This window comes from Burkholderia sp. LK4 (assembly GCF_001043615.1).
In the GTDB taxonomy this organism is placed as follows: domain Bacteria; phylum Pseudomonadota; class Gammaproteobacteria; order Burkholderiales; family Burkholderiaceae; genus Burkholderia; species Burkholderia cepacia.
This window is the reverse complement of record NZ_LDUL01000038.1, coordinates 57,672-112,222: the sequence shown is the minus strand read 5'-3', so window position 1 is coordinate 112,222 and position 54,551 is coordinate 57,672. Positions and strand designations below refer to the sequence as shown.

Genomic DNA, 54,551 nt, shown 5'->3' with positions numbered 1-54,551 from the left:
TCCCCTGCCCGCCCGATGAATACCGCCACCGATTCGCTCGTCAAGCTCGCCGCACGCGTCGACGCGATCCAGCCCTTCTACGTGATGGAACTGATGAAGGAGGCACAGCGTCTCGAGTCCTCCGGGCGCGATGTTATCCACATGGGCATCGGCGAGCCGGATTTCACCGCGCCGGAGCCGGTCGTCGAAGCGGCTGCGGCCGCGCTGCGCCGCGGCGTCACTCAATATACGAGTGCACTCGGCATTGCACCGCTGCGCGAGGCGATCGCCGCGCACTACGCGCGTGCCTACGGCCTCACGATCAGCCCGGAGCGGATCGTCGTGACGGCCGGCGCGTCGGCTGCGCTGCTGCTCGCGTGCCTCGCGCTCGTCGGGCGTGACGACGAGGTGCTGATGCCCGACCCGTCGTATCCGTGCAACCGGCACTTCGTCGCGGCGGCCGAAGGCCGCGCGGTGCTCGTGCCGAGCGGCCCGGACGCACGCTTCCAGCTCACCGAGGACGACGTCCGCACGCGCTGGGGCGACCGCACTCGCGGTGTGCTGCTCGCATCGCCGTCGAACCCGACCGGCACGTCGCTCGAACCGGACGAGCTGAAGCGGATCGTCGAAGCCGTGCGCGCACGCGGCGGTTTCACGATCGTCGACGAGATCTACCAGGGGCTCAGCTACGACGCGGCGCCCGTGTCGGCGCTTTCATTCGGCGACGACGTCGTCACCGTGAACAGCTTCTCCAAGTATTTCAGCATGACGGGCTGGCGGCTCGGCTGGCTGGTCGTGCCGCCCGCGCTGGTCGGCACGTTCGAGAAGCTGGCGCAGAACCTGTTCATCTGCCCGTCCGCGCTCGCGCAGCACGCGGCGCTCGCCTGCTTCGAGCCGGCGGCGCTCGACATCTACGAAGCGCGCCGGCTCGAATTCAAGCGCCGCCGCGATTTCATCGCGCCGGCGCTCGAACGGCTCGGCTTCACGGTGCCCGTGATGCCGGATGGCGCGTTTTATGTGTATGCGCACTGCGGCGGCGTCGCCCACCCGGCGGCCGGCGACAGCGCCGCGCTCACGACGGCGATGCTGCATGACGCAGGCGTCGTGCTGGTGCCCGGCATGGACTTCGGTGTCCATGCACCGCGCGACTATATCCGCCTGTCCTATGCGACGGCCTACTCGCGGCTCGAGGAAGCGGTCGAACGGCTCGCGACGTTGTTCGGGCAGCACTGAGCCTCGGCCGGCACGCCGGCGGCTTCTCGCGCCACAAAAAGCAAAAGGCACCCTGATCGGGTGCCTTTTTCATGTCCTGCCGACGGAACCGAGCAGTGCGCTAGCGCCGGGCGTTACGCGCCGAGCTCCGAACGGTCGCCGTGCGACTTCGCGGTATCGACGCTCGCGTCGTCCTGCGGCGCGGCTTCCTTCGATGCCGTCGACTTCGCCGACGTCGTGGTTTCGAGCGTCGCATGCACGCGCTTCGCGCCGCCCGCTGCCGCCGTCACGGCAGCGGCCGTGACGATCGGCTTCGCCGGCGCCTGCGGCGCGTTGACCGGCACGCTGCGGCCGTGCGACACGTCGCGCAGGCGACTGCGCTCGGCCATCACCTTCGCGCCGTATGCGGTGTCGTCCGGGTTCGTCGAGCCGTTGTACAGGCGCAGGCCGTTCGCGAGCGAACCGCCACGTGCAATGCAGTCCTTCAGCACGAGCGCACCGACCTGGAGGTTCGCGAGCGGCTGCAGTGCGGTATCGGTGCCGCCGAAATACTCGAACTTGTCGGAATGGACCTTCGACATGACCTGCATCAGGCCCTTCGCGCCGACGCCGCTTTCGGCGTACGGGTTGAAGCCCGATTCGATCGCCATCACGGACAGCAGCAGCAGCGGATCGAGGCCGACGTCACGGCCGGTCTGGAACGCAGCCTTGACGAGCTGGCCGAGCGGCTCCTGCGCGACGCGGTAACGGCGCGACAGGTACGTCGCGACCAGCGCCTGCTCGCGATTCGACGCGAGCGCACGGTCGTCACGCGCATCGGCCGCCACGCGCTGGGTCGGGATCAGCTTCGCCAGCGCAACGGGCGACGGGCCGTTGCGGGCGGGATCGGATGCATCGCCCTGCGCGTTGGCTTCCGGTGCGACGTCGAGGCCGACCGCAAGCGCGTCCGTTTCAGGGCTGTCTTCCTGCTGCGGCTGCGCGCCGGCGGGCGCGAAGTTCGGCAGCGGATGGCCGGTCAGCAGACGGGCCGGGCCGGCTTGCACGGCCGCGGATACGACCGGCATCAGCTTCGCGGCAAGCGTGCCGCGCACGGTTGGCAGCAGCCACAGTGCGAGTGCAACCGCGACCGCGAGACAGCCGACTACGCTGAATAGATGGTGACTGACACGCGTCCCGCGACGCAGCATGCTGCGCACGAATTGCGCATGCTGCTCACTAGGACGCCACGATAACCAAGCGTTCATTCAGATCATCTCCCATGAACATGACTCGTGCGGCTCGCTCAGCTCGATGGCGAGACAGGTAACGCGCCGCGGAATCACGACGCCGCACGCCTTGGTCGGGGCGTGCAGACATCGGGGAAACGGTATAAGTACCGTTCGAGGCCACGGTGTAAGAGGGCCGGCACCTTCGCACACTGGGCGAGGCGGGCATACGCGGTGGCACCCACGCAAAAAACCAGCGTCTGGTGGCGCTGGCTGAGACTACGACTAAGGCCGTCGGATACGCCGTGCAGGTATCGGCGGACGGTGACGCGCTGCGTCAAAGATCGGTGATTGGCGGCTCGAAGCCTTTTACCCTGCAGCCAATGTGAGCGGATTCTAGCAGGGTTTTATAGATCGTCAACACTATAAAACCTTGAAATTATAACAAAAAGTAATTTACGAACACTCTTCAGATCGCGAGCCCCGTGCCGTAGGGGGTTTGCGCGCGGTCGACTTTTTTCTCCGCCGGGCGGGCATGCGGCGGCGCGGGTAAAATCGTCGGTCGATTCGGGGCCGCAGCCGGCCGCTGCGCCCGCCCATCGCTGCCCGCCACGCGGGTGGCCCGGACCATCTTCATGAAATACAAAGACTTACGCGATTTCATCCAGCGCCTCGAGGCGCTCGGCGAACTGCGGCGCGTCACGCAGCCCGTGTCGCCCGTGCTGGAAATGACCGAGCTGTGCGACCGCGTGCTGCGCGCCGGCGGCCCTGCGTTGCTGTTCAACGCACCGACCGGCTACGATTTCCCGGTGCTCGGCAACCTGTTCGGCACGCCGCGCCGCGTCGCGCTCGGGATGGGCGTCGACGCGGGCGACGACGCCGCGCTCGATTCGCTGCGCGATCTCGGGCGCCTGCTGTCCGCGCTGAAGGAACCCGATCCGCCGAAGAGCCTGAAGGACGCCGGCAAGCTGCTGTCGCTCGCGAAGGCCGTGTGGGACATGGCGCCGAAGTCGGTGTCGTCGCCGCCCTGCCAGGAGATCGTCTGGGAAGGCGCCGACGTCGACCTGAACAGGCTGCCGATCCAGACCTGCTGGCCCGGCGACGCGGGGCCGCTCGTCACGTGGGGCCTGACGGTCACGCGCGGGCCGAACAAGTCGCGGCAGAACCTCGGGATCTACCGGCAGCAGCTGATCGGCCGCAACAAGCTGATCATGCGCTGGCTCGCACATCGCGGCGGCGCGCTCGACTTCCGCGAATTCGCGCTGCGCAACCCCGGCAAGCCTTATCCGGTCGCGGTCGTGCTCGGCGCCGATCCGGCCACGACGCTCGGCGCGGTGACGCCCGTACCCGATTCGCTGTCCGAGTACCAGTTCGCCGGCCTGCTGCGCGGCAGCCGCACGGAGCTCGCGAAGTGCCTGACGCCCGGCGTCGACACGCTGCAGGTGCCCGCGCGCGCGGAGATCGTGCTCGAAGGCTTCATTTATCCGCAGGAAGGCACCCCCGCCCCCGCTCCGGCCGGCGCACCGCCGCGCCCGGCCGGCAACGCGTCGGCCGCGTACGAACACGCGCTCGAAGGCCCCTATGGCGACCACACCGGCTATTACAACGAGCAGGAGTGGTTCCCCGTGTTCACCGTCGAGCGCATCACGATGCGCCGCGACGCGATCTACCACTCGACCTACACGGGCAAGCCGCCTGACGAGCCCGCGGTGCTCGGCGTCGCGCTCAACGAGGTGTTCGTGCCGCTGCTGCAGAAGCAGTTCACGGAGATCACCGACTTCTACCTGCCGCCCGAAGGCTGCAGCTACCGGATGGCCATCGTCCAGATGAAGAAGAGCTACGCAGGCCACGCGAAGCGCGTGATGTTCGGCGTGTGGAGCTTCCTGCGGCAGTTCATGTATACGAAGTTCATCGTGGTCGTCGACGAGGACGTGAACATCCGCGACTGGAAGGAGGTGATCTGGGCGATCACGACGCGTGTCGACCCCGTGCGCGACACCGTGATGGTCGACAGCACGCCGATCGACTATCTCGACTTCGCATCGCCGGTGGCCGGCCTCGGTTCGAAGATGGGACTCGACGCGACCAACAAGTGGCCGGGCGAGACCAGCCGCGAATGGGGCCGCCCGATCGAGATGGATGCCGCCGTGAAGGCGCGCGTCGACCGGCTCTGGCAGGAGATCGGACTCTGACGCCACGCGGCCGGCGCCCGCCGGCCCGTGGATTGCCATTGCAACAAGAACAACGAAGATGACCTTTCCGCCCGCCTCCATGCTGTCCGACGGCTTCTTTCTGTCGCTGTCGCTCTGTCTCGACATCGGCCTCGTGAACGTCGCGATGCTGTCGCTGACGCTGTCGCACGGCTTCCGGCCGGGCTTCTGGCTCGGCATCGGATCGTGCGTCGGCGATCTCGTCTATGCGGCGCTCGCGCTCGCCGGGATGGCCGTGCTGCTGCAGTTCGAGCCGGTGCGCTGGATCGTGTGGATCGGCGGCGGCGCGGTGCTGCTTTTCCTCACGTGGAAGATGGCGCGGGAAGCGCTGGCGCCGGCCAAGGCGGCGGGCGACGATGGCGAGGATACGCCGCAGCCGCGTGCGAGCGCGCGGCGCAGCTTCCTGCGCGGCATGCTGCTCGCGATGTCGTCGCCGAGCGCGATCCTGTGGTTCGCGGCGGTCGGCGGCGCGCTGATCGCGAAAGCCGGCGCGACCACGCCGGCCACCGCGTCGGTGTTCCTGTCGGGCTTTTTCCTCGGCGGCCTCGCATGGACGCTCTTCATGTGCACGCTCGCGAGCCAGGGCCGCAAGCGCGCGGGCGCGGGGCTGATGCGCGCGTGTCACGTCGCGTCGGCGCTGCTGTTCGCGTATTTCTCGTATAGCGTGATCGTCGGCGGCTACCGCGACCTGATCGTGCACGCGGTGTAGTCGCAGCCGGCCTGCACGGGCCGCTCATCGAGGCCGGGCGGCAGCCCGAAAAGAAAAACGGCGCAGCGCCCCGCTCGGGACGCTGCGCCGTTTTGCCGCACGCGGTCAGGCCGCGCGGGACGAATCAGCGACGCCAGCCGTGATGGCCCCAGCCGCCGTAACCATGGCGCCAGTACGGGCGACCGTAGTAGCCGCCATAGCCGCCGACGACCACGGCGGGCGGCGGCGCGTAGTAGGCAGGCGCCGGCGCGTAATAGACGGGCGGAGGCGGCGGCGCGTAGTACACGGGCGGCGGCGGTGCATAAACGGGATACGCGGGTGCGACCGGGATACCGATGCCGACCCCGATCGACACGTGAGCCTGCGCAGCGCTTGCGGCACCCAGGCCCAGCGCGGCGGCGGCGATGAACGGAATGAGCTTTTTCACTTCGATTCTCCTGCTGGAGCGGTATTTTATGCGCCCCTGTCGGCAACGGCGGGCATGCACGTCGCATGGAAGCAATGTAGCGAAAACGCGCTCCTCACGTATCGGGCATTTGTTGCAAATTGCAATCGCACGCGGCCGGAACCGCCGTGCGGCGCGGCTCGCAGCACCTTCGGCGGCCCTTGCGGGCCGCGCGGTTCCGTCCGACGAGTCGGGTCGCGACATCATGGCCGGTCAGTCTTACCGGATACGGCGCGTGCGGCGGGCACGCGATCGTAATGAACGATTACAAATTCGAGACAAGATGCCGACGTTTCAAGCCGGACACCGGTTCGGTATATTTCGGGGTCGGATTCCAGGATCGTGAATCGACCGTGGTGCCCGGGCGTCGATAGATATGTCGTTCGCGCCGCGTATCTGTCAGCCACGCACGTGTCCGCACGGAAGCTGCCCTTTCGCGGCCCCGCCGTCATTCCTGCGATACTGGCGGTTGCTTCGTTTTCGCTTACGTTCGCTGCCATGTCCGTCCCCGACACACCCCGCCTCGGCTTCATCGGCGCCGGCCGTCTCGCACGCTGTGTCGCGCAGCGTTTCGCGCAGGCCGGCTTTCCGGTCGTCGCGATCGCGAGCCGCACGCCCGCATCGGCCGCGGCCCTCGCGGCGCGCATCGACGGCTGCCAGGCGGTCGACACGCCGCAGCAGGTCGCCGACGCCGCCGACCTGATCTTCCTGACGGTGCCCGACGACCATCTCGCGTCCGCCGCCGCGGCGCTGCGCTTCGACGCATCGCGCGCCGCGCGGCAGGCCGTCGTTCACTGCAGCGGCGCGTCGGCCGTCGCACTGCTCGATCCGGCGAAGCAGCAAGGCACGGCCACGGGCGGCTTCCATCCTCTCTACCTGTTCGGCGGCACCGACGCCGATCTCGCCCGCATCGACGGCTGCTCGGTCACGATCGAAGCCGACGGCGCATTGCATGCGACGCTGATGCGACTTGCCGCCGCACTCGGCTGCCATCCGCTGTCGATTCCGGCCGGCGGCCGGATGCTTTATCACGCGGCCGCGCACTACGCGGCGAGCTTTGCGCTGTGCGGGCTGGCGGAAGCGGTCGAGCTGTGGCGCGGCCTCGGTTTCGACGAGGAAGCCGCGTTGCGCGCGCTGCTGCCGATGCTGGCCGGTACGATCGAGACCGCACGCGACAAGGGGCTCGCGAACGCGCTCTCGGGCCCCGTGTCGCGCGGCGATACGGGCATCGTCGAACGCCAGTTGGCACTGCTTGAAACGCTAGGCGGCGATCACGCGACGCTGTACGCGTTGCTGACGCGCCGCGCGGTCGCGCTCGCGGCGCAGCGCGCGACGCCGCCGGCTTCGCTGCCGGCGCTCGCCGAAGCCGTCGAAACGTCACTCGCGCGCACGGCCGCGCACCCCTCCCCGTCGCGAGACGAGGCGTGATAAGGTGTCGGCCGATGCGCCGCCATCCGGCGTTGGCGGCCGCACGCTACTGACCGTATAAAAAGGATGCCAACGATGTTCGGCGAGATCGCCCGTTTTCTGCTCAATACCGTCTTCACGCTGTTCGGCGCCGCGCTGATCCTGCGCGTCTGGATGCAGGCCGTCCGCGTGCCGCCGTACAACCCCGTCACGCAGGCCGTGCTGCAGGCGACCAACTGGCTCGTGCTGCCGCTGCGCCGCGTCATCGCGGGCGTACGCGGCATCGACTGGGCCAGCGTCGTCGCCGCCCTCCTCACCGCGCTCGTCTATGTCGTGCTGATGGTCGTGATGGCCGGCTTCGACCCGGCCGCGGTGATCGCGACGCTCGTCGTGGTCGCGCTGCTCACCGTCGTGAAGTGGGCGCTCAATCTCGTGATCTGGATGACGATCCTGATGGCGCTGCTGTCGTGGCTCAACCCGCGCTCGCCGGCCATGCCGATCCTCTATCAGCTCACCGCGCCGTTCCTGAACCCGCTGCGCCGCGTGATCCCGAATCTCGGCGGCATCGACCTGTCGCCGATCCTGCTGTTCGTGATCGTGCAGGTGCTGCTGATGATCGTCACGCGCGCCGCCGTGTCGCTGACGATGTTCGGCATCTGACGCCGTCGCCCCCTACACCGCCGGCCCCTGCGCCGGCGGTGCGCCGAGCGTGTCGATCACGCCGAATTGCGCCGGCATCATCGCGTAGCACACGCGCACCTTTTCCTGCGACAGCCTCGCGAGCAAGCGCTGCGCCTCGTCCTCGGTGACGATGAATTCGACCTCGATGGCGACCGACCCCTGCAGCTCGAAGAAGCGATCCTCGTGCAGCACGCGATGCTGGCCGAAGCCGGCCATCGCGCGAAACGCGGAACCGCCCGCGACGCCCATCCGGTTCGCCTCCTCCAGCAGCCATTCCCACAGCGGCTTCCAGTGCAGCCGGTGCTGCTCGTGCACGTAGAAGCGCAAGAAGATCCTGTCCATCGCTCCCTCCGATGGCGGCACGCTCAGGCCGCCGCGAGCCATGCGCGCGCGGTCCACATGCCGAGCGCCGTCAGCGCGAACGATCCAGTCAAGTGTAGGGCAGCCACCGCAAACGCCCATCCCAATTCGCCCTGCAACGCATGCGTCATCACTTCGACCGAATAGGTCGAGAACGTCGTGAGGCCGCCGAGAAAGCCCGTGATCACGAACAGCCGCCACTCGGGCGGCAACCCGACGCGGGTCGTGAACACGACGGCGGCGATGCCGATCACGTAGCCGCCGATCAGGTTCGCGGCGAGCGTGCCGAGCGGCACGGCGGGAAAGAATTCGTTGAGCGCGAGGCTCAGGAACCAGCGCAGCAATGCGCCGAGCCCGGCGCCGACGAAGATCGCGACGATCGAATAGAACAAGGGCGCTCCCGTTCGATGAAGCGGCTGGATTCAGCCGCCGGCCCCGGTCGCCCGGGGTGATGTCCGGGCCGCACGCATGCGGCGCGCGTGCGGGCGGCACTGGCTGAACTGTATGCGGATTCGCGTCGCGCCTGCAACGGCCGCCACCGGCGGGATGCCCGCCCGTTCGCGTGGCGGGTACCCGCACGTTCACACACGGTCACGCGCGTTGCCAGGCTGCGTCGAGCGCCCCCAGCGTCGCCAGCGCGCCGCCCTTCAGGCCGATCACGTCCGCACGGCGCGCATGCGCTTCACGCGCGTTGATGCGGATCACGTCGGCGCCGAGCCGTTCGCTCAGCAGGCGCACGGTCGGGATCGCGGTGCCCGCGCCGATCTCGACCACGGCGACACGCCCGGCCCGCGCGATCCAGTCTTCCAGCGCGCGTTCCTGCGCGTCGTAGCGCGCACCGAGCCAGCCGGTGTCGCCGAACATCAGGATGTTCGGCCGCGCGAGGCCGCCGCAGCGCGGGCAGCGAGGCATTTCGCCGACGAGGCGGCAGGTGGTTTCGTCGACGTCCGGCACGAACGGCGCCGCATCCCACGTGTCGTCCGAGCAGGGGCGCAGGCACTGCATTACGTGGATCGAACCGTGGATCTCGACGATCCGCGCCGGATCGAAGCCGGCTTTCTGGAACTGGCCGTCGACGTTGCTCGTCAGGACGAAGCCGCCGTCCGGCATCGCGTCGATCCAGCGGCGCAGGATCGCGAAGCCCGCATGCGGCACCGTCGCACGGTAGAGCGCGAGGCGGTGCCCGTAGAAGCCCCATGCGAGCGGCGCACGCGCGCGGAACGCGTGCGGCGACGCGATCTCGTGGAATTCGAAGCGCTCGTGGCGCAGCGCCGGATACGCGCGCCAGAACCCGTCCGTGCCGCGAAAATCGGGCAGCCCGGAATCGACGCCGATACCGGCGCCGGCCGTCACGAGCAATGCATCGGCGCGCGCGAGCGCGGCAACGGCGGAAGCGACGAGATCGGCGGGCAGTTGCGCGGCGGCGGCAGCAGTGAAATCAGCGGAATCGGAGAGCGGCATGACGGGGCGTCGGTGGCGTCGGACGGTGCGCGGGTAGCGTCGCGATCATACGCCGGTTCGCGCGCAGCGCGGCATGCATGAGGTGCACGATGCAACGGCATGACGCGACGCCCGCCCGCCCGGCCGCGGGCGGTGCGGGCGAGCGTCGCGCGGAGCCGCCTGCACCGCCTTGGCCGGGCGCCTCCTGTTCAGCGATCCGAATCGTCCTGCACGACCGGAATGTCGTCGACCGAGAAATAGACGGCCTTGCCGAGCTGCCGCGCGAGGGCGACATCCGCGTCGGCTCCGCGCGACGCGCCGTCGATCCGCCATACCGCATCGCAGCGGCGCAGCAGCCGGTGCGCGGCCGGATACAGGAACGCCTCGCTGACTGCATCGCCGACCTGTCGCGACCCGGCCGCGACGGCGAGCGGCAGCGACACCCACTCGCCGATCATCGGCACATGCCCGCGGCGATACACGGCGAGCGCCGCCTCCTCCAGCCGGTGCAGGTTCGCGGCGATGCGCGCGGGGTCGCCGTCCGTGCCGCTGCGGTAAGGGCCGGCGACCAGCACGAGCAGCGGCGTCATGCCGTGCGCGCGCCGGCGGTTTCCCGCAGCGCGACGTACTGGAGCAGCATGATCGTCTTCGCGTCGACGATCTCGCCGCACTCGACCGCATCCAGCGCCGCCTGCAGCGGCATCTCGACGACCTCGAGATCCTCGCCCTCCTCCGCGACGCCGCCGCCGTCGCCGGTGCGCAGCGACGCATCGTATTCACCGACGAAGAAATGCAGCTTCTCCGTCACCGAGCCCGGGCTCATGAACGCCTCGAACACCTTGCGCACGCCGCGCACGCGGTAACCGGTCTCCTCCTCGGCCTCCGCGCGGATGCGCGCCTCGGGCGTCGCGTCGTCGAGCAGGCCGGCGGCGGCCTCGAGCAGCATGCCGTCGTGTCCGCCGACGAACGCCGGCATCCGGAACTGCCGCGTCAGCAGCACGTCGCCGGTATCGGCATTGCGCAGCAGGATGGTCGCGCCATTGCCGCGATCGTAGGTCTCGCGGCTCAGGCGCTGCCACGTTCCGTCGCGGCGCAGGAAATCGAACGTCACCTTCTTCAGCACATACCAGTCATCGGACAGCACCGTCGTATCGACGATGCGGACACGGTCCCGCGTTGCAGCCATCCCAGCCTCCGGTTCGACAAAAGACGGTGCCCATGGTAACGTGCAGATTCGTGCAATTTCAAGAAAATTCGTGCAAACCTGATGCTGACGACACAACGCAAGAAAGCGATCCTCGACGCACTCGCGCGCGACGGCCAGGTGCTGGCGGTCGAGCTGAGCGCGCAATTCGGCGTATCCGAAGACACCGTCCGCCGCGACCTGCGCGAGCTCGCGGCCGAGGGCCTGCTGCAGCGCGTGCATGGCGGTGCGCTGCCGGCGTCGCCGGCCGTTGCGCCGTTCGCGCAGCGCGAAACGCTCGAGACGGCGGAAAAGCGGCGCATCGCACGCCGCGCCGCGGAGATGATCGCGCCCGGGCAGGTGGCGATCGTCGATGGCGGCACCACCTCGGCGCTGCTCGTCAGCCAGTTGCCGGCCGACCTGCGCGCGACGATCGTCACGCACAGCCCGAGTGTCGCGGTGGCGCTCGCCGCGCATCCGTCGATCGACGTGATCCTGATCGGCGGGCGGCTCTACAAGCATTCGATCGTCGCCGTCGGCGCGGCGGCCATGGAAGGCATTGCGCGCATCCACGCGGATCTTTACTTCATGGGCGTGACGGGCGTGCACCCGGTTGCGGGGCTCAGCACCGGCGATTTCGAGGAAGCGGCGATCAAGCGCGCACTGGCCGAACGCGCGGCCGAGACCGTCGTGCTCGCATCGCAGTCGAAGCTGCGCGCGGCGTCGCAGTTCGTGATCGGCGAGCTGACGCTGGCGCACACCGTGGTGGTCGAAAAGGAAACCGACGCCGCGTTGACGAAGCCGATCGAAGCGGCGGGCGTGACGGTCGTGCGCGCGTAGCGTCGGTCGTGGCCGAGGCGGATGGGCTGGATATGTCCGTCGTATCACCTGCGTGCTTTCATCACGCCAACACCTCGCCGATGTCAGCGTGCTGACAGCGTCCGCTTGCTAACATGGGCGCCCACCCCATCGCCACGCACCGCACGCCCGATGCCCCCGCCCTCCGCCACCTCCCCGTCGGCGCCGCCCGCAGGCGACGCGCCGACGCCCGGCGTCCTCGCACTGTTCATTGCGTTCTCGCAGATCGGCCTGACCAGCTTCGGCGGCGGGCTCAGCGGCCGGATGATGCGCGACTTCGTGTACGAGCGCCGCTGGCTCGACGAGGAGGCGTTCCTCAACGGCCTCGCGCTGTCGCAGGCGCTGCCGGGCGTCAACGTGAAGAACCTCGCGATCTGGATCGGCTACCGGCTCGCCGGATGGCGCGGCGCCGTGGCCGGCTTCACCGGCATCATCGCGCCGCCGGCCGTGCTGATCGTGTTGTTCGGCATCGCGTTCTCGACCCTCACGCGCTTTCCGCTCACGCACGTCGCACTCGCCGGCGCGGCGGCCGCGGCGATCGGGCTGTCGATCTCGATGGCGATCACCGCCGTGCGTCGGTTGCCGCGCCGCGCGCTGCCGTTCGCGGTGACGGCGCTCACCTTCGTGTCGGTTGCGGTGCTGCACTGGCCGCTGGTGTGGACCGTGCTGGTCGGCGGCACGCTGAGCGTCGCGCTCGAATACCGCCGCGCAGCCGCCACACCGGCCGGGCGCGACACACGATGACCGCATCGCAACGCTACGCCGCGCTGTTCGGCGTGTTCGCGCCGCTGTCGATCGCGACGATCGGCGGCGGGCAGGCGATCATCGCCGACATCCAGCGGCAGGTGGTCGACGTGCATCACTGGATGACCGCCACGCAATTCGTGAACGATTTCGCGATCGCGCGAATGGCGCCGGGCCCCGGCTCGCTGCTGGCGACGCTGATCGGCTGGCAGGTGGCCGGTTTCTGGGGCGCGGTGATCGCGACGCTCGCGCTGTTCGGCCCGACGGCGTTCCTGATCTACGGCGTCGCGCATCTGTGGCGGCGGCACCAGGGCGCGCGCTGGCAGATCGCGCTCGAGGGCGGCCTGCGCCCGGTCGCGGCCGGCATGATCCTCGCGTCGGTGTGGGTGCTGCTGCAGGCGCTCGACGGCGGCTGGGCCGCGCGCGCGATCGCGGTCGCGTCGACGCTGTGCGTGATGTATACGCGCGTCCATGCGCTGTTGTTGATCGCCATCGGCGCGCTGCTGCTCGTCGGCGTGCACGCGATCGGCGGCGCGTAACGCAGGCCGCCTCGCACCGCGGAACCGCTCGGGCACGTGAACGCAGCGGGCCTGTTCACGCCGATAGCGGGCTTGCGCCGGCCCTACGCGCCGCGAAACACCGGCGCGCGCCGCTCCGCAAACGCGCGCAGCCCTTCGTCGAAGTCCTCGCCTTCGCACGCGTGCCGGCGCAACTCGGCGATCCGTTCGAACGCGTCGGCCGGCAACGGCCGCGCATCCTGCAGCACGCGCAACTGCTCCTTCACCGCGTGCACCGCAAGCGGCGCCTTCGCGGCGATCGTGCGCGCGACGTCGAGCGCCGCCTCGTCGACACCGCCTGCTTCCGCCAGCCGGTTCACGAGCCCGTGATGCGCGGCGCGTTCCGCATCGAGCGGCTGCGCGCAGAAGAACATCTCCTTCAGCACGTGGATCGGCAGGTTGTCGTGGAAGCGCAGCAGGCCGCTCGTCGAATACGGCAGGCCGATGTTCGCGGGCGTCATCGCAAAACGCGCATCGCGCGCCGCGACCACCAGGTCGCAGCTCATCACGAGATCGACCGCCCCGCCCCACGCCGACCCCGACACCGCCGCGATCACCGCGCCCGGATAAGTCCGCACGCGCCGCAGCGCCCGTTCGAGCGGCTTGCCGTACGCGAGCGGATCGCGATCGTCGGCCAGCTCGCGCAGATCGTGCCCCGCGCTCCACACGTCGCCGCTGCCGTCGTTCGACAGGATCACGACGGGCGGAGGACGGTGTTCGGCCAGCGCATCGAGGCGCGCGACGAGCGCATCGAGCAACGGCGCGTCGAGCGCATGCCGTCGCGCCGGATTCGCGAACCGCACGCGCGCGATCCGTTCGCCGACCATGTCGACCGTGACGCGCGACGCGCCATCGTGTTTCGTCGTGTCGCTCATTGCACGGCCTCCGCCACCGCTTCCGCCTGGAAGATCGCACGCCCGGCCAGCAGCGTGTCGATCGCGTCGTCGTCGTAGCCCGCTTCGCGCAGCACGTCGACCGTATGCTCGCCGAGCAGCGGCGGCGCATGGCGCGTGCGCGGCGCCGGCACCGCGTCCCCCATCCCGCCGAGCGGCGTGACGACCTGGCGCAGCGTGCCGAGCGTCGGATGCACGACCGGTTCGACCAGCCCGCAATGCGCGAGCTGCGGATCGTCGAACACTTCGTCGAGCGTGTTGATCGGCCCCGCCGGCAGCCCGGCGTCGACGAATCGTTGGGTCCATTCGCGCTTGCCGCGCATGCGCAACCGGCCTTCGAGCAGCGCTTTCAGTTCGTCACGGTGCGCGACACGCGCATCGTTGGTCGCGAAGCGCGGATCGTCCGGCAGTTCGGGCAGATCCAGCAACTGGCAAAGCCGCAGCCACATGTCGGTCGTGATCGGCGCAAGGTTGAGCGGCCCGTCGGCCGTCTCGAACACGCCGTACGGCGCGATCACCGCATGCGCATTGCCGGTGCGGCGCGGCACGTCGCCGAGGCTCAGGTAGCGTTGCCCGTGCACGCTCAGCAGCGACACGAGGCTTTCGAGCAGCGACGTGCCGACATGCTGCCCGCGCCCCGTGCGCTCGCGCTCGAACAGCGCCGCCATCACGCCGGTCGCGACCCACATCCCCGAGCTGAGATCGCCGATCGCGGTGCCCGTGCGGGTCGGCTCGCCGTCGGGAAAACCGGTGAGGCTCATCAGCCCCGCGTAGCCCTGCGCGATCTGGTCGAAGCCCGGCCAGTCGCGCAACGGGCCGCGCGGGCCGAACGCGGTGACGCTGCCCATCACGAGCCGCGGGTCGCGCGCGCTCAGCGCGGCGTAACCGAGCCCCATTGCGTCCATCGTGCCGGCCTTGAAATTCTCGATCACGACGTCGGCCTGCGCGATCAGCCGGCGCACGACGTCGAGGCCGGCCGGCTGCCGGAAATCCACGCAGATGCCGCGCTTGTTGCGGTTGCAGGACAGGTAGTACGTGCTCACGCCGCGATCGAACGGCCCCCACGCGCGGCTCATGTCGCCGTGCGGCCCCGACTCGACCTTGATCACGTCGGCGCCGAGATCGGCGAGCACCATCGAGCAGAACGGCCCCGACAGCGCGCGGCTCAGATCGACGACCCTGATTCCTTGTAATGCCTGCATTCCGGACTCCTGAGATTGATGACTGGGTGTGGCTTGTTTCCGAACGATCGCGGCGCACCGCTCATTCGGGCAGCGTCTGATGGCGCGTTTCGACCGCGAACGGCAGGATCAGGATGCCGAGCCCGAACGCGGCCGCGGTCCATGCGACCGGCACGCCGAGCGATCCGTAACCGTGAATCGCGGCGCCGAGCAGGAAGTTCACGCCTGCGCCGATGAAGCGGCCGACCGACGCGTTGAACGCGAACGCGGTGGCACGCACGCGTGTCGGGTACTGCTCGGGCAGCCACAACGAGAAGATCGCGAAATTGCCGCCGAAGAAACCGAGAAACGCGAGCGACACCATGAACGCCGCGAGCCCGTTCGGCTGGTAGAACGCCCAGCCGAACGCGAACACGATCGAACCGGCCATGCCCGCGAAATACACACCGAGCGCCGTGCGCCGGCCAAGCCGTTCGGAGAGCCACGGCGCAACCAGGCAGCCGGCGATCGTCGCGCACGACAGGATCGCCGCGCCGATCGACGCGAGCCGCAGCGCGCCGATGTGATCGATGCCCGCACGCGCCGCCAGCGTCGTGACCGCGCTCGCCTCGTACACGGAGCCGGCCCACAGCCCGACGATCGCGACGCCGACCAGGCTCGCGCTCGTCAGCGTGCGGCGCAGGAAGGCCGGCGCGAAGATGTCGCGCAGCGGATGCGCGCGCCGCGCGTCGGCCACGTCGCCGTCGCGTGCGTCGTGCCGGCGCCACTGGCCGGGCTCCTTCACGCGCATCACGGTGAACACGGCGAGCAGCGCGGGCGCGAGCCCGCACAGGAACATCGCACGCCACCCGTAGGTCGCGCCGATCGTATAGTTCAGGCACGCCGCGATGAAGAAGCCGAAGTAGTAGCCCGTCTGCAGGTAACCGGCGCCCATCTTGCGGCGGTCTTCCGGCCAGCTCTCGGCCACGTAGGTGCCCGCGAGCGCCCATTCGCCGCCGACGCCGATCCCGGCGATCAAACGGCACGCGGCCAGTGCCCACACGTCGTGCACGAACGCGGCCGCGCCGGTGAACACCGAATAGATCAGGATGCTCGCGGCGAGCGTGCGCACGCGGCCGAAGCGGTCGGCGAGCGGCCCCCAGATGAACGACAGCCCCCAGCCGATCAGGAACAGCGCGAACAGGATCGAGCCGTACATCCCGAGATTCGCGGGCGTCGCCGCGATGCCGGACGCCGGCAGCAGCTCGGTCAGCGCGGGAATCAGCACGAGCGCGTAGATCACCGAATCCACGCCGTCGAGCACCCAGCCCGCATACACGGCCCAGAAGCCCTTGACCTGCTCGCGCGTGAGCGGCGTGCGCCGCGGCTTCGCGCCGGCCGCCGGCGCGTCGATCGCCTTGAACATCTTCGTCTCCTTGCCGGCGGGGCCGGCGCTTTTGCCGCGTCCGGTCCGGGATGGCCGGCAGGCTGGCTCTTGTGTGAGACGAGTATAGAAACCCCATCGATCGGGGAAAAATATGATATTCATCTTGCTCGATCGGATTGGCTTATGGCTTGAATCGGGAGGCGGCGGCGATGGACTTGAGGCAGTTGCGCTATTTCGTGAAGGTCGTCGAATGCGGCAACGTCACGCATGCGAGCGAGGCGCTGCATGTCGCGCAGCCGGCGGTGAGCCAGCAGATGCGCAATCTCGAACAGGATCTCGGGATGCAACTGCTCGAACGCAGCGTACGCGGCGTCGCACCGACCGCCGCCGGCCGCACGCTGTACCGGCATGCGCTCGAACTGCTGCGCCAGGCCGACGGCACGCGCGAGCTGCTGCGCCGCGACGCCGACACGCCGCAGGGCCGCGTGACGGTCGGGATGCCGTCGAGCACCGCGCGCGTGCTGGCCATTCCGCTCGCCCGCGCGGTGCGCGACCGCTACCCGGGCATCATGCTGGAACTGATCGAGGCGCCGAGCGCCGATCTCGACACGCTGCTCGAACGCGCACGGCTCGATCTCGCGATCGTCGTCGACGCGGTCGAGACGCGCGGCATCGCGATCCACCGGCTGCTGACGGAAACGCTGTACCTGATCACGTGGCCCGAATTCCCGGTGCCGGACGATCCCGTGCCGCTCGATGCGATCGCACGGATGCCGCTCGTCCTGCCGAGCGCACCGAACACGATCCGCAACCGTGTCGAATGGGCGATGCGCGAGGCCGGGCTGTCGTACGAGATCGGCTTCGAGGCGAGCTCGACCGGGCTGCTGTTCGCGGCCGTGATGGCGCAGCTCGGTGTGACGATCCTGCCGTGGACGGCCGCGCACGTCGAGATCGAGGAACGCAAGCTCAAGCTGTCGACGGTCGCGCACCGGCTGTTCGCGCGCGACCTGTCGCTGTGCTGGCACGATACGGCGCTCGTCAGCAACGCGGTACAGAAGGTGAAAGCCGAGATCGTCCGGCTGTTCGACACGCTCGGGCAGCGACCGGAGTGGGCGGCCGGCAACACCGACCGCGCATGACTGGCGCGGCGCATGCCTTGTATTGCCCTTCCGCGCGTACTAAGCTGCTTTCGTTCTGGGTACCGCTGACACCTCCACTTCTCCTCGCCGCTCGGTATAAGCGTCGGGGGAAGGAGGCCGTTCGTGTCCCCGCTCCAGTCTGCCTGGCTTCTGCTGGGCGTCAGTGTCCTCGCCGAAGTGCTCGGCTCCGTCGGCCTCAAATACTCGGTCGGCTTTTCCCGCCCGCTCCCGTCCGCGCTCACCGTCGTCTGTTATGCCTGCGCCGTCTGGCTGATGGCGCTCGCGACGAAGCGGCTCGAAATGGGGCTCGCGTACGCGAGCTGGGCCGCCGCCAGCACCGCGGCCACGGCCGTGATCGGCATCGTCTGCTTCGACGAATCGGTGTCGTCGCTGAAGCTCGCCGGCATCGCGCTGACCGTTTGTGCGCTCGTCGCGCTCAACCTCGGTGAGGCGGCGACGCGCTGACCGGTGGCGGGCCGGTCGTCGACGCATGGGCGCCAGTGGCATTGACAATGCCCCCGCGCGGCCCTTAACGTTTCGTTCATCGTAACCATCACCGGTTCAGCTTAAGAGGTTGTCGGCCCGCTCGTGCTCGACACCTCTGCCTTCATCGAAGGCCTGCTGCTTGGCGCCGGCCTGTTCACGTCGGTCGGCCCCAAGGACGCCTTCGTCATCAAGCGCTCGATCTCGAGCCCCCATCTCTTCTCCATCGCCCTCGTCTGCGCAGGCAGCGACGCGCTGCTGATCGCGCTCGGCGCGCAGGGGTTGTCTGCACTGCTGTCACGGCATCCCGGTGTGGTATCGGCCGCGCTGTGGGCCGGTATCGCCTATCTCGCCGGTTATGGCCTGCTCGCGCTGCGCTCGGCGATCCGGCGGCGGCAGCCGGAGCACGTCGACGATCCACACGCGCGCCACGCCCCCGCGCTGTTGCGCACGCTGCTCGCGACGGCCGCGGTGTCGCTGCTCAATCCGTATGCGTGGATCGATACCGTGCTGCTGCTCGGCACCGTGCTCGTGAGTCACGCGCCCGCCGAACGCGCGCCGTTCGCGTTCGGCGCGATGGCGGCTTCGCTCGCATGGTTCCTGACGCTCGCCTATGGCGCACGCGCGTGCCGTGCGTGGTTTGCCCGTACGCTGGCGTGGCGCGTGCTCGATTTGTTCGTCGCGGCGATGATGCTCGGCTTCGCGATGCGTTTCGCGATCGACGCGCTTTAGCGCTTTGGGTGTCAGCGGCCCGATACCGCGCGAAACGCGCGATGCGCGCCGGCATGCCGCTCGAAACCGATGCCCGGTGCCTGCGGCGTGCGCGCATGACCTGCGTCGACGGTTTCGCCATCGGCGAGCCCGCTGAACGGATCGAACGCGAACGGATTGACTTCCGCACCGCCGAGCCCGAGCGCAGCGACGACGTGCAGCGAGAACAGGTGGCCGCCATGTGGCCAGAACGCGTCGCGCCGCCAGCCGCGCGATGCGAAGTGCTCGACGATCTGCAGGTATCCCGGCAGCCCGTAGCAATGCACGGGGTCGAACACGAGCACGTCGCGGTCGGGACGCAGGCCGCCGTAGCGGTCGAGCAGCTTCGCTTCCGCGAGCGAGAACAGCGCTTCGCCGGCCGCGATCGGCGGCGCGTAGCGCGTGGCGACGTCCGCCTGGAGCGGCAGGTCGAGCGGATCGCAGATGTCCTCGAACCACCAGAGGCCGAACGGCTCGAGCATCGCGACGGCAATATCGACGGTCGTCGCGTCGTACGTGTTCATCGCGTCGACCGCGAGATGCGAACTGTCCGCCAACTGCGTGGCGGCCGCTTCGATGCGCCTGCTGTCCTGAGCGACGTCCGTGCCACCAATCTTGATCTTCGCGTGCGTGTAGCCAAGGTCGGCAATGCGGCGCATCTCGTCCGACAGGCGCGCGAGATCGTCGTGCGGATAACGATAACCACCGCCCGCGTACACACGCACGCGCGGTGCCGCCGTGCGTCCAAGCCGGTCGGCCAGAAAGCGATTGAGCGGCAGGTCGGCGATTTTCGCGGCGGCGTCCCAGATCGCCATGTCGAGCGCGCCGATCGCCACGCAGCGTTCGCCGTGTCCGCCCGGCTTTTCGCCGGCCATCATCGCGTGCCACGCGCGGAACGGGTCGAGGTTCGTGCCGGCTTCGTCGGCGAGCGCGTCGGCGGCGGCCAGCAGGCGCGGCGCGAACCGTTCGCGGATCAGGCCGCCCTGCGCGAAGCGGCCGACCGATGCGTAGCCGTAGCCCGTCACGGGGCGGCCGTCACGCACGACGTCGGTGGTGAGCGCGACGACACTCGTCGTCAGGCCGCCGGATGGAATGGCCGGGTCGGCATAGCGGGAGACGGGAATCGTGCGTTCGCGGATGTCGGTGATACGCATGGTCGGGGTTCCGGGGTGGCGACCGGCGCAAGCGAACGAGGTACGCGATGCGACCGGAACGGTGGGCGGATCGCTGCATCATAGGGGTTTGGGCGATGACGCGCAGGCCGGCGCGGCGATCGCCTTTTCGAATCGGCCGGCGCACCGCCTGGACGGAATGCGCCGGTGTGTGCCGGCTTGAACGAGCACGCGGTTGAACGCATCGCCGGGGCTGGCGATTTGACCGCGCACACCGCATCGGCCACGCAGTCGCGCGAAAACGTGCGGTCGCCCGGAGGGCGCGAACCTCGAAGGTATCCGGACGACGACGGTATGCGTGGCTCGAATCTACCGGCCCGCTCAGGCGAAGACGAAGTACTTGCGCACCGTCTCCACCACTTCCCAGGTTCCTTTCATGCCGGGTTCGATCACGAAAACGTCGCCGGCTTTCAGGTGCACCGACTCCTCGCCTTCCGGTGTGATGATGCAGTAGCCATCGAGGAAGTGGCAGTACTCCCATTTCTCGTAGTTCACCTCGAACTTGCCCGGCGTGCAGATCCAGGTACCCATGATCTTGCTGCCGTCCTTGGAGAGGTACGCGTTGAGGTTCACGGTGTGCGGATCGCCGCCGATACGCTTCCACTTGGTCGCATCAAGGACCGGCGTCGGGCAGGTTTCGCGCAAAACGGTGATGAAATCGGACATGTCAGCTCCAGACTAACGTTCGTGTAAGAGGCTTGTCACGTTAGTGCGAAAGCGTGGTCGGGACTTGCATGCTTCCGACACCGACTCGTCTATTTTCGACACCGGCCTGCGGGGAAGCGCACGGCGGCGCGTTTCGTTCGGCGTTGGCGCTGCGGTGCCACCTGACGATGCGGTCGGGCTTTGTCAGTAACCGGTGCGCGGACAAGCGCTCTCCTGGCAGGCCCCGTAGCGTCGGTCAGGCGACAGGCTTGGGGAAGTAAGTTTCCTCCTCCGCCGGAATGCTGCCATCCCGGTAACGCTCGTCTTCCCACAGCAGCCACCAGCGCACCTCATGCTCGTCGTTCGTACCTTCCAACAGGTACTTGTGGGCAACACTGCCTTTGAGGAAGTAGCTCGGACAGCCCACCTTGCCGAACGGAAACCACGGCTCCCAGATACCCTCAACAGGAATCTCCTGGTCGCTGCAAACCTCGCCGCTTGCGGATTCGTTCTTCGGCGGACAGGGAGGAAGCGATGCAGGATAGGTGCGACCGGGTGGCCAATATCGCCATGCAGGAAGGGGCGCGTTTTCGAACATGGATTCATAGGTCCAGTGCTCGCATACGCGGGTCCCGCCATCCGCACGTGTTCCGTATGCAAGCATCCCGGTATAACCGAATCCGACCGTGCACTTGAGCGCGTAGCAAATCAATCTCTCGATCCATACCCCCTCCGCGAACCCGGTGGCATACACCGGGTCCGAAAAGTTGGTGTCCTTCAGTCCCAGTGAATGAAAAAACGGATCGTATTTACGACCGATTTCAAGCGCACTCCGTCCAAACAACAGGTCGCCACCTTGCTGGCTTCCTCTAACCAACGCGTCGTATGCTCCTCGTTTGTCGAGACCTCGGCGCAATGCATCGATGCCCAGATCCATGTGCACCAGTGCCCCCGAGAAATCATGCGTGTAGGCTTCCTCGAGCTCGACCTGATTTGGGCTCGGTGTGTCCAGTTGTTTTGCGTACGCGCCGAGAAAGTCCCGATACAGTCCAACGGCGTATTCCAGGAACGTGACACTCGTCCATTTCTTGAGCAGGTAGAACGCCTTGGCCCGCGCATCCTGTTCCTGCTCGGGGGTCATGGTCAAAATATTCAACATCATTGAACCTGTTCGTCCGTCGATTATTTGCCGCCATCGGCTATGCGGCACATCCATTGGGCCATTGAAATTCGGCTCCGATGCTACAGCGCGCCGAAGAGATGTGCCTTCAGCCAGGACGGTAGATCCCGTGAATAACGAGGGCTCACCCGCCACTGCGCGCGACGCCAACGGTCCGGCATCGAACCCTGTCAGTTGCTCTGCACCGAACCTCCCGCTTGCCATCCCGACCCGAACCCCTGTAGAATCACGCGTTCTGCGGGCGTCGTATAATGGCCATTACCTCAGCTTCCCAAGCTGATGACGTGGGTTCGATTCCCATCGCCCGCTCCACTTTCCGGCTGCATCGCAGCCTGCGCAAAAGCCGCCTCGTCGAAGGCGGCTTTTTTGTACCATGTGCCGGTTCACCCGGCGCACTGCTGCGCGCAACGGGCCCTCGCCCGCAACCGAGCCTTTCTCTGTACCGATGATGCACGACGATCCGAACGAAGCCGGCCTGCCGCCGCACGACGACGCCATTCCTGACGAAGCCGCCGAAGGTGCCGACGCCGTCAATCCGCTGCACCACCGCCGCATCCGCAGCTTCGTGACGCGCGCCGGCCGCGTGTCGACCGGCCAGCGCCGCGCGCTCGACGAACTCGGCCCGCGCTTCGTGGTGCCGTATGCGCCGGAGCTGCCCGACTGGAATGCGGTGTTCGGCCGCAGCGCGCCGCGCATCCTCGAGATCGGCTTCGGGATGGGCGCATCGACCGCGGAAATCGCCGCGAACCGCCCCGGCGACGACTTCCTCGGCGTCGAAGTGCACGAGCCGGGCGTCGGCGCGCTGCTGAAGCTGATCGGCGAGCAGGATCTGCCGAACATCCGCATCATCCAGCACGACGCGGTCGAGGTGCTCGAGCACATGCTTGCGCCGGAAAGTCTCGACGGCGTGCACATCTTCTTCCCCGACCCGTGGCACAAGGCGCGCCACCACAAGCGCCGGCTGATCCAGCCGCCGCTCGTCGCGCATCTCGCGTCGCGCCTGAAGCCCGGCGCATACATTCACTGCGCGACCGACTGGCAGAACTACGCTGAACAGATGCTGGAAGTGCTCGGCGCGGAACCGACGCTCGAAAACACCGCCGCCGACTACGCCCCGCGCCCCGACTACCGCCCGGTCACGAAGTTCGAACGGCGCGGGCTGCGCCTCGGCCACGGCGTGTGGGACCTGGTGTTCCGCAAGCGCGCCGGCTGAGCCTTCCCGCTGCGGCGGCGCATGCCGCCCGGATCCGGATAAAAAAAGCCCGATCGGTTATCTGCCGATCGGGCTTTTCTCATTGGAGGCGCGCCCGCCTCGGTGCCGCGTCACGCCCAGTTCAGCCAGCCGCTGTACCCGACCAGCAGCACGAACAGCCCGAACGCGATCCGGTACCACGCGAACACCGTGAAATCGTGCGTCGCGACGTAGCGCAGCAGCCAGCGCACGCACACGAACGCACTGACGAACGCGGCGACGAGGCCAAGCGCGAACAGGCCGAGCGAATCGACGGTGAACGCCTGCCAGTCCTTGACGGTTTCATAGAGTGTCGCGCCGAAGATGATCGGAATCGCGAGGAAGAACGAGAATTCGGTGGCGACGCGCCGGTCGAGACCGAACAGCATCCCGCCGATGATCGTCGAGCCCGAGCGCGACATGCCGGGAATCAGCGCGAAACACTGCGCGATGCCGACCTTGAGCGCATCGAGCGGGGTCAGCGCGTCGACCGACACCACGCGCGGCGGCTCGCTGCGTTCGCGCTGCCGCGCCTCGGCCCACAGGATGATCGCCCCGCCCACGACGAGCGCGAACGCGACGGGTACCGGCGAGAACAGCACCGCCTTGATCTTCTTCTCGAGCAGGAGGCCGAGTGCGATCGCGGGAATCGTCGCGATCACGACGTTCAGCGTGAAGCGCCGCGCATCGGGCCGGCTGGGCAGCCCGGATACGATGGACGCGATCCGTTGCCGGTATTCCCAGCAGACCGCGAGAATCGCCCCGAACTGGATCACGACGTCGAAAGTCTTCGCGTGCGAATCGTTGAAATTCAGGAAGCTGCCCGCGACGATCAGGTGACCGGTGCTCGACACCGGCAGGAATTCCGTCAGCCCCTCGACGACGCCGAGGATCAAAGCCTTGCAGATCAGGATCCAGTCCATCCGTGGCCCAACTCCGAAATGGTCGAATGAATGGGCCACTCTTCCACGCGCGGCCCCCCTCCGGCCGGGCGCGGTTCGTCGTCACTTTTCGACGATCGCCACGCGTATGCCGTTTGTAAGAATCGTAATTGTACCGGGTTCGTAGTTCACCCCGGCAAATTGCAGCTGTTCGGGCTTGAACGTGTAGATCGGATAGTTGGTCAGCAACTGCGTCGCGAGCAGGCCCGCGGCCGCGCCGACCTGTTGCGCGTACATCTGCGCGTCGCCGTCGAGCGCGAGGCTGTCGACGGCCGGCGACTTCAGCACCACCGAACGGCTCGGTGCGTCGTAAGCAAGCTGGCCCGACACGGTGAACTTGCCGCTGACGGGCGCGCGCAGGAACGGGCTCGCGAAATGCGCGTCGAGCTGCACGGCGACGCGGTTCTGGTCGGGCAGCAGGTTGACGGCCGGGTTCGCGAGCGACACGTCGACGACCTGCGCGACCGTCTTCTGGTACGGGAACTTGCGGGCGACGGCCTTCTGCACGTCGCCGCGCGAGAACGTGTAGTGATCGGGGATGAACGGGAAGGTCGACGCGCACGCGGCGAGCGACAGCGTCACGCCGACGGCGCCGACGGTTGCGGCGAGGAAACGGCGCCGGCCGGGCGCGCAAGGTGCGGTCATGCTGAACACTCTCCTGGTTGCGACGGCCGCGTCGCGGCCTCGAGACGCGTGAGCCACGCGAGCGCGTCGTCGCGCGACGCGCCGCACATGTCCGCGGCCGGCTGCAGCCCGGAACAGCACGCGGGCCGCTCGGGGCGGCCGAAGATCCGGCAGCGCAGGTCGTCGCCGAGCTGCACGCAGCGCACACCGGCCGGCTTGCCGTCGGGCATGCCCGGAATCGGGCTGGAAATCGACGGCGCGATGCAGCACGCGCCGCAGCCCTCGCGGCACGCATGCGGCGGCAGAACATCGGCAGGCGCCGGGCGGACAGGCATTTCGACGGACACTCGGCTCTCTCGAACGAACAACAAAAAACGGTGCGGCAACCGGACGCGGTGCCGGCAGCCCACCCCGCATTGTGCCATCGCCGGCTGCGACGTTATTACACAATGCAGCTCAATCGCGCGTTTATATACTCGAAAGCATCTAAAAAGCGCGAGACCCTCATGCGTTCCGGTTCTGCCGACTCAATGTTCCGTCCCGATTTGCTCGCGAAATACGGCGCGAACGGACCGCGCTATACGTCGTACCCCACCGCGCTGCAGTTCCGCGACGATTTCGACCCGGCCGACTACCTGCGCGCGGCGAGCGACCCCGGCGCCTCGTCGAGCGAGCTGTCGCTGTACTTCCACATCCCGTTCTGCAACACCGCGTGCTTCTACTGCGGCTGCAACAAGATCGCGACCAACAACCGCCGCCGCGCGCGCCCGTATCTCGAGCAGCTCAAGCGCGAGATGGCGCTGCAGGCCGCGCTGTTCGATCCCGCACGCCCGGTCACCCAGCTGCACTGGGGCGGCGGCACGCCCACCTTCCTGTCCGACGACGAAACGGCCGAGCTGATGGCGGCCACGCGCGAGCACTTCGCGCTCGCGCCGGATGCCGACGCCGAATTCTCGATCGAGATCGATCCGCGCACGGTCACGCCCGCCACGCTCGTCCACCTGCGCAATATCGGCTTCAACCGGCTGAGCCTCGGCGTGCAGGATTTCGACCCGGCCGTGCAACAGGCGATCAACCGTGTCCAGCCGCGCGCGATGACGGCCGACCTGCTCTCCGCCGCGCGCACGACGGGGTTTCATTCGGTGAGCGTCGACCTGATTTACGGGCTGCCGCACCAGACCGTTGCCGTCTTCGCGCGCACGCTGGAAACGATCATCGAACTCGCGCCCGACCGGCTGTCGGTGTTCGGCTACGCGCACATGCCGCACCTGTTCAAGATGCAGCGGCAGATCGACGATGCGACGCTGCCGCCGCCGGAAACGCGCATCGCGCTGCTCGGCCTCGCGATCGACATGCTGACGTCGGCCGGCTACGTGTACATCGGGATGGATCACTTCGCGCGGCCGTCCGACGAACTCGTGCGCGCGCAGCGCAACGGCACGCTGCAACGCAATTTCCAGGGCTACAGCACGCGCGCGGATACCGATCTCGTCGGTTTCGGCGTGTCGTCGATCGGCAAGGTCGGCGACGTCTACGCGCAGAACGCGAAGGACCTGCCCGCCTACGGCGCCGCGCTCGACGCGGGCCGGCTGCCGATCGCGCGCGGCGTACGGCTCACGCCCGACGACCGGCTGCGCCGCGACGTGATCACGCAGCTGATGTGCAACCTCGAACTGCCGTTCTCGCATGTCGAGGCCGCACACGGCATCCGCTTCGCCGATCATTTCGCGCGCGAACTCGACGCGCTGCGCCCGTTCGAGCGCGACGGGCTGCTGACGATCGCGGGCGACCGCCTGACGATCCATCCGGCGGGCCGGATGGTCGTGCGCAACATCGCGATGGCGTTCGACGCGTACCTCGGGCAAACGCAGCAGCAACGGTATTCACGCACGGTCTAGGGTCGGCCGGGCGCATGCGGGCGGCCGGTTTGATACAGTGTGGGGCTTACGCCCCGCCAGAATCCGCAAGATGCGCACCACCAAAGCGACCCACGCGGTCGAACGCCTGAAGACCCGCTCCGGCAACCCGCATTTCGCGGCCGTCGCAATGGCGGGCGGCCTGTTCTATCTCGTCGACCGCTCGGGCGGCACCGCCGAAAAGCGCTGCGAGCCGCTGCCGCTCGACGAGTTCGTCAAGTTCGTCGACGAATTCGGCCCCAAAAAGCCGCGCAAGGCGAGCAAGCTCGACCTCGCCTTCGAGGCGCAGATCAGGAAGAGCAAGGGGTAAAGGTCAGTTGCAGGCCGCCTGAAGGCTTCGCGGCCGCCCCGTTTGGTACAATCACGAAGTTTCTCTATCCCCGCTGATGGCCGACCAGGCTGCGTGACCACACCATGAATATCGAAAACGCGCGTTTCAACATGATCGAACAACAGATCCGGCCGTGGGACGTGCTGGATCTCGACGTCCTGGGCCTGCTGTCGATCGTCAAGCGTGAAAACTACGTTCCGGCCGAATACCGCGATCTCGCGTTCGCCGACCTCGAACTGCCGCTGCCGGGCGGCACCAGCAAGATGCTGTTCCCGCGCGTCGAAGCGCGCGTGCTGCAGGAGCTGGCCGTCAAGAAGCACGAGAACGTGCTCGTGATCGGCGCCGGTTCGGGCTACCTGGCCGCGCTGTTCGCGCATCGCGCCCGGCACGTGACGGCCGTCGAGATCGATCCGGCCATCGCGAAGTTCGCGGAAGACAACCTGCGCAACGACGGCGTGACCAACGCGGAAGTCGTCCTCGGCGACGGTTCGCGCGGCTGGGCCGGCAAGGCGCCGTACGACGTGATCTGCGTCGCGGGCGGCCTGCCCGTCGTGCCGCAGGAAATGCTCGAGCAACTGAAGGTCGGCGGCCGCCTGTCGGCATTCGTCGGCGGCCGTCCGGTGATGAAGGCGCAGATCATCACGCGCATCGACGACAAGCAGTACCGCGTCGCCGACGTGTTCGAAACCTACATCGACCACCTCGTCAACGCGATCGAGCCGTCGCGCTTCAAGTTCTGAGCAGCGGAGCCTCCATGCAGATCCTGACCGCCGCGATGCTCGCGGAATGGCTCGGCGACAAGGCGCGCCCCGCGCCGGTCGTGCTCGACGTGCGTGAACCGTGGGAAATCGCGACCGCGCACATCGCCGGCAGCGTGTCGATCCCGATGCAGCAGATTCCCGCGCGCAGCGAAGAACTCGACGACGAAGCGGAAATCGTCTGCGTGTGCCATCACGGGATGCGCAGCGCGCAGGTCGCGATGTTCCTCGAGTCGCGCGGCTTCACGAAGCTGTACAACCTGCAAGGCGGGATCGACGCGTGGTCGCGCGACGTCGATCCGTCCGTCCCGCGCTACTGATCCCGCCGGTGGCGCATCGCGCGCCGCCGCACCGGCCGGCACATCGCTGCCGGTCATACCGACCCGCCGAACGGGCGCGCATGGCGCGCCCGTTTTTCTTTCCCGCTCCGGTTCGTCTCGGCGTCGTCTGACCTGCGACGGTACCGCGCCGCCCCACCCCGCTTGGCGTGAAGTCATGGTGCACGACCGTTCCCGCACCGCACGCAGGCACCGGAACGGGGAACCCCGACCGTGCACCATTTCCGCCCGCGACCCTGCACCGCGACGGACCGCGCATGCTGCACGACGCGTCATGTGCCCCGTCCCGGCGCCCCACCCTGCCCCGCGCAGGCACGCCGGGCGTGCATCCGCACGACTGGCACATGCCTTGCGTTATCTGTTGGCCGACGCCGTCAAGGCGCACGCATATCCAACACGTCAAGGGGAACCCGATGAAACGTCGCAGTCTGTTGAAGTTCGGTTCGATGGCCGGCGCGCTTGCGCTCGCGGGCAAGAGCCCGTTCGCGCACGCGGCCGATGCGGGCACCGGCCCGATCAAGGTCGGCATCCTGCACTCGCTGTCGGGCACGATGGCGATCTCGGAGACGTCGCTGAAGGACACCGCGCTGATGACGATCGCCGACATCAACAAGAGCGGCGGCGTGATGGGCCGCAAGCTCGAGCCCGTGGTGGTCGATCCCGCGTCGAACTGGCCGCTGTTCGCCGAGAAGGCGCGCCAGCTGCTCACGCAGGACAAGGTCGCGTGCGTGTTCGGCTGCTGGACGTCGGTGTCGCGCAAGTCGGTGCTGCCGGTGTTCGAGGAGCTGAACGGGCTGCTCTACTACCCGGTGCAGTACGAAGGCGAGGAAATGTCGCGCAACGTGTTCTATACGGGCGCGGCGCCGAACCAGCAGGCGATCCCGGCCGTCGAGTACCTGATGGGCGCGGAAGGCGGCAGCGCGAAGCGCTTCTTCCTGCTCGGCACCGACTACGTGTATCCGCGCACGACCAACAAGATCCTGCGCGCGTTCCTGAAATCGAAGGGCGTGAAGGACGCCGACATTCAGGAGGTCTACACGCCGTTCGGCCACAGCGATTACCAGACCATCGTCGCGAACATCAAGAACTTCTCGCAGGGCGGCAAGACGACCGTGATCTCGACGATCAACGGCGACTCGAACGTGCCGTTCTACAAGGAGCTCGGCAACCAGGGGATCAAGGCGACCGACGTGCCGGTCGTCGCGTTCTCGGTCGGCGAGGAGGAACTGCGCGGGATCGACACGAAGCCGCTCGTCGGCCACCTCGCCGCGTGGAATTACTTCATGTCGGTGAAGAACCCGACCAACACGAAGTTCAAGGACCAGTTCGCCGCATGGGTGAAGGCGAACAACCTGCCGGGCGGCGCGAAGCGCGTGACCAACGACCCGATGGAGGCGACCTATGTGGGCATCCACATGTGGAAGCAGGCCGTCGAGAAGGCGAAGAGCACCGACGTCGACAAGGTGCGTGTCGCGATGATCGGCCAGACGGTCGCCGCGCCGTCGGGCTTCACGCTCGCGATGGACGGCAACCATCACCTGCACAAGCCGGTGATGATCGGCGAGATCCGCGGCGACGGGCAGTTCAACGTCGTGTGGAAGACGAAGACGGCCGTGCGCGCGCAGCCGTGGAGCCCGTACATCGCGGGTAACCAGGGCAAGCCGGACATCGTCACGTCGATCCCGGCGTTCCTGCGCCGGCAGCGCACGGCGCTCGCCTGACGCGACGCGGGGCGTCGCGCACCGGCGCGATGCTCCGCCCGCTTGCAGGCGCCGATGCCCCGGGCGCGCTTGCCGACGCACCGCAAGCGCCCGCGCATCGCCGCCCGCATCCGCCTTCCACGCCCGACAGGATTTCCCGATGCCTACACGCTTTCGCCGAGCCGCCGTCGCGATCGTCGCGTGCGCCGCCCTCGCGGGCGGGCTGCCGCGCGCCGCGTTCGCGCTGACGGCTGCCGATACCGCCGCGCTCGCCGGCGACGACTTCGACGCGAAGACGGCCGCGATCGAACGGCTCGCCGCCGATCCCGATCCGCGCGCCGTCGCGTTGCTCAACGCGCTGTCGAGCGGCGACGCGCTCGCGACCGGCGACGGCCGCCTGCTGATCCAGTCCGGCGACACCGCACACGACGCGCTCTCGCAGGCCGCGACGCCGGCCGGCGACGCGCAGCCCGTGATGCTGAACAACCTGCTGCGCACGAAAATCGCGGGCGCGCTGTCAGGGCTCGCGCTCGCGTCGCCCGACGTCGCCGCGCGCCGCGACGCGATCGATGCGCTGCTGAAGTCGCCCGACGCGGCACTCAAGCCGATGATCGACCGCGCCCGTGCGAAGGAAACCGATCCCGCGCTGAAGCGCCGCCTCGATGCATTGTGGGCGATCGCCGCGCTGCACGACGCCGATCCGGCGAAGCGCCTCGAAGCCGTGCAGGTCGTGGCCGCGCGCAGCGATCTCGACATGATCGAGCAGTTGCGCCCGCTCGTCGCGAAGAATGCCGACGGCAGCTACGCGGAGCCCGACGCGCGTGTGCGCGACGCCGCCCAGCAAGGGCTCGACGCATTGCACTCGCTGCAGCGCCGCGGCGAGATCGCGGGCACGCTGTTCGCGGGGCTGTCGCTCGGCAGCGTGCTGCTGCTCGCCGCACTCGGCCTCGCGATCACGTACGGGCTGATCGGCGTGATCAACATGGCGCACGGCGAATTCCTGATGATCGGTGCGTACGCAACCTATGTCGTGCAGACGCTGATCCAGCGCTACGCACCCGGCGCGTTCGACTGGTATCCGCTCGTCGCCGTGCCGGTGTCGTTCGTGACGGCCGCGCTCGTCGGCATCGTGCTCGAACGGCTCGTGCTGCGGCACCTGTACGGCCGCCCGCTCGAGACCCTGCTCGCCACCTTCGGCGTGAGCCTGATCCTGATCCAGGCGACGCGGATGCTGTTCGGCGCGCAGAACGTGCAGGTCGTGAACCCGTCGTGGATGAGCGGCGGCGTGACGGTGATGCAGAACCTGATCCTGCCGTACAACCGCCTCGTGATCCTCGCGTTCGCGCTCGCGGTGGTATTCGTCGCGTGGGCCGTGCTGACGAAGACGCGCCTTGGCCTGTTCGTGCGCGCGGTCACGCAGAACCGCCGGATGGCCGCGTGCGTCGGCGTGAAAACCGCACGCGTCGACGCGTACGCATTCGCGTTCGGCGCCGGCATCGCGGGCCTCGGCGGCTGCGCGCTGTCGCAGATCGGCAATGTCGGCCCCGACCTCGGCCAGAACTACATCATCGATTCGTTCATGGCCGTCGTGCTCGGCGGTGTCGGGCAGATCGCCGGCACCGTGCTCGGCGGTTTCGGGCTCGGCCTCGTCAGCAAGGCGATCGAGCCGTTCTGGGGCGCCGTGCTTGCGAAGATCGCGGTGCTCGTGATGATCGTGCTGTTCATCCAGAAGCGTCCGCAGGGCATGTTCGCCCCGAAGGGCCGCAGCGCGGAGGCGTGACATGACTTCAATCACCGATTCGTTGTCGAAGCCGCTCGCCGACGCGCCGAAGCCCGCCGCCGCCGCGCGTGCGGAGAACGGTTTCGCGCTCGGCCTGCCGCCCCGCCCCGCGCTGCTGTCGCGCCGCGCGTGGCTCGCGCTGATCGCGCTGTGCATCGCGATCGGCATCGGCGTGCCGCTCGCCGCGCTGGTCGCGCCCGAGTCGAGCGCGTTCCATCTGTCCGCGTATGCGATGACACTCGCCGGCAAGCTGATGTGCTACGCGATCGCCGCGCTCGCGCTCGATCTCGTGTGGGGCTACTGCGGCATCCTGAGCCTCGGCCACGGGCTGTTCTTCGCGCTCGGCGGTTATGCGATCGGCATGTACCTGATGCGCGAGATCGGCCGCGACGGCAAGTACGGCAGCGACCTGCCCGACTTCATGGTGTTTCTCGACTGGCACCAGTTGCCGTGGTACTGGAGCGGCACGCAGCATCTCGCGTGGGCGCTCGCGCTCGTCGTGCTCGTGCCGGCCGTGCTCGCCTGGGTGTTCGGCTTCTTCACGTTCCGCTCGCGCGTGAAAGGCGTGTACCTGTCGATCATCACGCAGGCGCTGACGTTCGCCGCGATGCTGCTGTTCTTTCGCAACGAGACGGGCTTCGGCGGCAACAACGGCTTCACCGACTTCAAGCGCATCGCGGGCTTCGCGATCACGTCGCCCGGCACGCGCACGGTGCTGTTGCTGCTGACGTTCGCGACGCTCGTGCTCGCGTTCATCGCCGCGCGCGCGATCGTCACCAGCAAGCTCGGGCGTGTGGTCACCGCAGTGCGCGACGGCGAGACGCGGCTGATGTTCCTCGGCTACAGCCCGCTCGCGTACAAGCTGTTCGTGTGGACCGTGTCGGCCGTGCTGTGCGGCATCGCCGGCGCGCTGTACGTGCCGCAGGTCGGCATCATCAACCCTGGCGAGATGTCGCCCGGCAACTCGATCGAAATGGCGATCTGGGTCGCGGTGGGCGGGCGCGGCACGCTGATCGGGCCGATCGTCGGTGCGTTCGCGGTGAACGGCGCGAAGAGTTTCTTCACCGCGTACTTCGCCGAATACTGGCTGTTCTTCCTCGGCCTGATCTTCGTGCTCGTGCCGCTGCTGCTGCCGCGCGGGATCATGGGCCTCGTCGAAACCGTGCTCGCGAAGGGGAAACGTGCATGAACGGAACGGCCCTCTACCAGTTCACGCCGCCGCCCGAGGACGAGCTGCTCGCCGTCAGCGGCACCGCATCGATGGGACGCGTGGTGCCGCCGGGCATCGACACGTCGCACGGCACGATCCTCTACCTCGAGGATATCGAGGTGAGCTTCGACGGCTTCCGCGCGCTGAAAAAGCTGTCGCTCGCGATCGACGCGGGCGAGCTGCGCTGCGTGATCGGCCCGAACGGTGCGGGCAAGACGACGATGATGGACGTGATCACCGGCAAGACGCGCCCCGATGCGGGCAAGGTGTTTCTCGGCCAGACCATCGATCTCGCGCGAATGAACGAGCCGGAGATCGCGCGCGCGGGCATCGGCCGCAAGTTCCAGAAGCCGACCGTGTTCGAGCAGCATCCGGTGTGGGAAAACCTCGAACTCGCGATGCAGACCGACAAGGGCTGGCTCGCGTCGCTGCGCGCGCGGCTCGACCGCACTGCGCAGGCGAAGATCGAGGAGACGCTCGCGCTGATCGGCCTCGAAAGCGACGCGTATCGCGCGGCGGGCGAGCTGTCGCACGGGCAGAAGCAGCGGCTCGAGATCGGCATGCTGCTGATGCAGCGCCCTGCGTTGCTGCTGCTCGACGAACCGGCGGCCGGGATGACCGACCACGAGACGATGGAGCTCGCCGAGCTGCTGAACACGCTGCGCGGCACCTGCTCGATGATGGTCGTCGAGCATGACATGGAATTCGTCGCGGCGCTCGCGGGCGAATCGGGCCGCGTGACGGTGATGGCCGAAGGCGCGGTCCTCGCGCAAGGCACCCTCGACCAGGTCAAGCGCGACGACGCGGTGATCGAGTCTTATCTCGGACGTTGATGCGATGCTGAAGATCGAAGCACTGAACCAGTACTACGGCGGCAGCCATATCCTGCGCAACGTGAGCCTCGCCGCCGACGACGGCAAGCTCACCGTGCTGCTCGGCCGCAACGGCGTCGGCAAGAGCACGCTGCTGCGCTGCCTGATGGGCGTCGTTGCCGCGAAAAGCGGCAGCGTGTCGTGGCGCGGCACCGCGCTCGGCGCGATGCCGCCGTATGCGCGCGTCGCGGCCGGGCTCGCGTACGTGCCGCAGGGCCGCGACATCTTTCCGCGGCTCACCGTCGAGGAGAACCTGCTCGTCGGCGCGGCGAGCCGCAAGGCGCCGTCGAAAGTACCCGACCGCATCTACGACCTGTTCCCGGTGCTGAAGGACATGCGCGCGCGGCGCGGCGGCGACCTGTCGGGCGGCCAGCAGCAGCAGCTCGCGATCGGCCGCGTGCTGATGAGCGAGCCGCAGCTGCTGATCCTCGACGAGCCGACCGAAGGCATCCAGCCTTCGATCATCCAGGACATCGGGCGCACGCTGCGCCAGCTCGTCGACGAATCGAAGATGACCGTGCTGCTCGTCGAGCAGTATTACGATTTCGCGCGCTCGATCGCGGATCGCTACTGGGTGATGAGCCGCGGTGAGATCGTCGCGGGGGGCGACGCGCGGGACATGGAGACGAACGGCGTGCGCGAGTTGATCGCAGTGTGATGGACACCGGCTGGCCATCCTGCTGCCGGCAATCAGGTCTTTTTATTCAGACCCTTATTATTTGAGCGTTGAATATTTTCGGATTATCAAATAAACAGCGCATTTCTCGCATGCAGTCAACGTGTCGGCCGGATCATGTCCTTCCCGAGGCGTGGCTTGAGGCGTGACGGGATCCGGTGAATCTGGCGCGATAGCGTTATAAAATTGCAGATAATCAAACATACTCTATATATACTGCAATCAGACAACGCTCCGATCACGCCACGATGAGCAATAAAACAGTCCAGCGGTTGATGCAGGAGACCCTGCGCGGTTACCCCATCGATTCTGCAATGCTTCGAAACATGGGCGTGAGCGCGGCTTTGGCGTCACATATGGTCAAGTCCGGCTGGCTGCAACGCCTTTCGAAAGGTACCTACCTGCTGACCGGCGACACGCCCTCTCGGGACGGCATCATCGCGCATCTTGGCCGACGCGTCCCCGGCATCCACGTCGGCGGCAAAACAGCCCTCGCCTGGCAAGGCGTTCGCCACAACATCGCATTCAAAGAGAAAGTCATTCTCTGGGGCCCGAGACCCTATCGCATCCCCTCATGGGTCGCGGAGCACATGCACTACACGTACCAGACCACTGCGTTGTTCGACGAATCGTTGCCCTATTCGTTCGGGCTGACGCAGCTTCCCGCCGGGGGACCCGACGTGCTTGTTTCCGTGCCGGAGCGAGCCATACTGGAGCTTGCAAGCGACATCGGAAAAGGACAGTCATTAGAGGAAGCATCCAACCTGGTGATCGGATTGCGCAACCTGCGCGTCAAAACGCTGGACGTACTTCTACATCACTGTACGAGCGTGAAGGTAGTACGACTGGTGCGGGACCTTGGACAAGGTGCGGATTTTCCGTGGGCACGAGAACTCCAGAAGCACGTCAACCGTCTCGGCGAAGGCACGCGATGGTCGAACAAGATGAAAAACGGCAAGCGACTCACACTCAAACCGTGATGAACCAGACCTACGTAGACACCGTCCGGCTGATGCTCTCGATTGCACCGATCGTCTTCGACACGCCGCGCTTCGCGATGAAGGGCGGTACCGCACTCAACCTCTTTCTCCATGACATGCCACGTCTGTCGGTCGATATCGATGTCGTGTTCACCGATCGAGGCCTGAACCGCGAAGAAGCGCTCGATGCGATCGACCAGGAGCTGGATCGAACCCGGAAGCAAATCGAGGCCGAGGGACATGCGACGGAGTTCTCGGCCGCCTCGTCGTCCGGGAAAGCGAAGGGCGACGACGTGAAGCTCGTCGTCATTTCCGGCGCGACCGCCGTCAAGGTCGAGGTCAACTACATATTCCGGGGCACATTACTCGACCCCGTCAGGCGCCTCCTCACGAAGCAAGCCGAGGACACCTTCAGCACCAGCGTCGAAGTCCCGACGCTTCACGACGCGGAGCTCTATGGCAGCAAGCTGGTGGCCGCATTGGACCGCCAGCATCCGCGCGATCTTTTCGATGTGATGCATATGTATGCGCACCACGGGTTGCGCCCGGATATCGTGGATGCGTTCGTGGGCTATCTGTCCGGGCATAACAGACCGATTCACGAAGTGTTGTTTGGACCGAAGCACTCGATGGCAGAGGCCTATGACTCCGATTTCGTCGGCATGACGGTCGAACCCGTCGACCTGGCGGTGCTCGAAACAACTCAAGAACGGCTCCATCGGGAACTACCCGCATCGCTCACGGAGAATCATCGTCGATTCCTGATATCGCTGGTCCGGGCCGAGCCGGACTGGTCCTTGATGCCATACGCGCATCTGCGCGAGTTGCCGGCCCTGAGATGGAAGCTCATCAACCTCGAGAATCTCAAAAAGAAAAAGCCGGAGGTGTTCGCACAGCAGGAGTCGGCGCTCCGCGAGAAATTCGCCGCGCTGGACAGCGAACACGCGTCAGCCGACACGGAGACCGACACCATGCCACCGAGCCAGGCGTAAACGCGCCAGCAGCGTGCAACCATTCTCGCGTCGCTCGGGCCCGTCGCACTGCTCTGACGCTCCACGGCATGGCGCGCCATCGGACATGTACGGCCATGCTTGTCACGCAGAAGATTGGGGATTCGACCCAACCCGGCGCTTTCAATGAACGCCGCATCTGCATTATTGTTCCGGTAGCATCCACGTTCTTCGCACCCGCTTCCTCGTTTCCCGTTCGCCGCCGATGTCCGCCCCCGATTCGCATGCCTCGCTGTCCCGCCCCGCCGTCGCCAAGTCGTGGCGCGGCCGCCTCGAACTCGGCTTCGAGCGGCACGGCGCACGCACGACGCTCGCGCACCGGCTGCACGACGGCCCGTTGCGCGTGCAGCGGCCGCTGTATCCGGAAGGCGACGCGATCTGCCACGCGGTGATCGTGCACCCACCGGGCGGCGTCGCGGGCGGCGACCGGCTCGACATCGACATCGCGCTCGGCGACGGCACGCACGCGGTCCTGACAACGCCCGGCGCGACCAAGTGGTACAAGTCGAACGGTCTCGATGCGACGCAGCGCATCGGCATCGCGATCGGCGCTCACGCGAGGCTCGACTGGCTGCCGCAGAACAACCTGTTCTTCGACGCGGCGCACGCCGCGCTCGACTTCAAGGTGACGCTCGGCAACGGCGCAAGTGCGATCGGCTGGGACGCGACGCAGCTCGGCCGGCAGGCGGCAGGCGAAACGTGGTCGGCGGGACGCATCGCGTCGACGTCGGCGCTCGTCGATGCCGACGGCCGGCCGCTGTGGACCGAACGCGCGCTGCTCGACGCGCACGATCCGCTGCGCGGTGCGCTGCAGGGCCTCGCCGGCTTTCCGGTATACGGCACGTTGTGGGCCGCCGGCGCCGCATGCGACGCCGCGCTCGCCGAATCGCTCGCCGCGCGCATGCCGTTCGACGACACGCTGCGCGCCGGCGCGACCTGCGTGACGCCCGGCGTCGTGCTGGTGCGCGCGCTGTCGACGTCGATGGAAGCGCTGCAGCGCCACTTCACCGACTGCTGGCTGTATCTGCGGCCGATCGTGCACGGCGTCGACGCACGGCCGCTGCGCCTCTGGCAAACCTGAGCACGGTCGCACCACGCACCGTTTCGATGCAGCGCCACGGCCGACGCTGCACGTTGCCCATGCATCGCGCACCAGGAACGCGCATCGCGCCGCGTTCCATGCACATGGCACGCGCCTTGCTGCTTACATAACCGATACACGACGCACGCAAAACGGCGCGGTGCTACGATGACCCGCGCGTTCGCCCTGTCGCCCACGCACCGATAAAAATTACGTTTTACTGAACGTTTGCCTTCATGAAACTGACTCCCCGAGAGAAGGACAAGCTGCTGATCTTCACGGCGGCGCTGCTGGCCGAGCGCCGACGCGCACGCGGCCTGAAGCTCAACTATCCGGAGGCAGTCGCCTTCATCACCGCCGCGCTGATGGAAGCCGCGCGCGACGGCAGGACGGTCGCCGAGGTGATGCATTACGGCACGACGCTGCTCACGCGCGACGACGTGATGGACGGCGTGCCGGAGATGATTCCCGACATCCAGGTCGAGGCGACCTTCCCCGACGGCACGAAGCTCGTGACCGTCCATCACCCGATTCCGTGAGGCCCCGCATGATCCCCGGCGAAATCCTCACCGACGACGGCGAACACGAACTGAACGCGGGCCGCGCGACGCTCGCGCTCGTCGTCGCGAACACCGGCGACCGCCCGGTGCAGGTCGGCTCGCACTACCACTTCTTCGAAGTCAACGACGCGCTGTCGTTCGATCGCGCGGCCGCGCGCGGCTTCCGCCTGAACATCGCGGCCGGCACCGCCGTGCGCTTCGAGCCGGGCCAGACGCGCACCGTCGAGCTGGTCGCACTCGCGGGCGATCGTGCCGTCTACGGTTTTCAGGGCAAGGTGATGGGGCCGCTGTAAGCCGCGCCCCGCTCTTCAGGAACAGCACATGACATTACGCTTGAGCCGCCGCGCGTACGCGGAAATGTTCGGGCCGACGACGGGCGACCGCGTCCGGCTCGCCGATACCGAACTGCTGATCGAGATCGAACGCGATTACACGACCTACGGCGAGGAAGTGAAATTCGGCGGCGGGAAGGTGATCCGCGACGGCATGGGCCAGTCGCAGCGCGTGGCCGCCGACGTGCCCGATACGATCATCACGAACGCGGTGATCCTCGATCACTGGGGCATCGTGAAGGCCGACATCGCGATCAAGCACGGCCGCATCGCCGCGATCGGCAAGGCCGGCAATCCCGACATCCAGCCGGGCGTGACGATCGCGATCGGCGCCGCGACCGAAGTGATCGCCGGCGAAGGGCTGATCGTGACGGCCGGCGGCATCGACACGCACATCCACTTCATCAGCCCGCAGCAGATCGACGAGGCGCTCGCGTCGGGCGTCACGACGATGCTCGGCGGCGGCACCGGCCCCGCCACCGGCACCAACGCGACGACCTGCACGCCGGGCCCGTGGCACATGGAGCGGATGCTGCAGGCCGCCGACGGCTGGCCGATCAACCTCGGTTTCCTCGGCAAGGGCAACGCGAGCCTGCCCGAGCCGCTCGTCGAGCAGATCGCGGCCGGCGCGATCGGGCTGAAGCTGCACGAGGACTGGGGCACGACGCCCGCCGCGATCGACAACTGCCTGTCGGTGGCCGACGACACCGACACGCAGGTCGCGATCCACACCGACACGCTGAACGAAGGCGGCTTCGTCGAATCGACGGTCGCCGCGTTCAAGGGCCGTACGATCCACACTTACCACACCGAAGGCGCGGGCGGCGGCCACGCGCCCGACATCCTGAAGGTGTGCGGCGAGGCGAACGTGCTGCCGTCGTCGACCAACCCGACGCGCCCGTACACGATCAACACGCTCGACGAACACCTCGACATGCTGATGGTGTGCCATCACCTCGATCCGTCGATCGCCGAGGATCTCGCGTTCGCCGAATCGCGGATCCGCCGCGAGACGATCGCGGCCGAGGACATCCTGCACGATCTCGGCGCGCTGTCGATGCTGTCGTCCGACTCGCAGGCGATGGGCCGCGTCGGCGAAGTGATCATCCGCACCTGGCAGACCGCGCACAAGATGAAGGTGCAGCGCGGCGCGCTGCCGGAAGACAACGCGCGTAACGACAACTTCCGCGCGAAGCGCTACGTCGCGAAATACACGATCAACCCGGCGCTCACGCACGGCATCGCGCACGAAGTCGGTTCGATCGAACCCGGCAAATGGGCCGACCTCGTGCTGTGGGAACCTGCGTTCTTCGGGATCAAGCCGTCGATGATCCTGAAGGGCGGGATGATCGCCATGGCGCAGATGGGAGACCCGAACGCGTCGATCCCGACGCCGCAGCCGGTCCACTATCGCGAGATGTTCGCGACGCGCGGCGGTGCGCTCGCACGCACGTCGCTGACCTTCGTGTCGCAGATGGCGGCCGATGCCGGTATCGCGGAACGCTACGGCCTCGCGAAGCGGATCGTGCCCGTGCGCAACTGCCGCAACGTGACGAAGGCCGACATGATCCACAACGCATGGCGCCCGTCGATCAGCGTCGATCCCGAAACCTACGACGTGATCGCCGACGGCCAGTTGCTCACCTGCGAGCCGGCCACGGTGCTGCCGATGGCGCAGCGTTATTTCCTGTTCTGATAGCCGGCCTCCGGTTCCTGTTTCATGCGCACCCTCGACAAACGTATCGCCTCGAACGTGAAACTCGCCGCGTCGCTCGTCGCACGCGCGCCGACGCTCACGCTCGCCTATGACGCCCGCTGCAAGAGCCGCCTCGCGGCGACGCTCGACACCGGCGAAGACGTCGCAGTGCTGCTGCCGCGCGGAACGATCCTGCGCGACGGCGACGTGCTCGTCGCCGACGACGGCGCGCTCGTGCGCATCGCCGCGGCCGCCGAAACCGTGCTGCGCGTACGCGCGGCCGATCCGCTCACGCTGATGCGTGCCGCGTATCACCTCGGCAACCGTCATACGCCGGTCGAGATCGGCGACGGCTACCTGAAGCTCGAGGCCGACCCGGTGCTCGCGGACATGCTGCGCCGGCTCGGCACGCAGGTCGAGGAAACGCAGGCGCCGTTCCAGCCGGAAGCCGGCGCGTACGGCGGCGGACACAAGCACGGGCACGATGCGACGTTCGCCGAGGATTACGCGCTTGCGCAGCAGGTGTTCGGCGAGCATCACGGCCATTCACACTCGCACGATCACGATCACGATCACGATCACGATCACGATCACGATCACGATCATCAGCATGGTCCCGGATGCACGCACGGCCACGGCCATGACCACCACTGAACTCGTCGCGCTGCTGCATCTCGCGTCGCCGGCGCTGCCGATCGGCGCGTACAGCTATTCGCAGGGCCTCGAAGCCGCGCTCGACGCGAACCTGATCCACGACGCCGATTCCGCGCGCGACTGGATCGCCAGCGGCCTGACCGACGTGCTCGCGCACGGCGAGCTGCCGTTCCTCGCGCACCAGCTCGCGCGCTGGCACGCGCACGACACGCACGCGCTCGTCGCCGAAAATGCATGGTTCGTCGCGAGCCGCGAATCGGCGGAACTGCGCCGCGAGACCGAACAGATGGGCTGGTCGCTCGCGCAACTGTGCGCGTCGCTCGAATGGGGCGATGCCGCGCGCCGCGCGACGCTCGCGGCGATGTCGCCGATCGCGCTGCCGACCGCATTCGCCTACGCGGCCGCCGCGCACGACGCGGGTGCCGACGCCGTGCTCACCGCGTACGCATTCGGCTGGGTCGAGAACCAGACGTCCGCCGCGCTGAAGGCCGTGCCGCTCGGCCAGCTCGCCGGGCAACGCATCATCGTCGCGCTGCGCGGCGCGATCGACGCGGCCGTACGCCGCGCGCTCGCGACGCCGCCCGACGCCGTCAACACGTTCGCGCCGCAGCTCGGCATCCTGTCCGCACGGCACGAAACCCAGTATTCGCGGTTGTTCCGCTCCTGAACACGACACACGCCATGAACGCACCCGCACCCTCCCCCGCCCGCCGCACGAAGAAACTGCCGCCGCTGCGCGTCGGCATCGGCGGCCCCGTCGGCTCCGGCAAGACCACGCTGCTCGAAATGCTGTGCAAGGCGATGCGCGAGCGCTACGACCTCGTCGCGATCACCAACGACATCTATACGAAGGAAGACCAGCGGCTGCTGACGGTTGCCGGCGCGCTGCCCGAGGAGCGCATCATGGGCGTCGAGACGGGCGGCTGCCCGCACACGGCGATCCGCGAGGATGCGTCGATCAACCTCGAGGCCGTCGACCGGATGCTGTCGCGCTTTCCCGACGCCGACATCGTGTTCATCGAATCGGGCGGCGACAATCTCGCGGCGACCTTCAGCCCCGAGCTGTCGGACCTGACGATCTACGTGATCGACGTCGCGGGCGGCGAGAAGATTCCGCGCAAGGGCGGCCCCGGCATCACGAAGTCCGACCTGCTCGTGATCAACAAGACGGACCTCGCGCCGCTGGTCGGCGCGAACCTCGACGTGATGGCGTCCGACACGAAGAAGATGCGCGGCGAGCGGCCCTACGTGATGACGAACCTGAAGGCGCTCGAAGGCGTCGCGGACGTGATCGCGTTCATCGAGAAGAAGGGCTTGCTGACGGTGTGAGGTGAGCGGCGTGGCGGCGCGCTGCGACGCCGCCACGCGCGCCGGGGCGGCATCGCGCCGCCCGCCGTCTATGCGTCGTCGGCGGCGTCCTGCACGCCCGGCAGCGCATGCGCGCCGGCTTCGGCGGGCGGCAGCAGCGCGGCAAGCACGTCGACCGTGCGCGCGGTCGCGCCGCGGTGACGCGAAGCGAACGCCGCGCCGGCCGCGCCCATCGCGATGCGCCGCGCGTTGTCGGCAAACAGCGCGTCGAGCACGTGCGCGAGATCGAGCGGATCCTCGACCTGCAGTGCCGCGCCGGCCGCGACCGCGTCGGCGGTCGCCTGCGTGAAGTTGAACACGTGCTTCCCGATCAGTACCGGCACGCCGACCGCGCACGCTTCGATCAGGTTCTGTCCGCCGAGCGGCAGCAGGCTGCCGCCGATGAACGCGATGTCGGCGGCCGCGTAATACGCGCCGAGCTCGCCCATCGAATCGCCGAGCAGCACCGTCACGTCGTCCGGCAGCGGCTCGGCGGCCGGACGGCCGGCCGCGAGTGCCGCCGCGTCGGCCGCCCATGCGGAGCGTCGCACGCACTTGAGCCCGTTGCGCCCGACGAGCGCCTCGACCTCGGCGAAACGCTGCGGATGGCGCGGCACGAGCACCAGCAGCGCGCCGGGCGTACGCATCGCGGCGAACGCCTGCAGCACCAGCGCCTCTTCGTTCTCGCGCGTGCTCGCGGCGACCCACACGGGCCGCGCGCCGATCGCGTCGCGCCACGCATGGCCGCGCGCCGCCAGTTCCGGCGGCGTCGTCATGTCGAACTTCAGGTTGCCGAGCACGGTGACGTTGCGCGCGCCGAGCGACGTCAGACGCTCCGCATCGGCCGGGCTCTGCGCGAGCACGCGCGAGAAGCCGCCGAACACGTCGCGCGTCGCTGCGCCGAACTTCGCCGCGCGCCGGAACGAACGCGCGGACATCCGCGCATTGGTCAGCACCAGCGGCACGTCCGCGCGGCGGCACTCGTCGATCAGCGTGGGCCACACCTCGGTTTCCATCACGAGGCCGAGCGTCGGCCGCCACGCATGCAGGAAGCGCCGCACCGCGCCGGGCATGTCGTACGGCAGGTAACAGCGCAGCACGCGATCGCCGAAGATCTGTTCGCCGGTCGCGCGACCGCTCGGCGTCATGTGCGTGAGCAGAATGCGCGCATCGGGACGCGCGCGCATCAGCGCGTCGATCAGCGGCTGCGCGGCGCGCGTCTCGCCGACCGATACCGCATGCACCCAGATCAGCGGCGCGCGGTCGTCGCGCGAGCGGCCCGCCACGTGGCCGAAACGTTCGGCGATGTGCTCGCGATAGCCGCGCTCCTTGCGCGAGCGCACGTAGAGCCGGATGACCGCGGCCGGCGCGACGAGCCACCACAGCGCGCGATAGATCACCCGCAGCATGCGGCGGCCCTCGTGTTGCGTCGAAGCAGGTGCGCGCTCAAACCAGCGCCCTGCCCTTCAGGCGTTCGAGAATGCCGAGCGGCGCGCATTCGCGGCGAACCATCGCGTCGACCGGCAGGAAGAACGTCTGTTCGAGCATGAACTGGCCGGACATCACAGCGTGCGAAGTCTGATCCGAGAAACATATCCACACGCAGCCCGGCGGAAACGGCATCGTCTCCTGCGGGCTGGTCTTCTGGTAGTCGAGATCGGCCTTCATGCTGTCGTGCAGGTTCAGCATCAGGTGGTCGTACGCGCTGCGCGGCGACTTCGTCACGTGCAGCAGGTTCAGCAGCCACGCGGCACCCGGCAGCTGCGGCTTGATGCGCGGCAGGAAGCGCTTCGCGACATCCTCGAACGGCTCGCCGACGCGCCACACGCGCGGCACGCCGGCCGGGTTCACGTTCGTGAACACGCGCAGGATGCGCTCGCCGTAGTTGGGCCGCGACGGGAACGCGTCGACGTGCAGCCGGCTGTCGTCCTTGCGCCAGGATGTCTGGCGCGTCTCGACCTGCATCAGCCGCAGGCTCGTCGGCGCGACGCGCAGCTTGCCGCGGTATTCGGGAAACAGGCCGTCGACGAGCGTGCCGGCCTGCTGCTGGAAACGCGCGACGAGCGCGCGCACCGCCGACTGCGTGACGCTGTCGCCAAGCACGCCGGCGAGCGCGCCGCCGTTCGGCGCGAGGCTGATGTTCTTGCGTTTCGGGTCGGCGAGCGCCGGATCGAGCAGCGCTTCCTCGCCGCCTTCGATCGCGAAGCGCAGGTGCGGGAAATACAGCACCTTGCCTTCCTCGACGGCGGCCAGCAGTTGCTCGCGCGGCGCCGACAGGTTGTGTCCGCTCCAGTCGGCGGACGGGACTTCGATGATCTGGGATTCGCTCATGATCGGTTCGCTTGGGTTCGCGCGGATTCGTGCCGGTGCGTGCGGGTGCGTGCCGGTTCGTGCCTATGGCGGCCGTTACAGGAGACCGAAGCCCGCGAGCGCCGACTTCACCTGCGCGATCGACGGGGGTTGCCCCGCCGTGCCGAGATTGACGACGTTCGGCGACCAGTAGCCGCCGGTCCGCCAGGCCGTCGCGAAATTGTACAGTTCGACCGTCGGACGCTTCAGCGCCGCCGCGATGTGAACCAGACCTGTGTCAACCCCGACGGTCGCGGCCGCGCCGTCGATCAGGCCGACCACGGCGGGCAGCGACAGCTTCGGCGGCACGATCGCCGCCGCGCCGAATTCCTTCGCGAGCCGCTCGCTGGTCGCGCGCTCCGCGTCGTTGCCCCACGGCAGCACGAGCGATGCGCCGCGCCGCACGAGCGCCTGGCCGAGCTCGATCCACGCGGCGTCCGGCCACTGCTTGTCGGCACGCGACGTCGCGTGGACGAACACCACGTACGGCACCGGCAGGTTCAGGCCGAGCGCGGCCACCGCGAGCGCCGCCGCGCGCGTATCGAGGCCGAAGTCGACCGGGTCGGCCGGCGTCGGCGCCGGGTCGCCCAGCGCGGCCGCAACGAGTTGCCGCGAGCGCTCGACGACGTGCGTGCGCGGCGCGATCGGCACCCGCTTGCGATAGAAGAAACGCACGGGCCACTCGTAGCCGGCGCCGTCGGTGCGGTTGCCGAGCCCGACGAGCGGGCCGCGCGCCCAGCTCGCGACCCAGGCCGTCTTGATGAGACCCTGGCAATCGATCACGAGGTCGTACTGCTCGGCCGCGAGGCGCTGGCGGAACGCGCGGATCTCGCGCCACGTGGCGCCCGAGAACGGCTTCTTGCGCCAGCGCCGCAACGAAAACGGCAGCACGTTGCGCACGCCGTCGACGAGCTTCACGAGGTCGACGAAGCTTTCCTCGACGAGCCAGTCGATCTGCGCATCGGGGTGGCGGCGCCGGATATCGGCGATCACCGGCATGTTGTGCACGACGTCGCCCAGCGACGACACGCGCACGATCAGGATCTTTTGCACGCTGAAAAAACGCCGGCTGGCAGCCGGCGACAGGCATAAAGACGCGATTTTATCGCGCCCGGGGGGGCGGACAGACAAAAAGCGGCCGCACGCCTTGGGCATGCGCCGCTTTTCGGGGCCGGCGCGACGATTGGACCCACCCTCGCGCCCCGGGCGGCCTGCCGGCCGCCGAGGCTCAGAACGGCAGCTTGACGTCCGGCTTCGCGGCCGTCAGCACGCGGCGGAAGTCTTCCTGGATGCGCTCGAGCCCTTCCTGCGTCTCGGCCTCGAAACGCATCACGACGACCGGCGTCGTATTCGACGAACGCGCGAGGCCGAAACCATCCGGGTACTCGACACGCAGGCCGTCGATCGTCACAACTTCCTCGGCGCCGTCGAACTTCGCCTCCTTCTGCAGCTTGTCGATCAGGCGAAAGTTCTCGCCTTCGTCGAGCCAGAGCTGCAGTTCGGGCGTGCTCATCGCGTCCGGCAGGCTGTTGAGCAGCGCGCTCGGATCGGAAGTCTTCGCGAGGATCTCGAGCAGGCGTGCGCCCGTGTAGAGACCGTCGTCGAAGCCGTACCAGCGATCCTTGAAGAACACGTGGCCGCTCATTTCACCGGCGAGCGGCGCACCCGTCTCGCGCAGCTTCGCCTTCACGAGCGAGTGGCCCGTCTTCCACATCAGCGGCTCGCCGCCCTTCGCTTTCACCCATTGCGCGAGGTGGCGCGTGCACTTTACGTCATAGATGATCTGCGCACCCGGGTTGCGCGACAGCACTTCTTCCGCGAACAGCATCAGCTGACGGTCCGGATAGATGATCTGGCCGTCCTTCGTGACGACGCCCAGGCGATCGCCGTCGCCGTCGAACGCGAAGCCGATCTCGGCGTCGGTGTCCTTGAGCGCCTGGATCACGTCCTGCAGGTTTTCCGGGTGGGCGGGATCGGGGTGGTGGTTCGGGAACGTGCCGTCGATGTCGGTGAAGCGCTCGACGAGTTCGCAGCCGAGCGCCTTGAACAGGCGCGTCGCGAGGGGGCCGGCCACGCCGTTGCCGGCGTCGACGACGAGCTTCATCGGACGGGCCGGCTTGATGTCGCCGACGATGCGCGCGATGTACTGGTCGGCCACGTCGAACTGTTCGTACGAGCCGCTGCCCGTTTCGAAGCGCTCGTCGACGATGCGGCGGTACAGCGCCTGGATCTGCTCGCCGTAGATCGCGGCGCCGCGCAGCACCATCTTGAAACCGTTGTAGTCGGGCGGGTTGTGGCTGCCCGTGACGACGATGCACGAATCGACGCGGCGCTCGCCGTCCTTCAGCGCGAGCGGCACGTTCGCCGCGAAATAGCCGACCGGCGTGGGCACCATGCCGACATCGACGACGTCGACGCCCGCCGCACGCAGGCCGTCGGCAAGCGCGCCGACGAGCTCCGGCCCGGACAGGCGGCCGTCGCGCGCGACGACGACCGCGTCGCCGCCCTGCGCGCGCACTTCGCTGCCGAATGCCCGGCCGATCCCGCGCGCCGTGTCGGTGTCGAGCGTCTTGCCGACCACGCCACGAATGTCATATGCCTTGAAGATGGATTGGGAGATCATCGATTCACTTCTCTCAGTTGCGTGCATGGAAAATTGTCTGGCTTGCCTGGCCGCCGCTCGCCGGTGCCGCGCATGATACATGCCCGTCCGGCAAGGAGCGCACCCGCTGGCGCAGAACGGCGGAAGCCACCCCGATCCCACTTATAATCGCGGGTTTTGATGACGCGCATGCCGCCCATTTTAATGCCTAGCCGTCCCGTCGCCGCCGACCTGCAGCCCCCGGGCGCCCTGCCGGCCCCCTTGCGCGCACGCCGCCACAGCGCATGCTGAAGCGCTTCGGCAACCCGGACGTCGCGAAGGCCGTCGCGAATCTCGTCTGGCTGGGGCTCGAACGGCTCACGCAGATCGGCGTCGCGATCGCGATCAGCGGCCTGCTGGCCCGTTATTTCGGGCCGGATGTGTTCGGCAAATGGCAGTATGCGAATACGCTCCTCCTGGTACTGGCGCCGCTCACCTGGGTGTGCGGCGCGGAAATCCTCGTCCCGACCATCGTCCAGCGCCCGCCCGCCCAGCTCGGCGCGGTACTCGGCAGCGCATTCGCGCTGCGCATCGCCGTCTCCGCCGCCGCGCTCGTCGCGACCTGGATCGCCATCACAGCGGGTGCCTTCGATCCGCTGGTCGGCGCGATGCTCGCCGGCCTGGCGGTCACGATGGTGTTCCGCGAACCGTTCGTCGGCGTCATCAACGCGTGGCTGCAGAGCATGACCTACAGCAAGCCGCAGCTCGTCACCAGCATGGTCACCGCGCTGGCGAAGGCGCTGCTCGTCTGGCTGCTCGTCCGTGCGGCCGCGGGCCCCGCCCGCTTCGCGTGGCTGTGGGCGCTCGAGGCCGCCGCCATCGGTATCGCGCTGATGCTGTACTACCGGCATCGTAACGGCGGATCGCTCGGCTGGACGTTCGACAAGCCGCTGTTCAGGCACTTTGCGACGGCCGGCACCGTGTTCTGGCTCGGCCTCATCTGCATGTACCTGTTCCTGAAGCTCGACCGCCTGATGCTCGAGCGTCACGTGTCGTTCGCCGATCTCGGCCGCTACTCGGCCGCGCAGCAGCTCAACGAGAACTGGATCACGCTCGCGCTGATGCTCGCGCAGACGATCGCGCCCGCCTTCGTCTATCGCGTGCAGGACCTCGCGCGGCTGCGCCGCAACATCGTCCGGCTGATCGCGATGACGGCCGGCCTGATGACGGCCGGCGCGCTCGTGCTCGACGCCGCCGCCCCGCTGATCGTCGGCAAGGTGTTCGGCCACGGCTACGAGGCGTCGGTCGACATCTTCCGCTGGGCGGTCTGGCTGTCGGTGCCGGCCGGCATCGAGGCGATAGGCAATCTTATCGTTCTCAAATATCAAGCAAAATTCGTGTTGCTGTCGAAATGGCTGCTCGCGCTCGCGATCGCCGCGCTCGTCAACCTGTTCGCGATCCCGCGGCTCGGCCTGTACGGCGCGCTCGTCGGGCTGGCAGCCGGCTATCTGGCCGCCGCCGCCGTCAACTTTTATTACATCCGTTTCAAGCTGCGACCATGACGTCCCCTGATTGCCCGACCCCGCTCGACGACGTGGCCGTGCTGATGCCGGCCTACAACGGGCACGACGACGTCGTTCGGACCCTCGCATCGTTTCGCGAGGACACGCCCGTGCACGTGCTGATCGTCGATGACGGCAGCACGCCGCCGATCGTCGCACCCGACCTGCCCGGCCTCACGATCGACGTGCTGCGCATGCCGGAGAACGGCGGCATCGAGCGCGCGCTCGCGGCCGGCATCGACGCGCTCGCCGCGCGCGGCTTTCGCTTCGCGGCCCGCATCGACGCGGGCGATCTCGCCGCGCCACAGCGCCTCGCAAAGGAGCGCGCGTATCTCGGCGCCCATCCGCGCGTCGCCTGCGTCGGCATGTGGACGCAGGTCGTGTCGCGCGCCGGCGAACCGCGCTTCATGCTGACGCCGCCCGCCGATCCGCGCACGCTACGCCGCACGCGCTTTCTGCGCTCGCCGCTCGTGCATCCGTCGGTCATGCTGCGCATCGACGCCGTGCGCGAAGTGGGGAACTATCGTGCGAAATACCGTGCGGCCGAGGATCTCGATCTTTTCTTGCGGTTAATGCAACGCTACGATTGCGCGAACCTGCCGGAACTCGGCCTCTATTACGAACTGAACGAGGGCGGGATCAGTGCGACCAAGCGCCGGCGCCAGCTGGTGTCGACGCTCACGCTGCTGTTGAGCCACTTCAACGCGCTGAACCCGTACGACTGGGCCGGCCTCGCCAAGAACCTGCTGCATTTCGTGACGCCGTACCGTACGTTGCAGCGGATCAAGCAGACGCTGTTCGCCGCCCGGCCGTCCGCCTGACGCGTAGCCGGCGTTTTCGGCCATTTCGACGCTTTATTTTTTCTTTTTTTCATGTCCGCCACCTCCCCGCTGCGCATCGCGCTCGTCTGCAACACGGCCTGGGCGATCTACACGTATCGCCACGGGCTGATCCGCACGCTCGTCGCGCGCGGCGCCGACGTCATCGTGATCGCACCGCACGACCGCACGGTGCCCCTGCTCGAGCAGATGGGCTGCCGCTACGTGGCACTCGCGGTCGCGTCGAAAGGCACGAGCCCGCGCGAGGATCTCGGCACGCTTGCCGCACTGTTCCGTCATTACCGCGCGCTGCAGCCCGATCTCGTGTTTCACTACACGATCAAGCCGAACATCTATGGCTCGGTCGCCGCGTGGCTCGCGCGCGTGCCGTCGATCGCGGTGACGACGGGGCTTGGTTACGTCTTCATCCAGAAGAGCCGCGCGGCGAGCGTCGCGAAGCGCCTGTACCGGTTCGCGTTCCGCTTCCCGCGCGAAGTGTGGTTCCTGAACCGCGACGATCTCGCCACCTTCACCGACGAGCAGTTGCTCGCGCATCCCGATCGCGCGCGGCTGCTGCACGGCGAAGGCGTCGATCTCGAACAGTTCGCGCCGGTGCCGCTGCCGGCCGGCAGCGCCCCCGTCTTCATCCTGATCGGCCGCCTGCTGTGGGACAAGGGCGTGCGCGAATACGTGGAGGCCGCGCGCGTCGTGCGCGAGCGCTTCCCGAACGCGCGCTTCCAGCTGCTCGGGCCGCTCGGCGTCGACAATCCGAGCGCGATCGGCCGCGCGGATGTCGATGCGTGGGTCGGCGAAGGCGTCGTCGAGTATCTCGGCGAAGCGCACGACGTGCGCCCCCATATCGCGGCGGCCGACTGCGTCGTGCTGCCGTCGTACCGCGAAGGCGTGCCGCGCACGCTGATGGAGGCATCGGCGATGGGGCGCCCGATCGTCGCGACCGACGTGCCGGGCTGCCGCGACGTCGTCGCCGACGGCGACACGGGCTTCCTGTGCCGTGTGCGCGACAGCGCGAGCCTCGCGGTGCAACTGCTCCGCATGATCGAACTCGGAACGGCCGGACGCGACGCGATGGGCGCGCGCGGCCGGCAGAAGGTCGCGGCGGAATTCGACGAACAGCAGGTCGTCGAACGCTACCGGCGTACCATCCATTCGTTAACCGGCATCACCCTCTGAAGGAGCGCATCTGCAATGACCGCTAAAGGCACCATCCTCGTTACCGGCGGTGCGGGCTACATCGGCTCGCACACGGCCGTCGAGTTGCTCGACAACGGCTTCGATGTCGTGATCGTCGACAACCTCGTCAACAGCAAGGCCGAATCCGTGCGCCGCATCGAGCGGATCACCGGCAAGACGCCCGCGTTCCATCAGGTCGACGTGTGCGACGAAGCCGCGCTCGCCAAGGTGTTCGACGCGCATCCGATCACCGGCACGATCCATTTCGCGGCGCTCAAGGCCGTCGGCGAATCGGTCGAGAAGCCGCTCGAGTACTACCAGAACAACCTCGGCGGCCTGCTCGCGGTGCTCAAGGTCATGCGCGAGCGCAACGTGAAGCAGTTCGTGTTCAGCTCGTCCGCGACCGTGTACGGCGTGCCCGAGCGCTCGCCGATCGACGAGTCGTTCCCGCTGTCCGCGACGAATCCTTACGGCCAGTCGAAGCTGATCGCCGAGCAGATCCTGCGCGATCTCGAGGTGTCGGACCCGACGTGGCGCATCGCGACGCTGCGCTACTTCAATCCGGTCGGCGCGCATGCGAGCGGGCTGATCGGCGAGGATCCGGCCGGCATCCCGAACAACCTGATGCCGTATGTCGCGCAGGTTGCCGTCGGCAAGCTGGAAAAACTGCGCGTGTTCGGCTCCGACTACCCGACGCCGGACGGCACGGGCGTGCGCGACTACATCCACGTCGTCGATCTCGCGAAGGGGCACATCGCCGCGCTCGACGCGCTCGCGAAACGCGACGCTAGCTTCGTCGTGAACCTCGGCACGGGCCAGGGCTACAGCGTGCTGGAAGTCGTGCGCGCGTTCGAGAAGGCTTCGGGCCGCCCGGTGCCGTACGAACTCGTCGCGCGCCGCCCGGGCGACATCGCCGAGTGCTACGCGAACCCGCAGGCCGCGGCCGACATCATCGGCTGGCGCGCGACGCTCGGCATCGAGGAAATGTGTGTCGACCACTGGCGATGGCAGGAGGGGAACCCGCGCGGTTTTGTATAATCCGCTGTCCATTTTTCGAGCGATCCCATGCTCAGCTTCGCGTCCGGCTTCATCGTCTCCCTGCTCGTCACGCTGTTCATCGTGCGCTACGCGCACCTTCACGAGAAATTCTCGGTCGACAGCGACCTGGCCGGCGTGCAGAAATTCCATGTGCGGCCCGTGCCGCGCGTGGGGGGCATCGGGATCCTCGCCGGGGTCGTCGTGGCCGCGCTGATTCTGTCCCGGCACTATCCGACGATCGCGGGCAGTATTCTCGGCATCGCGGCCTGCGGGCTGCCGGCGTTTCTGTCCGGCCTCGTCGAGGACCTGACCAAACGCGTGTCGCCGCGCGCGCGGCTGCTCTGCACGATGGGCGCGGCCGCGCTCGCGTTCTGGCTGATGGGTATCGCGGTCACGCGCATCAGCGTGCCGCCGCTCGATTTCCTGCTCCACTACGCGGCCATTTCGGCGTTCATCACCGTGCTCGCGGTCGCGGCGCTCGCGAACGCGGTCAACATCATCGACGGCTTCAACGGGCTCGCGTCGATGGTCAGCTTCATGATGTTCGCATCGCTCGCTTACGTGGCGTTCCAGGTCCGCGACCCGGTCGTCATGTCCGCGTCGATCATCATGATGGGCGCCGTGCTCGGCTTCTTCCTGTGGAATTTCCCGGCCGGGCTGATCTTCCTCGGCGACGGCGGCGCCTATTTCATCGGCTTCATGCTCGCGGAACTCGCGATCATGCTCGTGATGCGCAACCGCGAGGTATCCGCTTGGTACCCGGTGCTGCTGTTCATGTACCCGATCTTCGAGACCTGCTTCTCGATCTACCGGAAGAAATTCATTCGCGGGATGTCGCCCGGCATTCCGGACGGCGTGCACCTGCACATGCTCGTGTACAAGCGGCTGATGCGCTGGGCGGTCGGCACGAAGCATGCGCACGACCTCACGCGCCGCAATTCGCTGACGTCGCCGTACCTGTGGCTGCTGTGCCTCGTCGCGGTGATACCCGCGACGCTGTTCTGGCGGCACACGGTGCACCTGTTCGTGTTCGTCGTGCTGTTCGCGCTGACCTACGTGTGGCTGTATCTCAGCATCGTGCGGTTCCGCGTGCCGCGGTGGATGGTGGTGAGGAAGGAGCGGCGCAGCCACTGAGCCGCTCATGGCCCGGCATGAAGCATGAAAAAAGCGCCCCGCGGGGCGCTTTTCTTTTGCTCGGAGCGACTGCCGCGCCGCCGCGGCAAAGGCCGTCAACGGTTCGACGCGACCCGTACGCTCTTCAGGGCCGGCACGGCGGCCGTCTGATACTCGGGCACCCAGCGGCGCAGATCCCGCCGCACTTCGTCGTCGGGCAGCACGCGATGCTGCATCAGCCACGGCAGGAGTTCGTCGAGGAAATTGTCCGGCACCTCGCGGGCACGTGCGATCCGCAGTTTCGGATGCGGCGTGCGCGTCGTCGCCTCGTCGTCCGCGAGCAGTTCCTCATAGAGCTTCTCGCCCGGCCGCAACCCGGTGAACTCGATCCGTATCTGCTCTTCCGAGAAACCGTACAGGCGGATCAGGTCGCAGGCGAGATCGACGATCTTCACCGGCTCGCCCATGTCGAGAATGAAGATTTCGCCGCCATGCCCCATGCTCGATGCCTGCAGCACGAGCTGCGACGCTTCCGGGATCGTCATGAAGAAACGCGTGATCTCCGGGTGCGTGACCGTCACCGGGCCGCCCTTCGCGATCTGCTGCTGGAACTTCGGAATCACGCTGCCTGCGCTGCCGAGCACGTTGCCGAAGCGCACGGTCTCGAACTGCGTGCGCCCGCTCGTCTGCTGCAATGCCTGACAGGCCATTTCGGCCAGGCGCTTGCTCGCGCCCATCACGTTGGTCGGATTGACGGCCTTGTCGGTCGAAATCAGCACGAAGTGGCGCACGTCGTGGCGGATCGCCGCACGGGCCACCCGATACGTGCCGAGCACGTTGTTGCGTAGTGCCTGCCACGCGTTGTGCTCCTCCATCAGCGGCACGTGCTTGTAGGCGGCCGCATGAAACACGATGTGCGGCGCATGGCGCGACATCACCTGGTCGAGCAGCAGCGAATCCTTCGCATCGCCGATGATCGGCAGGACAGGCAGGTCGGGGAAGCGCTCGCGCAACTCCTCGATCAGCCGGTACATCGCGTATTCGGACAGATCGAATGCGACGAGCTGCGCAGGCGCGAAGCGCAGGATCTGCCGGCACAGCTCGGAGCCGATCGACCCGCCCGCACCCGTGACCATCACGACGCGTCCGCGCAGCAGCGCCTCGACGTGCGGCGTATCGATCGTCACGGCGTCGCGGCCGAGAAGATCCTCGAGATCGATGTTCCGCACCTGCGACAGGAAGCCCTGGCCCGGCATCAACGCGGTCAGCGACGGCAACACCATCGCCTTCACGCCGGCACGCACGCACAGGGTCGCGACGCGACGCTGGGTTTCGACCGATGCCGACGGAATCGCGATGATCGCGTACTCGACCTTCATCGCGTCGGTCCAGTGCTTGAGGTCGTTGAACGAGCCGAGCACCTTGTAGCCGTAGATTTCGCGGCCCTGCTTCGTGACGTCGTCGTCGAGCAGGCCGACGAGGCGCCATTCGCCGGAGCGCGACAGTTCGCGCGCGAGGCTCGCGCCGGCCGTGCCGGCGCCGAGCACCAGCACCGGCTTGCCCTTCCCGACCAGGCCGCCGTACAGGTAATACTCCTTCGTCGCGCGATACAGCGCGCGCGCGCCGCCCATTGCCAGGAACAGCATCAGCGGCGACACGAGCAGCACCGAGCGCGGAATGATCGGCACAGGCTGGAACATCACGGCGCCGATCATCACGATCACGCCGCCGCCGACCACCGCCTTCGCGATACGCATCAGGTCGGGCAGGCTCGCGAATACCCACAGCCCGCGATACAGGCCGAATATGTGGAACATCAGCGCGTATACGGGCAAAACCCACGTCAGCGCCATGAGCGCCCCGCCGAGGAAATCGGGGGGAACGCTACCGTTGAAGCGGACGAGATAAGCAAACAACCATGCGGCAAGAACCGCCAGCAGGTCGAACAGGAAAGCACTCAGTGACAGCCAAGATGCTTTGGATCGCAACATCGGCGGGAGACCTCAAGATTTGTTTTCGGCGGCCGTACCGACCCGTCGCCAGCGCGCGTCGATCGCGCAACC

58 protein-coding genes and 1 tRNA gene (1 of these 59 only partly in view) are annotated in these 54,551 nt (G+C 67.7%); 36 read left to right on the top strand and 23 right to left on the bottom strand.

Annotated features, from left to right (window positions below):
• Positions 1–15 precede the first annotated feature (15 nt).
• Positions 16–1,212, top strand: a complete 1,197-nt coding sequence (locus VK92_RS20460; protein ID WP_027788133.1) for a pyridoxal phosphate-dependent aminotransferase — start codon at positions 16–18, stop codon at positions 1,210–1,212.
• 113 nt (positions 1,213–1,325) lie between these two features.
• Here the strand turns inward: VK92_RS20460 and VK92_RS20455 are convergent, their stop codons facing one another.
• Together VK92_RS20455 and VK92_RS41925 are read right to left on the bottom strand one after the other, a co-directional pair.
• Positions 1,326–2,435, bottom strand: a complete 1,110-nt coding sequence (locus VK92_RS20455; RefSeq protein WP_042973113.1) for a lytic transglycosylase domain-containing protein — start codon at positions 2,433–2,435, stop codon at positions 1,326–1,328.
• Positions 2,436–2,865: 430 nt separating this feature from the next.
• A complete protein-coding gene (locus tag VK92_RS41925; protein WP_124535574.1) occupies positions 2,866–3,060 on the bottom strand; it encodes a hypothetical protein in 195 nt (64 codons plus the stop codon).
• On the opposite strand from VK92_RS41925, the gene VK92_RS20450 reads away from it, so the two are divergent.
• Together VK92_RS20450 and VK92_RS20445 are read left to right on the top strand one after the other, a co-directional pair.
• Positions 3,032–4,588, top strand: a complete 1,557-nt coding sequence (locus VK92_RS20450; RefSeq protein WP_042973112.1) for a UbiD family decarboxylase — start codon at positions 3,032–3,034, stop codon at positions 4,586–4,588. The genes VK92_RS41925 and VK92_RS20450 overlap by 29 nt on opposite strands.
• 58 nt (positions 4,589–4,646) lie before the next feature.
• On the top strand, positions 4,647–5,315 hold the full coding sequence (locus VK92_RS20445; protein WP_048024200.1) for a LysE family translocator: 669 nt from the start codon (positions 4,647–4,649) through the stop codon (positions 5,313–5,315).
• Positions 5,316–5,439: 124 nt separating this feature from the next.
• Here VK92_RS20445 and VK92_RS20440 read toward each other — a convergent pair whose 3' ends face one another.
• Positions 5,440–5,742, bottom strand: a complete 303-nt coding sequence (locus VK92_RS20440; RefSeq protein ID WP_021157078.1) for a hypothetical protein — start codon at positions 5,740–5,742, stop codon at positions 5,440–5,442.
• A gap of 516 nt (positions 5,743–6,258) precedes the next feature.
• On the opposite strand from VK92_RS20440, the gene VK92_RS20435 reads away from it, so the two are divergent.
• Together VK92_RS20435 and VK92_RS20430 are read left to right on the top strand one after the other, a co-directional pair.
• Positions 6,259–7,188 carry a Rossmann-like and DUF2520 domain-containing protein gene (locus tag VK92_RS20435; protein ID WP_048024201.1) on the top strand — a complete coding sequence of 310 codons (930 nt, stop codon included), beginning with the start codon at positions 6,259–6,261 and terminating at the stop codon, positions 7,186–7,188.
• Positions 7,189–7,263: 75 nt separating this feature from the next.
• Positions 7,264–7,827, top strand: a complete 564-nt coding sequence (locus tag VK92_RS20430; protein WP_006488584.1) for a YggT family protein — start codon at positions 7,264–7,266, stop codon at positions 7,825–7,827.
• Between the two features lie 12 nt (positions 7,828–7,839).
• Here VK92_RS20430 and VK92_RS20425 read toward each other — a convergent pair whose 3' ends face one another.
• The 5 genes from VK92_RS20425 to VK92_RS20405 form a co-directional block, all read right to left on the bottom strand.
• Positions 7,840–8,190 carry a DUF190 domain-containing protein gene (locus tag VK92_RS20425; protein WP_048024203.1) on the bottom strand — a complete coding sequence of 117 codons (351 nt, stop codon included), beginning with the start codon at positions 8,188–8,190 and terminating at the stop codon, positions 7,840–7,842.
• A gap of 23 nt (positions 8,191–8,213) precedes the next feature.
• Entirely contained in the window at positions 8,214–8,600 is a 387-nt protein-coding gene (crcB, locus tag VK92_RS20420; RefSeq protein ID WP_021157075.1) for a fluoride efflux transporter CrcB, read from the bottom strand.
• Between the two features lie 199 nt (positions 8,601–8,799).
• Positions 8,800–9,669 carry an SIR2 family NAD-dependent protein deacylase gene (locus VK92_RS20415; protein WP_048024205.1) on the bottom strand — a complete coding sequence of 290 codons (870 nt, stop codon included), beginning with the start codon at positions 9,667–9,669 and terminating at the stop codon, positions 8,800–8,802.
• Positions 9,670–9,857: 188 nt separating this feature from the next.
• Positions 9,858–10,238, bottom strand: coding sequence for an NUDIX hydrolase (locus VK92_RS20410; RefSeq protein WP_021157073.1), 381 nt, complete (start codon positions 10,236–10,238; stop codon positions 9,858–9,860).
• Complete coding sequence (locus VK92_RS20405; protein WP_048024207.1) at positions 10,235–10,834, bottom strand: NUDIX domain-containing protein; 600 nt, start codon at positions 10,832–10,834, stop codon at positions 10,235–10,237. The genes VK92_RS20410 and VK92_RS20405 overlap by 4 nt, the downstream gene beginning before the upstream one ends.
• An 81-nt stretch (positions 10,835–10,915) precedes the next feature.
• Here VK92_RS20405 and VK92_RS20400 point away from each other — a divergent pair, with 81 nt between their 5' ends.
• From VK92_RS20400 to VK92_RS20390, 3 genes are all read left to right on the top strand, one after another.
• The gene (locus tag VK92_RS20400; RefSeq protein ID WP_021157071.1) at positions 10,916–11,671 is read left to right on the top strand and encodes a DeoR/GlpR family DNA-binding transcription regulator; all 756 of its coding nucleotides are present in this window, start codon (positions 10,916–10,918) and stop codon (positions 11,669–11,671) included.
• 150 nt (positions 11,672–11,821) lie between these two features.
• Positions 11,822–12,433, top strand: coding sequence for a chromate transporter (locus tag VK92_RS20395; RefSeq protein WP_021157070.1), 612 nt, complete (start codon positions 11,822–11,824; stop codon positions 12,431–12,433).
• Positions 12,430–12,972, top strand: a complete 543-nt coding sequence (locus VK92_RS20390) for a chromate transporter (RefSeq protein ID WP_048024209.1) — start codon at positions 12,430–12,432, stop codon at positions 12,970–12,972. The genes VK92_RS20395 and VK92_RS20390 overlap by 4 nt, the downstream gene beginning before the upstream one ends.
• 83 nt (positions 12,973–13,055) lie before the next feature.
• Here VK92_RS20390 and scpB read toward each other — a convergent pair whose 3' ends face one another.
• The 3 genes from scpB to VK92_RS20375 all read right to left on the bottom strand — a co-directional run bounded on the left by scpB (position 13,056) and on the right by VK92_RS20375 (position 16,469).
• Positions 13,056–13,865, bottom strand: a complete 810-nt coding sequence (scpB, locus tag VK92_RS20385) for a methylmalonyl-CoA decarboxylase (protein ID WP_021157068.1) — start codon at positions 13,863–13,865, stop codon at positions 13,056–13,058.
• Positions 13,862–15,085, bottom strand: coding sequence for a CaiB/BaiF CoA transferase family protein (locus tag VK92_RS20380; protein ID WP_048024211.1), 1,224 nt, complete (start codon positions 15,083–15,085; stop codon positions 13,862–13,864). The genes scpB and VK92_RS20380 overlap by 4 nt, the downstream gene beginning before the upstream one ends.
• Positions 15,086–15,146: 61 nt before the next feature.
• Positions 15,147–16,469 carry an MFS transporter gene (locus VK92_RS20375; RefSeq protein WP_048024213.1) on the bottom strand — a complete coding sequence of 441 codons (1,323 nt, stop codon included), beginning with the start codon at positions 16,467–16,469 and terminating at the stop codon, positions 15,147–15,149.
• A 170-nt stretch (positions 16,470–16,639) separates the two neighbouring features.
• On the opposite strand from VK92_RS20375, the gene VK92_RS20370 reads away from it, so the two are divergent.
• The 3 genes from VK92_RS20370 (at position 16,640) to VK92_RS20360 (ending at position 18,784) form a co-directional block, all read left to right on the top strand.
• Positions 16,640–17,569 carry a LysR substrate-binding domain-containing protein gene (locus tag VK92_RS20370; protein WP_021157065.1) on the top strand — a complete coding sequence of 310 codons (930 nt, stop codon included), beginning with the start codon at positions 16,640–16,642 and terminating at the stop codon, positions 17,567–17,569.
• Positions 17,570–17,692: 123 nt separating this feature from the next.
• Positions 17,693–18,034: a DMT family transporter gene (locus VK92_RS20365; RefSeq protein WP_048024214.1), complete on the top strand. Its 342-nt coding sequence runs from the start codon at positions 17,693–17,695 to the stop codon at positions 18,032–18,034.
• Positions 18,035–18,157: 123 nt separating this feature from the next.
• A complete protein-coding gene (locus VK92_RS20360) occupies positions 18,158–18,784 on the top strand; it encodes a LysE/ArgO family amino acid transporter (RefSeq protein WP_048024216.1) in 627 nt (208 codons plus the stop codon).
• An 11-nt stretch (positions 18,785–18,795) separates the two neighbouring features.
• Here VK92_RS20360 and VK92_RS20355 read toward each other — a convergent pair whose 3' ends face one another.
• The 3 genes from VK92_RS20355 to VK92_RS20345 form a co-directional block, all read right to left on the bottom strand.
• A complete protein-coding gene (locus tag VK92_RS20355) occupies positions 18,796–19,956 on the bottom strand; it encodes an enolase C-terminal domain-like protein (RefSeq protein ID WP_048024217.1) in 1,161 nt (386 codons plus the stop codon).
• Positions 19,957–20,295: 339 nt separating this feature from the next.
• Complete coding sequence (locus VK92_RS20350) at positions 20,296–20,640, bottom strand: cupin domain-containing protein (RefSeq protein WP_027788152.1); 345 nt, start codon at positions 20,638–20,640, stop codon at positions 20,296–20,298.
• Between the two features lie 235 nt (positions 20,641–20,875).
• Complete coding sequence (locus VK92_RS20345) at positions 20,876–21,781, bottom strand: Imm72 family immunity protein (protein WP_048024219.1); 906 nt, start codon at positions 21,779–21,781, stop codon at positions 20,876–20,878.
• 255 nt (positions 21,782–22,036) lie between these two features.
• Here VK92_RS20345 and VK92_RS20340 point away from each other — a divergent pair.
• Both VK92_RS20340 and trmB read left to right on the top strand, forming a co-directional pair.
• Positions 22,037–22,111 (top strand) — tRNA-Gly (locus VK92_RS20340).
• Between the two features lie 133 nt (positions 22,112–22,244).
• Positions 22,245–23,012: a tRNA (guanosine(46)-N7)-methyltransferase TrmB gene (gene trmB, locus VK92_RS20335; protein WP_021157058.1), complete on the top strand. Its 768-nt coding sequence runs from the start codon at positions 22,245–22,247 to the stop codon at positions 23,010–23,012.
• 110 nt (positions 23,013–23,122) lie between these two features.
• Here trmB and VK92_RS20330 read toward each other — a convergent pair whose 3' ends face one another.
• The 3 genes from VK92_RS20330 to VK92_RS20320 all read right to left on the bottom strand — a co-directional run bounded on the left by VK92_RS20330 (position 23,123) and on the right by VK92_RS20320 (position 24,930).
• The gene (locus VK92_RS20330) at positions 23,123–23,953 is read right to left on the bottom strand and encodes an undecaprenyl-diphosphate phosphatase (RefSeq protein WP_021157057.1); all 831 of its coding nucleotides are present in this window, start codon (positions 23,951–23,953) and stop codon (positions 23,123–23,125) included.
• A gap of 81 nt (positions 23,954–24,034) precedes the next feature.
• Positions 24,035–24,616: a DUF1439 domain-containing protein gene (locus VK92_RS20325; RefSeq protein WP_027788156.1), complete on the bottom strand. Its 582-nt coding sequence runs from the start codon at positions 24,614–24,616 to the stop codon at positions 24,035–24,037.
• Positions 24,613–24,930, bottom strand: coding sequence for a YkgJ family cysteine cluster protein (locus VK92_RS20320; RefSeq protein ID WP_048024222.1), 318 nt, complete (start codon positions 24,928–24,930; stop codon positions 24,613–24,615). The genes VK92_RS20325 and VK92_RS20320 overlap by 4 nt, the downstream gene beginning before the upstream one ends.
• Before the next feature lie 171 nt (positions 24,931–25,101).
• On the opposite strand from VK92_RS20320, the gene hemN reads away from it, so the two are divergent.
• From hemN to ureG, 18 genes are all read left to right on the top strand, one after another.
• Positions 25,102–26,493, top strand: a complete 1,392-nt coding sequence (hemN, locus tag VK92_RS20315) for an oxygen-independent coproporphyrinogen III oxidase (protein WP_027788157.1) — start codon at positions 25,102–25,104, stop codon at positions 26,491–26,493.
• Positions 26,494–26,563: 70 nt separating this feature from the next.
• Positions 26,564–26,821 (top strand): hypothetical protein, encoded by a 258-nt coding sequence (locus VK92_RS20310; RefSeq protein ID WP_021157053.1) that lies wholly within the window; start codon positions 26,564–26,566, stop codon positions 26,819–26,821.
• 104 nt (positions 26,822–26,925) lie between these two features.
• Entirely contained in the window at positions 26,926–27,582 is a 657-nt protein-coding gene (locus VK92_RS20305; RefSeq protein ID WP_021157052.1) for a protein-L-isoaspartate O-methyltransferase family protein, read from the top strand.
• A gap of 14 nt (positions 27,583–27,596) precedes the next feature.
• Positions 27,597–27,920: a rhodanese-like domain-containing protein gene (locus VK92_RS20300; protein ID WP_011351193.1), complete on the top strand. Its 324-nt coding sequence runs from the start codon at positions 27,597–27,599 to the stop codon at positions 27,918–27,920.
• 431 nt (positions 27,921–28,351) lie between these two features.
• On the top strand, positions 28,352–29,659 hold the full coding sequence (gene urtA, locus VK92_RS20295) for an urea ABC transporter substrate-binding protein (protein ID WP_021157051.1): 1,308 nt from the start codon (positions 28,352–28,354) through the stop codon (positions 29,657–29,659).
• A 139-nt stretch (positions 29,660–29,798) separates the two neighbouring features.
• Positions 29,799–31,418: an urea ABC transporter permease subunit UrtB gene (gene urtB / locus VK92_RS20290; RefSeq protein WP_048024223.1), complete on the top strand. Its 1,620-nt coding sequence runs from the start codon at positions 29,799–29,801 to the stop codon at positions 31,416–31,418.
• Between the two features lies 1 nt (position 31,419).
• Positions 31,420–32,607, top strand: coding sequence for an urea ABC transporter permease subunit UrtC (urtC, locus tag VK92_RS20285; RefSeq protein ID WP_048024225.1), 1,188 nt, complete (start codon positions 31,420–31,422; stop codon positions 32,605–32,607).
• Positions 32,604–33,461 carry an urea ABC transporter ATP-binding protein UrtD gene (urtD, locus tag VK92_RS20280; protein ID WP_021161914.1) on the top strand — a complete coding sequence of 286 codons (858 nt, stop codon included), beginning with the start codon at positions 32,604–32,606 and terminating at the stop codon, positions 33,459–33,461. Before urtC ends, urtD begins: the two co-directional genes overlap by 4 nt.
• 4 nt (positions 33,462–33,465) lie before the next feature.
• Entirely contained in the window at positions 33,466–34,158 is a 693-nt protein-coding gene (urtE, locus tag VK92_RS20275; protein ID WP_048024226.1) for an urea ABC transporter ATP-binding subunit UrtE, read from the top strand.
• 266 nt (positions 34,159–34,424) lie between these two features.
• A complete protein-coding gene (locus VK92_RS20270) occupies positions 34,425–35,156 on the top strand; it encodes a type IV toxin-antitoxin system AbiEi family antitoxin domain-containing protein (protein ID WP_048024228.1) in 732 nt (243 codons plus the stop codon).
• A complete protein-coding gene (locus tag VK92_RS20265; protein WP_048024230.1) occupies positions 35,156–36,148 on the top strand; it encodes a nucleotidyl transferase AbiEii/AbiGii toxin family protein in 993 nt (330 codons plus the stop codon). The genes VK92_RS20270 and VK92_RS20265 overlap by 1 nt, the downstream gene beginning before the upstream one ends.
• Positions 36,149–36,371: 223 nt before the next feature.
• Positions 36,372–37,247, top strand: coding sequence for an urease accessory protein UreD (locus VK92_RS20260; protein ID WP_048024232.1), 876 nt, complete (start codon positions 36,372–36,374; stop codon positions 37,245–37,247).
• Between the two features lie 236 nt (positions 37,248–37,483).
• Entirely contained in the window at positions 37,484–37,786 is a 303-nt protein-coding gene (locus tag VK92_RS20255) for an urease subunit gamma (protein WP_006491064.1), read from the top strand.
• 8 nt (positions 37,787–37,794) lie between these two features.
• Positions 37,795–38,100 (top strand): urease subunit beta, encoded by a 306-nt coding sequence (locus VK92_RS20250; RefSeq protein ID WP_021161917.1) that lies wholly within the window; start codon positions 37,795–37,797, stop codon positions 38,098–38,100.
• A 28-nt stretch (positions 38,101–38,128) separates the two neighbouring features.
• Entirely contained in the window at positions 38,129–39,835 is a 1,707-nt protein-coding gene (gene ureC, locus VK92_RS20245; RefSeq protein WP_021161918.1) for an urease subunit alpha, read from the top strand.
• A 24-nt stretch (positions 39,836–39,859) separates the two neighbouring features.
• Positions 39,860–40,489, top strand: a complete 630-nt coding sequence (ureE, locus tag VK92_RS20240) for an urease accessory protein UreE (RefSeq protein WP_048024234.1) — start codon at positions 39,860–39,862, stop codon at positions 40,487–40,489.
• On the top strand, positions 40,476–41,156 hold the full coding sequence (locus tag VK92_RS20235; protein WP_048024236.1) for an urease accessory protein UreF: 681 nt from the start codon (positions 40,476–40,478) through the stop codon (positions 41,154–41,156). The genes ureE and VK92_RS20235 overlap by 14 nt, the downstream gene beginning before the upstream one ends.
• Before the next feature lie 14 nt (positions 41,157–41,170).
• Positions 41,171–41,818, top strand: coding sequence for an urease accessory protein UreG (ureG, locus tag VK92_RS20230; RefSeq protein ID WP_027788168.1), 648 nt, complete (start codon positions 41,171–41,173; stop codon positions 41,816–41,818).
• Between the two features lie 68 nt (positions 41,819–41,886).
• Here ureG and waaA read toward each other — a convergent pair whose 3' ends face one another.
• The 4 genes from waaA to VK92_RS20210 form a co-directional block, all read right to left on the bottom strand.
• Positions 41,887–43,245: a lipid IV(A) 3-deoxy-D-manno-octulosonic acid transferase gene (gene waaA, locus VK92_RS20225; RefSeq protein WP_048024238.1), complete on the bottom strand. Its 1,359-nt coding sequence runs from the start codon at positions 43,243–43,245 to the stop codon at positions 41,887–41,889.
• A gap of 37 nt (positions 43,246–43,282) precedes the next feature.
• Positions 43,283–44,167: a Kdo hydroxylase family protein gene (locus tag VK92_RS20220; protein WP_021161704.1), complete on the bottom strand. Its 885-nt coding sequence runs from the start codon at positions 44,165–44,167 to the stop codon at positions 43,283–43,285.
• Positions 44,168–44,242: 75 nt separating this feature from the next.
• On the bottom strand, positions 44,243–45,238 hold the full coding sequence (gene waaC, locus VK92_RS20215) for a lipopolysaccharide heptosyltransferase I (protein ID WP_021161705.1): 996 nt from the start codon (positions 45,236–45,238) through the stop codon (positions 44,243–44,245).
• A 175-nt stretch (positions 45,239–45,413) separates the two neighbouring features.
• Positions 45,414–46,808 (bottom strand): phosphomannomutase/phosphoglucomutase, encoded by a 1,395-nt coding sequence (locus VK92_RS20210; RefSeq protein ID WP_048024239.1) that lies wholly within the window; start codon positions 46,806–46,808, stop codon positions 45,414–45,416.
• A 263-nt stretch (positions 46,809–47,071) separates the two neighbouring features.
• On the opposite strand from VK92_RS20210, the gene VK92_RS20205 reads away from it, so the two are divergent.
• From VK92_RS20205 to VK92_RS20185, 5 genes are read left to right on the top strand one after another with little or no spacing between them, the layout of a single operon-like run.
• Positions 47,072–48,328, top strand: a complete 1,257-nt coding sequence (locus VK92_RS20205; RefSeq protein ID WP_048024242.1) for an oligosaccharide flippase family protein — start codon at positions 47,072–47,074, stop codon at positions 48,326–48,328.
• Positions 48,325–49,149 carry a glycosyltransferase gene (locus VK92_RS20200; RefSeq protein WP_021161709.1) on the top strand — a complete coding sequence of 275 codons (825 nt, stop codon included), beginning with the start codon at positions 48,325–48,327 and terminating at the stop codon, positions 49,147–49,149. Before VK92_RS20205 ends, VK92_RS20200 begins: the two co-directional genes overlap by 4 nt.
• A gap of 51 nt (positions 49,150–49,200) precedes the next feature.
• Complete coding sequence (locus VK92_RS20195) at positions 49,201–50,337, top strand: glycosyltransferase family 4 protein (RefSeq protein WP_048024244.1); 1,137 nt, start codon at positions 49,201–49,203, stop codon at positions 50,335–50,337.
• Positions 50,338–50,352: 15 nt separating this feature from the next.
• Positions 50,353–51,375 (top strand): UDP-glucose 4-epimerase GalE, encoded by a 1,023-nt coding sequence (gene galE / locus VK92_RS20190; RefSeq protein WP_021161711.1) that lies wholly within the window; start codon positions 50,353–50,355, stop codon positions 51,373–51,375.
• Positions 51,376–51,402: 27 nt separating this feature from the next.
• The gene (locus VK92_RS20185; protein WP_048024245.1) at positions 51,403–52,509 is read left to right on the top strand and encodes an MraY family glycosyltransferase; all 1,107 of its coding nucleotides are present in this window, start codon (positions 51,403–51,405) and stop codon (positions 52,507–52,509) included.
• A gap of 95 nt (positions 52,510–52,604) precedes the next feature.
• Here the strand turns inward: VK92_RS20185 and VK92_RS20180 are convergent, their stop codons facing one another.
• Together VK92_RS20180 and VK92_RS20175 are read right to left on the bottom strand one after the other, a co-directional pair.
• Positions 52,605–54,479: a polysaccharide biosynthesis protein gene (locus tag VK92_RS20180; RefSeq protein WP_048024247.1), complete on the bottom strand. Its 1,875-nt coding sequence runs from the start codon at positions 54,477–54,479 to the stop codon at positions 52,605–52,607.
• Positions 54,480–54,491: 12 nt separating this feature from the next.
• Positions 54,492–54,551, bottom strand: partial view of an MraY family glycosyltransferase gene (locus VK92_RS20175; protein ID WP_048024248.1) — the 3' end only. 957 nt of this gene lie beyond the right edge of the window; only the last 60 of its 1,017 coding nucleotides appear in the window; the start codon falls outside the window, past its right edge; it ends in the stop codon at positions 54,492–54,494.

Excerpts from the sequence above, each read along its gene's own strand:
- VK92_RS20460 (WP_027788133.1), top strand. The coding sequence starts at position 16 with ATGAATACCGCCACCGATTCGCTCGTCAAGCTCGCCGCACGCGTCGAC.
- VK92_RS20455 (WP_042973113.1), bottom strand. The coding sequence starts at position 2,435 with ATGAACGCTTGGTTATCGTGGCGTCCTAGTGAGCAGCATGCGCAATTC.
- VK92_RS20450 (WP_042973112.1), top strand. The coding sequence starts at position 3,032 with ATGAAATACAAAGACTTACGCGATTTCATCCAGCGCCTCGAGGCGCTC.
- VK92_RS41925 (WP_124535574.1), bottom strand. The coding sequence starts at position 3,060 with ATGAAATCGCGTAAGTCTTTGTATTTCATGAAGATGGTCCGGGCCACC.
- VK92_RS20445 (WP_048024200.1), top strand. The coding sequence starts at position 4,647 with ATGACCTTTCCGCCCGCCTCCATGCTGTCCGACGGCTTCTTTCTGTCG.
- VK92_RS20435 (WP_048024201.1), top strand. The coding sequence starts at position 6,259 with ATGTCCGTCCCCGACACACCCCGCCTCGGCTTCATCGGCGCCGGCCGT.
- VK92_RS20430 (WP_006488584.1), top strand. The coding sequence starts at position 7,264 with ATGTTCGGCGAGATCGCCCGTTTTCTGCTCAATACCGTCTTCACGCTG.
- VK92_RS20425 (WP_048024203.1), bottom strand. The coding sequence starts at position 8,190 with ATGGACAGGATCTTCTTGCGCTTCTACGTGCACGAGCAGCACCGGCTG.
- VK92_RS20415 (WP_048024205.1), bottom strand. The coding sequence starts at position 9,669 with ATGCCGCTCTCCGATTCCGCTGATTTCACTGCTGCCGCCGCCGCGCAA.
- VK92_RS20410 (WP_021157073.1), bottom strand. The coding sequence starts at position 10,238 with ATGACGCCGCTGCTCGTGCTGGTCGCCGGCCCTTACCGCAGCGGCACG.
- VK92_RS20405 (WP_048024207.1), bottom strand. The coding sequence starts at position 10,834 with ATGGCTGCAACGCGGGACCGTGTCCGCATCGTCGATACGACGGTGCTG.
- VK92_RS20400 (WP_021157071.1), top strand. The coding sequence starts at position 10,916 with ATGCTGACGACACAACGCAAGAAAGCGATCCTCGACGCACTCGCGCGC.
- VK92_RS20395 (WP_021157070.1), top strand. The coding sequence starts at position 11,822 with ATGCCCCCGCCCTCCGCCACCTCCCCGTCGGCGCCGCCCGCAGGCGAC.
- VK92_RS20390 (WP_048024209.1), top strand. The coding sequence starts at position 12,430 with ATGACCGCATCGCAACGCTACGCCGCGCTGTTCGGCGTGTTCGCGCCG.
- scpB (WP_021157068.1), bottom strand. The coding sequence starts at position 13,865 with ATGAGCGACACGACGAAACACGATGGCGCGTCGCGCGTCACGGTCGAC.
- VK92_RS20380 (WP_048024211.1), bottom strand. The coding sequence starts at position 15,085 with ATGCAGGCATTACAAGGAATCAGGGTCGTCGATCTGAGCCGCGCGCTG.
- VK92_RS20375 (WP_048024213.1), bottom strand. The coding sequence starts at position 16,469 with ATGTTCAAGGCGATCGACGCGCCGGCGGCCGGCGCGAAGCCGCGGCGC.
- VK92_RS20370 (WP_021157065.1), top strand. The coding sequence starts at position 16,640 with ATGGACTTGAGGCAGTTGCGCTATTTCGTGAAGGTCGTCGAATGCGGC.
- VK92_RS20355 (WP_048024217.1), bottom strand. The coding sequence starts at position 19,956 with ATGCGTATCACCGACATCCGCGAACGCACGATTCCCGTCTCCCGCTAT.
- VK92_RS20350 (WP_027788152.1), bottom strand. The coding sequence starts at position 20,640 with ATGTCCGATTTCATCACCGTTTTGCGCGAAACCTGCCCGACGCCGGTC.
- VK92_RS20345 (WP_048024219.1), bottom strand. The coding sequence starts at position 21,781 with ATGATGTTGAATATTTTGACCATGACCCCCGAGCAGGAACAGGATGCG.
- trmB (WP_021157058.1), top strand. The coding sequence starts at position 22,245 with ATGATGCACGACGATCCGAACGAAGCCGGCCTGCCGCCGCACGACGAC.
- VK92_RS20330 (WP_021157057.1), bottom strand. The coding sequence starts at position 23,953 with ATGGACTGGATCCTGATCTGCAAGGCTTTGATCCTCGGCGTCGTCGAG.
- VK92_RS20325 (WP_027788156.1), bottom strand. The coding sequence starts at position 24,616 with ATGACCGCACCTTGCGCGCCCGGCCGGCGCCGTTTCCTCGCCGCAACC.
- VK92_RS20320 (WP_048024222.1), bottom strand. The coding sequence starts at position 24,930 with ATGCCTGTCCGCCCGGCGCCTGCCGATGTTCTGCCGCCGCATGCGTGC.
- hemN (WP_027788157.1), top strand. The coding sequence starts at position 25,102 with ATGCGTTCCGGTTCTGCCGACTCAATGTTCCGTCCCGATTTGCTCGCG.
- VK92_RS20310 (WP_021157053.1), top strand. The coding sequence starts at position 26,564 with ATGCGCACCACCAAAGCGACCCACGCGGTCGAACGCCTGAAGACCCGC.
- VK92_RS20305 (WP_021157052.1), top strand. The coding sequence starts at position 26,926 with ATGAATATCGAAAACGCGCGTTTCAACATGATCGAACAACAGATCCGG.
- VK92_RS20300 (WP_011351193.1), top strand. The coding sequence starts at position 27,597 with ATGCAGATCCTGACCGCCGCGATGCTCGCGGAATGGCTCGGCGACAAG.
- urtA (WP_021157051.1), top strand. The coding sequence starts at position 28,352 with ATGAAACGTCGCAGTCTGTTGAAGTTCGGTTCGATGGCCGGCGCGCTT.
- urtB (WP_048024223.1), top strand. The coding sequence starts at position 29,799 with ATGCCTACACGCTTTCGCCGAGCCGCCGTCGCGATCGTCGCGTGCGCC.
- urtC (WP_048024225.1), top strand. The coding sequence starts at position 31,420 with ATGACTTCAATCACCGATTCGTTGTCGAAGCCGCTCGCCGACGCGCCG.
- urtD (WP_021161914.1), top strand. The coding sequence starts at position 32,604 with ATGAACGGAACGGCCCTCTACCAGTTCACGCCGCCGCCCGAGGACGAG.
- urtE (WP_048024226.1), top strand. The coding sequence starts at position 33,466 with ATGCTGAAGATCGAAGCACTGAACCAGTACTACGGCGGCAGCCATATC.
- VK92_RS20270 (WP_048024228.1), top strand. The coding sequence starts at position 34,425 with ATGAGCAATAAAACAGTCCAGCGGTTGATGCAGGAGACCCTGCGCGGT.
- VK92_RS20265 (WP_048024230.1), top strand. The coding sequence starts at position 35,156 with ATGAACCAGACCTACGTAGACACCGTCCGGCTGATGCTCTCGATTGCA.
- VK92_RS20260 (WP_048024232.1), top strand. The coding sequence starts at position 36,372 with ATGTCCGCCCCCGATTCGCATGCCTCGCTGTCCCGCCCCGCCGTCGCC.
- VK92_RS20255 (WP_006491064.1), top strand. The coding sequence starts at position 37,484 with ATGAAACTGACTCCCCGAGAGAAGGACAAGCTGCTGATCTTCACGGCG.
- VK92_RS20250 (WP_021161917.1), top strand. The coding sequence starts at position 37,795 with ATGATCCCCGGCGAAATCCTCACCGACGACGGCGAACACGAACTGAAC.
- ureC (WP_021161918.1), top strand. The coding sequence starts at position 38,129 with ATGACATTACGCTTGAGCCGCCGCGCGTACGCGGAAATGTTCGGGCCG.
- ureE (WP_048024234.1), top strand. The coding sequence starts at position 39,860 with ATGCGCACCCTCGACAAACGTATCGCCTCGAACGTGAAACTCGCCGCG.
- VK92_RS20235 (WP_048024236.1), top strand. The coding sequence starts at position 40,476 with ATGACCACCACTGAACTCGTCGCGCTGCTGCATCTCGCGTCGCCGGCG.
- ureG (WP_027788168.1), top strand. The coding sequence starts at position 41,171 with ATGAACGCACCCGCACCCTCCCCCGCCCGCCGCACGAAGAAACTGCCG.
- waaA (WP_048024238.1), bottom strand. The coding sequence starts at position 43,245 with ATGCTGCGGGTGATCTATCGCGCGCTGTGGTGGCTCGTCGCGCCGGCC.
- VK92_RS20220 (WP_021161704.1), bottom strand. The coding sequence starts at position 44,167 with ATGAGCGAATCCCAGATCATCGAAGTCCCGTCCGCCGACTGGAGCGGA.
- VK92_RS20210 (WP_048024239.1), bottom strand. The coding sequence starts at position 46,808 with ATGATCTCCCAATCCATCTTCAAGGCATATGACATTCGTGGCGTGGTC.
- VK92_RS20205 (WP_048024242.1), top strand. The coding sequence starts at position 47,072 with ATGCTGAAGCGCTTCGGCAACCCGGACGTCGCGAAGGCCGTCGCGAAT.
- VK92_RS20200 (WP_021161709.1), top strand. The coding sequence starts at position 48,325 with ATGACGTCCCCTGATTGCCCGACCCCGCTCGACGACGTGGCCGTGCTG.
- VK92_RS20195 (WP_048024244.1), top strand. The coding sequence starts at position 49,201 with ATGTCCGCCACCTCCCCGCTGCGCATCGCGCTCGTCTGCAACACGGCC.
- galE (WP_021161711.1), top strand. The coding sequence starts at position 50,353 with ATGACCGCTAAAGGCACCATCCTCGTTACCGGCGGTGCGGGCTACATC.
- VK92_RS20185 (WP_048024245.1), top strand. The coding sequence starts at position 51,403 with ATGCTCAGCTTCGCGTCCGGCTTCATCGTCTCCCTGCTCGTCACGCTG.
- VK92_RS20180 (WP_048024247.1), bottom strand. The coding sequence starts at position 54,479 with ATGTTGCGATCCAAAGCATCTTGGCTGTCACTGAGTGCTTTCCTGTTC.